This is a genomic window from Photobacterium sp. DNB22_13_2, assembly GCF_052873915.1.
In genome coordinates this window covers 1-56,473 of record NZ_JBNNXU010000005.1, presented here as the reverse complement: position 1 = coordinate 56,473, position 56,473 = coordinate 1, and the positions used below count along the sequence as shown (strand labels likewise).

The following is a 56,473-nucleotide window of genomic DNA, read 5'->3' as shown; positions in this document are numbered from 1 at the left end:
GGGGCTCGTTGATATCCATGCTTCAGCTGATGGTATGTTCAGTGAATCAACCATTGTACTTGAAGGTGTCGACTTTACTGAAAGTGCTGTACTCAACGTGCCTGCTGGTACTTATATGCTCGCAGTCATCCTGCAAGGTGATGATACCTTTACTCCAGCCGTTGAAGCGACAGCCATGGTTGAAGACGGTGGTGTGTATTCAGTTGTTGCCACGGATGATTTTGCTGGCGGCTTGTTACTCAATGTCGATAATTCCGCTAATGCAGGAGCGGACGAGGATGCGGATGTAGACGATGCGATGGATGCGGACTCTGAAGAAGAGGTCGATCCTGAAACTGTCGTAGAATAATCGGTATTCTAATGATGAAAAAGCCATACCTCGGGATGGCTTTTTTGTCACGTGTAAAGTTATTGTTTCGTTAGCTAGTGGTTGAGGCGACCGTTAGCTGCTTTTTTTTCATTATATTATCCGCAATCAGCAGCATCGCAATGGGTACAAGAAGTCCAACCGCCTGATTCATCACGCCCATGTTGGCCGCAACCCCGTCAATTTTTGACAGTACAAACTGTAGTAGGAAGCCTGTGGCAGCCGTCACAACCACCGTCAGATAAGCATGAAGTTTGGTAACTTTACTGACAAACAGTGCCCACAGGGTTGGCATTACCATCGGGCCAACAAACAGGCTAGTTATACTGACAATCAGCTTTTCAGCGCCACCTAAATATGGAATGGAAATACTGATCCCTATCACCAGCATACCCAGCATGATGGTCACCATACGACCGACTTTCATCATCTGCTCATCAGTGGCTTGCGGGTTGATGCGTTTGCCGTAGAACTCGGTCGTGAGAGCGCCGGAGAACACGTTCAGTTCGGAAGAAGCCATACTCGCAGTGGCTGCCAACATTGATGATACGACAAGGCCAAGCATACCCACTGGTAGCACGGCTTGAGCTGACAAAATGTAGGCTTGCTCTGGGTTGGCGTCCGGGTTGATGGTGCTGTAGATAATCGGTGGCAGCATCCAGAGTATCGGTGTGATGATGTAGAGCGCACCGAACAGGTAAGAGGCCTTACGGGCATCTTTTGGCGACTCGACACACAGGTGACGCTGGACGAAAGCCCACTCACCGCCGACTTTGAACACATGCACCAAGATCCAACCGAAGATGAAGATCTGGGTATAGCTGCTGTTGAAGAACGACAGGTGCCCTTCCGGTAGATTGGCTAGAATGTTTTCGCTACCGCCGCCAAGGCTGTAAATCATCGGTAGGATCAGGCAGACCGACAACATCAGCACTATAAACTGGGTGAAGTCAGTTAGTAATACTGCCCACAACCCTCCGAGGAAGGTGTAGAGGATAATCACCGTACCGACAATAAAAATCAGCCAGTTAACACTTAAAAAACCATTGTCATCGGCAAAGAAATTGCCTGATGACAGTGGGATCAGCGAGCTGACAATGACAGCAACGGAATAAAGCGCGACCGATACACCGATAATGCGGGTAACGATACCCAGCCAGGTGTACATTTGCAGTACCCCTTGCCCGTATTGTTTACCCACGAACTCTGCGGCGGACGTCGCACCGGATTCCTTCCATTTACCGGCAAAGAAGTAACCGGCAATAAGAGCGGCTACGCCCATGCTCATGCAGACGGTTATGGCGACCACACCGAGGCGGTAGGCGACACCACCCCATACCACGAAGGTACCAGCAGAGAACATGGTCATATACGCTGAAATGCCTGACATCCACCACGGTGATTTCCCGCCGGCAGAAAACATTTCAGCACTGTTGGTCATCCGCTTGGATGACCAGTAGCCAATCCCAACCATGCCGGCCAGGAAAGCTATGAGGACTATTACGTCTAAGATGCTCATCGTTTCATTCCTATATCGTTATTAGAATACTTTAACTTCGAAGATTCGGGCACAAGGATCGCCATGGGTTGCTGTGACTGTGATCTGGATAGCATCACAGTCAACGGGCTTTTCGAGTGCGATCTTGTTGTGGCGTAGGTGGTTTTCGGTAACAGAGTGTTGGTGGACGACTTGGCCGCCCAGTAGGTAGTCAATGCGGTAGTCTTTGACAATCTCCAGCGGGAAGCCTTCTCGTTGGGCTGCTTTGTTGGGCTTGGAGATGGTGATCATGAGTTCGTTCGACAGATTGGAGTCGAAGTTGAGGATCATTTCCGAGGTATTGATAGTACGGCCGAAGTCTAGTTTTAGCATTACGCCGTTTTCAGTCAGCGGCTGGGAAATCCATAGGTTTTGCTGATCGCCAATATTACGCTGCAAGCCATTAATGACCTTGTTTGCTTCAAAGCCGGTTTGCTCGGAAGATGCGGTTGCGGTTGCTTGTAGGGCAAGGTTGTTTGGATCGGTGTCTTTAACACCGAACAGGTAACAGTCATCTTTGAGCAAGCGGTATTGCAGTTCTTTGATGTGGGAGTTCACATCGCGCGGAGTCAACGATTTCTCGATGGTCATTGCAGCGGCAGTACCGATTGCCTGACCAATCACGCCACAGGTTGCCATCACCCGAGTTGAACCGAAGGCCATGTGTGAGGCACTGATGTTTCGACCACCGACAAATAGGTTACTGATATTGCGGGAATACAGGCTGCGGTATGGGATGGCGTACATGTCGTTGGTTTCGATCCACTTGGTAGGTGAATCCTTGCTTTTCAGACCGTCTTTGACGTGCATGTCCATTGGCCAGCCACCGTAGGCAACCGTATCCTTGAAGACTCGGGCACCAAACAAATCGTTGGCATTCAATACGTAATCACCTAATACCCGGCGACTATCGCGCTTGCCCGGCAGCATACCAACCCAATCCAGCACATAGTTGTCGGCACCATGATCCCCGCCGTTCTTGATGTGATCCCAAATACCATAGACCGCCTTGAGCAGTTCATCGCGGATCACTTCTCCATCACGGGTGGTATTGAGATCAGTGCCGCCTAGCTCGATCCACCAGTAACCGGCAGTGATGTCTTTGTGGCTGCGATCATTCAGATCGTCTTCGGTATAGGTATTGGCCCAGCTAGGCTTTTTGAACGGCACCGGATATCCCATGTCCTTGGACTCAAACATCAGGGTATTGCCCATCATCACATTGTCAGGTTGTTCTGGTGCGAGCTCTTCATCGTATTCATGGCTGGCTTCACGGCCGGTACGGATATCCGCTCCGGCGCGCAGCGATAGCACAGCATCACCAGAGGTATCGACAAAGTTACTGGCGAAAAACTCAAAGCGGCGTTCTGTGGTCGTTTGTTCAGCTTTTAGCGATACGATGCGATCACCTTCCATTTGCACGTCTGTCATATGGGTATTGAGGAACAGATCCAAATTGTCTTGGAAGGTGGCTTTTTCCCACAGCACAGTATCGAGCACGGAGAAAGAGTGCTGCGGATTGATCAAGCGATTATCGAGCAAGATCTCTTCGACGATCCCTGTTTCGCGGGCATTTTGTTTACTGGCGTGATAATCAGCACCGCAGATGTGCATCCGCACTTCAGAGCTGGCATTCCCCCCTAATACCGAGCGGTTTTGGATCAGTGCGACTTTCGCCCCATGGCGTGCTGCGGCCAATGCTGCACAGACGCCGGAGATCCCGCCACCGACAACAACAATCTCATACTGGCGGCTTTCAAAGGTGTTATTCATACCGGTTACTCTTAATTTAATGAACGCTTTTTTGCTTGCTTAAGCGTTTAAGCAGGTTTGAGGTGATAATAGTCAGCTCAGTAGGATGTGAAAACGTTTTCCCTGTGAAAATGTGATCTTGTTAAAGTTGCCAAGTGGCGCTCTGTGCGCTGGCTCATGTTTCGGTATAATGCTTGCAACTGAGATGTTCATACGCTGAATGGTACGTAGGGCATCGTTAAGCAAGTCTTTTTTAGCGAGAAAGCTGAGGTCTATGCTGAGAGGTTTAGGCGAGGTGATGGAGTAATAAATGGCAGCGACATTAAAAGATATTGCCAAAGTGGCAGGTGTTTCGGCAGTGACGGTGTCGTATGTACTGAACAATAAAAACCGGGTGAGCGAAGCAACCAAAGCCAAGGTGATGGAAGCGGCGAAATCGCTGAATTATGTGCCAAACCGTGCGGCTAAAATGCTTGCAAGCAAGTCGACCAAACATATTTGCCTTGTTATCTCGGGCCCAGATTATGAGTACCTGACCAATCCGTATATCTATAAGTTGGTTAATGGGATCGGAGCATCGTTGAATCAGCATGGTTATGAGCTGACTTTACGTATGGCCAAGGCGGAAAACGAACTGACATTTATCCATGGGGAATTGAACTCTAATCTTTATGACGGGTTATTGATTTGGGGTACCCGAATGCCAGACGAACAGTTTCTTTCGCTATTTGATCATAAAGTGCCAATTGTCTCTATTGCCAGGGATCTTAAGGATGACGCTGTCAATGCGGTGCTGGTCGAGCACTACCAGTCTGCTTATCGAATGACCCAGTACTTGGTCGAGAGCGGTTACCGAAAAATCATGTTCCTTGGTAAATTGGATGTGATTAAAGCGGCGCGGGATCGTTTCGAGGGATATCGTCAGGCCTTACAGGATAACGGTATCGAATTTGACGAGAGTTGGGCTTACAAAGCGGATTACTATCAGGAAGATGCCTACCGGATTGTGTCTGAGATGAAAGAAATTGATTTTGACGCTGTGTTTGCCGCGTCAGATTTGATGGCAATTGGCGCAATGAAAGCCTTGTTGGAAAAAGGATTATCTATCCCGAGCGATATCGCTGTTGCTGGATTTGATAATATCCCCAACAGTGACATGTTGCCGGTGGGGTTAACAACAGTCGATACCCCCATCTTTCAGTTGGGATCGCAGGCAGCGACCATGCTGGTCAATGTGATCGAAGAGCAAGAAACCGAGCGAAAGATTGAGCTCGGTACTGAACTGATGATCCGTCAGTCAGCATAACCAACACTGCGGCTACAGGTGGGCAAGTGAGTTAGAATGTAATTTCGTAGCGAACTTTTCCACCTGCACCCTCACTACAACCAATCATTTCATCGTAGGGCGTGATCATTTCAAATACCGCTTGGTGGATACCAAGTTTACAGAGCTTTTCTTTTGCTTCATGCAGTGATTGTCCAGTTACCGAATGGTGATCGCGGTCCTTCAAGTGGTAAAAGTTACCTCTGTCGTCTTCACCACCAATCAAGTAGCAGGTTGAGTCTGCGGTATTGATAATCGTTGGCGTGAATTGTCCTCGCTTCATCAATGATAGCAATGCTTCCTGAGTCATCGTTATACTCCTAATTACTAACCGCTGTGATATGTGTTTTGTGATTAACGCTGAAAGCTAAGTAAGCGATCACTTGCCCTAACGGTAATGTATGCTGTCATTGTGAACTTTGGATGTCAGAATCAATGTTGATACATAGTTAACTGTGGGGGGATTGGTTGTCGGGCGGAGTGCTTGTCCCGCCCAATGGAGAGTGATGGCTCAGTAGGTTTCTTTTTTGGGTTTCTTATCTTTTTTATTACCTTTGCCCGGGTTGTCATTGCCGTGAACACTGCGGTTTTCTTGGTTCTTTTTCCATTGCTCACACTCTTCCGAGGTGATTTTGACATTGTCCGACTCTAGTTTTAGGCAGTCTTTACTGAGCTCGAACCCGTCGCCAGAGATCTTCACATCAGCACATACTCCCATGCTAATGAGCAGGGTAAATAGGCAAGCCAAAGCACGGTACATGGCATATTCCTTGTTGTGGATTTCACAATAAGTGTAGAAGTTCTTATATCTCTGTGTTGTCGGTTAGTTAGGCTTAACTTCATAGGCCGCGATAAACTGTTTAACTGCCGATTTTATGGTGGCCTGCTGAACATTAGCATCTGGTGCTGGCATATGGGTCATGATTTGAGGCCAGAAAATAGTGGCCTTCAAGCTGGCGATAAACTGCTCTGAAGCAATATCAGGATGGGCGACATCAAGTTTGCCGGCTTCAATGCCATCTTGGATCCAGTGGGTGAGGCCATTGCAGCCATCGAGAGGCTGAAACTTCTCGACCATTAACATCGCCAGCTCTTTGGAGCGGATACACTCGCTCATGACCACCCTGGCAACAGCCATGAAACAGGGGCTGCAGAGTAACTCTACTTCCTGTTGGGCGATGTGATTCAACTGCGATTCAACGCTTTGAGCTTGGATAAACGGAATGGCACTGATCACCTTCACATTGGACACAAGTCGCTCAACAATGACTTCGAACAAGCTCTCTTTGGTCGGGTAATACTTGTAAAGCGTTCGCTTGGAGACTTCGGCTTTTTTCGAGATAGCTTCCATACTCGCCTGTTCTAGCCCTTTTTCTGAAAAAATTTCCAGTGCAGCACTGACGATATTTTCCTGTTTTATTTCAGCGACTTTACCCATAAAAATTACCCATATACGTAATGATGTAGAATTAAAAGGTAAACGGGTGTGTTTACTTTCTAAGTTTAATGGCTATGATGAAAAGTATACACCATCGTTTACTTTTGAGGCTAGCAACAAATGAAAACTACACTGAAAGCATCTTTGGTTGCCGTAATGGGTGCCCTTGGCTTAGTGGTATACAACAGTGGAAGTGCAAATACAGACGGCAGTTATCTGCGTAGCCAGGAGATCCGGGAAGCGCGTATTGCCAGCTCGCCTCAATTCAAAGATGGCAAAGCCATTAGTCATATGCCCAGTGTCACAAGTGAAGAGGGTATGCTGTCGGTCATGTGGAAATTCTTCATGCAGCGCGATCAGCTTAAACCCCAGCAACGTCTTCAGTTCCAGGCGGTAGATACTCCATCGCTAGAGCAGCCGAGCGACGCTTTGCGTGTTACTTGGTTGGGGCATTCGTCTTTGTTTCTTGAAGCTGACGGTATGCGCATGCTGATTGACCCGGTATTTGATTACGCATCACCGTCAGCATTCTCCAGAATGTTTTCTCGCAATGTCGATGCACCGGTCAGCCGTGAAAGCTTGCCTCAGCCGGATGTGATTTTAATCTCCCATGACCACTACGATCATTTGGAAGAGAAAACCGCCCGTTTTTATGCTGATAAAAACGTGAGGTTTTTCGTTCCACTAGGCGTGGGTCGCCATCTTGAAAAGTGGGGGGTGAAACCAAGCAATATCGAAGAGTTTGACTGGTGGGAAAGCGTTGCCGTCGGTACAGTACGTATTACCTCGGCGCCAGCCAACCATAACTCAGGTCGTGGCTTGTTCGATAGCAACAGTACCCTTTGGTCATCATGGGCAATTCAGGCTGAAGCGGGCAGTGTGTTCTTTAGTGGTGATTCGGCCTATGGCGATCATTTTAAACAAATTGGCGAGCGGTTAGGTCCGTTTGATATGACCTTTATCGAGGTCGCGGCAAATGTCAAAGATGGCAAAGGCTACCCGGTAGAAGGCTGGGGCCATATGCAGGCCGCCCATACCATGCAGGCTCACCTTGACGTCGGCGGTGATAAACTGTTTCCTGTCCATTGGTCAACGTTTGAATTGTTCCTGCACAAATGGGATGAGCCGGTTAATGATCTGATTGCTGAGGCGCAAACTCATAATGTGGAATTGGTGACTCCCTTGATTGGTCAAAGTTTGAATATGTCACAGCCTTTCCAGACGACATATTGGTGGCAGGGTAGCGAGCAGTGGCAGGCCGACTCTGAGGTGACCCAGCTGGCTTATCATACTGAATGACCTCAGTGTAATGGAACAGTGCAAAGGCAACGGCAAATACCGTTGCCTTTTTTATGATGTAGAAGGCGGTTATTGCCGTCCGTACACCCTGACACCTGCCGATGAGTCTTCGGCCTTGCCGAATACTTCCAAGTTCTTCACGCAGCGGGTGTAAGCAAACTTGCGCCAGTCCGTTTGGTCATGCTTATCCAGTTTACGATGGAAATGGATGGTCTTGGTGTCGTCATTGTTGAAGGTAACCACTATTCGCTCTAAACGCATATCGCGCTCGGCTTTCACTTTTATCGCATCAACCCGACGGCATACTAGCAAGGGGATCTGTGCGCCGTGATCGCTTTTACCTAGCAAGATAGTTCTGCCCAAGGTGATTTTGTCGTCAGCTTGGGCAAGAGTAGAAGCACCAAGCAAGCCAAGACCCAGTGCCAATAACATGAAATGTGTTTTCATCGATAATCTTCAGAAATAACAGCGATGCTGTTAGGCCAATTACTGTGGTGAGTGTGGTTGTTCACCGGTTGTCGGCGGAATATACCCGCGAATTTACTCATCAAAGACAGGGTAATGTAAAATATTGCTGTCAGCCTTCTTTATTTGTTTTGTCTTCAGTTGTTATTTTTTGCATCGGTAGTGTTACCGTCTGTTATATCGGCTTTGACATCAGCATCGTTATCTACAGGCTCTTGTCGAGTCACATTGATTTTATCGGCCCGGTTACCATCGACTTGGGAAACCTCAAAATGCCAGCCTTCCCATTCAACACTATCACCGACAGTAGGCAGCCTGCTCAGGTTCCACATCAACATACCGTTCAAGGTGTGGTAGCCGTGTTGTGTTTCGTCGGGTAACATTTCGATCTCGAGTAAATCTTTCATCACCAAGATGGGGATCAGTCCATCCATCGACCAACTGCCATCGTCATTTTCTACCGACCAGATATCTTCCGGAGAGCGGGTTTTGAATTCCCCGGCCAAGGCTTCCAAAATATCTTTCGGGGTAACGATACCTTGAACATCTCCGTATTCATCGGCAACAAAGACCATCACATCTCCGGAATGGCGGAAATGTTCCAGCAATTGGTTGCCGGTCCAGTTTTCCTGGATAAACACCGGCGGCAGCAGGTAATGCTCTATCGGGCCGCGAGGTTGGGCGATGTGATATTGCAGTAATTGTTTGGTGGTAATGACCCCTTTGGGATTATCCATATTGCCTTGGATCACCGGGAAATGCTGGTGGCTGGATGCAATCAGATAGTTAAGGTTGCTCTCGCTGGGTTTGTCTAAATCCAGCGTCACAATTTCACTGCGCGGCGTCATCAGCGAGGTGACTTTACGATCATCAAAATGAAAGACATTTCTGACCATGGCGTGTTCCTGCTTTTCTATCACCCCATTTTGTGAGCCTTCTGCGAGCACAGCCTTGATATCTTCTTCGGTCAGCACATCGGCTTGGTTATCTTGGTTGTGTTTTCCGAGCAGCTTTAAGGTGAATTCGGTCGATGCTGTTAGCAAGAAAACAAATGGCCGTGACAGGCTGGCCAACACGGTCAGAGGGCGTGCCATCAGGCGGGCTATGCTTTCTGGGTTGAGTTGAGCAATACGCTTTGGAACGAGTTCGCCAATCACTATGGACAGGTATGTAATACCAACAACAACGATGGTGGTCGCGGTAACTGAACTGGTTTTAGCATTGAGGCCAAACTGCTGTAAATGTTCAGCCAGTGGGCCTGCAAGGGCGGCTTCGCCGAAAATCCCGTTGAGGATCCCGATTGCGGTAATACCAATCTGCACGGTAGATAGAAAGCGAGTGGGTTCTTCGCCAAGTTTGATGGCACTTACCGCGCCTTTGTCTCCATTGCCTGCGAGTTTTTGCAGGCGACTTTTCCGTGCAGTGACCAGAGCGATTTCTGACATGGCAAATACGCCATTGAGCAGAATAAGGCCGGCCAAAATAAGCACGTCCATGAGGTTCTCCTTCATGTTAGAGGCAACTGCCTCTAAGCATATATGTTGGGTTGAAAGTAAGTTGTGACGTGGAAAAGAAGTGTGAACATAGCGAGTCAGCTTGGGGATGAAAACAGAGAAATATTTATCTTCAGCAGTAAAAAATTTTATTAAGATAGCGGTAGCAAAATAAAGGAAAATTAACATGAAGATAGAGATGACTTTCTCAACCAACCGATTGGATGCCGTGACGCTTGATCAATCGATGCCGGGGATCCAAGCGGAAATCATGACCATGTTTACCGAGTCTGTCAGCCGTTACCTACCGCCCTCTTGTCAGAACTTTACCTCCACTGATGATGTGGATCGTTGGCTGGACAGCATGGCGCAAACTGGTGCCGTATTGAGGCTTACGTATCAAAAGCAGGTTGCGGGGTATCTATTTGTTTTTCCAGAATCAGATAATGGTTACCGCTTGGGCTATGTGCTGGCTGAAGCCCAATGGGGCAAAGGGCTGGCAACCGAGGCAATGCAGGGACTGGTGTCTTATTTGAGTGAGCAAGAGCACGCTGCTAGGTTTATTGCTGGTGTGGAGCCTGACAATGTAGGATCGGTCAAGGTGTTGAAGAAACTGGGCTTTGCTTATGATTATTCTGAGCAGGACGTGGACTATTACTCGTTATCCGTTGTGCAATAATGGTTACAGCAACTACACGCCGAACGCGAACAGTTCGGCGTGATAGATTCATTGCTCATACACTTAACCGCCTTGCTGCGGTAAATGCCCTGTTTTTACCAAGATAACCGTTTCTTGCTCGACAAAGGGGAAGTGCTCGCTCAGGTGCGGACTGCGCAGCCAGGTGCCTGTCGGGTATTGGCCAAGCTCATCCTGAAACTGACCGGAGAGTATCAATATTTCTTCCCCTCCCCAGTGGCGGTGGGGCTGGAACCGTTCACCGGCTGGCCATTTTACCAAGGCGGTGTGCTGGTGGCCAAACTCATGCAGCGGCATGACCTGAAGACCGCCGATACCTGCGAGCCAAGGTGTTTGATTGGTATCGATGCGGATTCGTTGGCTGTCTTGCGGTAAAAACTGGTTGAGTTTAACGAAGATAGTACAGCCTTGCTTGCTGAACGGCGCGTGTTGGCTCCCCGGCGGATTACGGATATAAGTTCCGGGACCGAAATCACCAGTTTCATCCGAAAAAACGCCGTCGAGAACAAAGATTTCCTCACCCATAGGGTGAGGATGAGGGGCAAATGACGAGCCTGCTGCGTAGCGCACGATACTCGTGGTGTGGCCTGCCTCTTTGGCTTGCCGTTCAAGTGGCTTGCGCCACACCCCGCTAGCGGGGCTGGGCAGCCACTCCATTTTTTCGGTGTTTATGACCAAGCGTTGCTGAAAATCCATATTGAGCATGCGTGCCCCCGATGTTGATTGTGTTTAGTTCGTCGTTAACTGCATTATGGGCAGGGTTAGTTTCGGCCAGCCATTACCCCTCCATCGATATCCCAGATAGCCCCCGTGACCCAGTTGGCCTCATCGGACAGCAAGAAACAAATGCTGTTGGCAATGTCCTCAGGGGTGCCGATCCTACCTATCGGGTGGAAATCGTTGAAGCCTTCAAGTGCCTCATCAATGTGTTCTGGCTCGATAAAAGCACCGTAAATCGGCGTTTTTACAACTGCAGGCGAGACCGCATTCACTCGAATGTTGTGCTCGGCGAGCTCCATAGCCATATGCTGGGTAAGCGCATGCAGCCCTGCTTTTGCCATTGAGTAAGCGCATGCAGCCCTGCTTTTGCCATTGAGTAAGCGGATGATGGCGTTGCTTTGATCGCCTGCTTCGCCCACATTGAGCCAATGTTGACGATGCTGCCACCACCGTGTTTGATCATCTTCTGCGCAACAGCTTGGCTGAGTCTGAACGTTGCACGGTTGAGTTCCATATAAGTATCATAATCGGCCATTGAATGGTCAATAAAGGCTTTGGGATTAAAGTACCCTGCCGCATTAACCAAGTAGTGGATAGCGTCTTCATCATGGGTGAGGGTGTTGATCAGCCTATCGACATCTTGTGTTTCATAGAGATTGGCTTGGATCCCTCTGGCCCTGCCGCCGTCCGCCTTGATCTCACTGATCGCCCGGTTGAGTTTTTCAGGATTATTGCCGACGATAACCACTTCTATATTTTGGTTGCTGAGCTGCTTGGCCGTTGCCAGTCCCATGCCGCTAGTACCACCGATGATGATTGCTTTGCCTGATTGGTTAAAGGTCATTTGTTTTCTCCTGCCTAAGTACGATAAGCTAATCTTAGGTTCACAACTAACCTGCTGAATAGTCAGTACAAATTGGTAGGGTAGGTACTTTTTGGTACATCTTTATGAAAACACAGGAAAACTTTTTTTCACGCAAATCTGCTCCAGAGCGCTCTGCACGTATGGTGGAGACGATTTACGGGTGCAAGTGGTCACTGACGGTATACCATTTGCTGGCGAACGGCATCAATCGGCCGGGTGAAATGGTACGTGCCGTCGAGGGTCTATCAACCAAGGTGCTCAACGAATGCCTGAAGAAGAATGTTGAATTTGGCATCTTGGATAAAGTGGTGTTTAACGAACTGCCATTGCGCGTCGAGTACCATGTCACGCCGTTTGGTAAGAAGTTTCTGAAGATATTGGATGAACTTGAGAAGCTGCAGCAGGACTTAGATCGTTAAATGATGATATAGCTGGTTTTTTGAGAGCAAAAAGCGCCGACTCAATCGACGCTTTTTGTGAGCTTATCGAAATGTGTTTGGAGAAGTTAAAGCTCAAATTCTGGCTGTTTTTTCTTCACGGCATCATGAGTGCCAATATAGAGTAATGTTTGCTCACCTATTCCACGCATGAAAAAAGAGAGACAAGCTGGGCATTGAAGTTTTTCCTGTCCGGTTGTGGTGAGTGGCTTTTCATGCCATTTACGCCTAACTCGGTTTAAACCAGAGGTGCAATAACATTCTGGGCATCGAATTTGTACTCTCATAACATCGTCCTTCTGACCGCTCTGCTTGGTTACAAAGTAACCAGAGAACAGTAAAAAAAACTTGATATGCATCAGGTTTATCAATTGATCTTATGACGTTGCAATGAAGTTTTTTCTAAATGAGACCAAGGTCTTAGAGGGCGTTAACGCGGTGTAACTTGCAGTTACAAAGGGACATATTTAGACGGGAGTAAACAGACTTTCCAGTAGGTGGGAATAGCAATGCAAATGACACGATCCCTGTGTGCAATTAGCCATTGAACTTTGGGTTAAGTTATTCGCTACCTAAAATCGCTTGGCGCTTTAGCATCAGCTCTTTTGACATTGACTGAGCAGTAATACGCATACCTTTTTGCTCTAGACCGATCAGTAATTGCATTCGCAGATTCTCGGCACGCTCTTCTAACGACTGACGTTCATCCACTGGTTTCTCAGCCGCTTTTTCGTAGCAACCAACAATAGATTTAAATAAATGAGATTCAAAGCTGGTTCTTTCCTCCGGCTTGATAGTTTGCGATTCATTTACTTCGCCATTGGCCTTGCGACGGTTGTAGTCTTGGATTTGGTTTTCAGCGATTAGGTCGAATACACTCATAGCACTACTTTTCTTGGGGATAATTCGCGCCCATCATAGCTTCATTGCTTGAATAGACACTGAAAAACGCCTTGGGGAAGTGTTTCTAAATGTGTTTAGGAAGAGATCTAGCTGCTGGAACAGCGATGAGAGGCAGAATAGCCTGAGTCATACTCAGGCCATTCGTTGGGTGCAGCTTAGAAAGAAATCATGTATGTGTTTGATTGCTCTTCGCTTGCGCTATGTTTGATCTGAAGCTTCGAGGTATCAGTAAAGCTTGCGAGTTTTTTCGGGTTGTTGTTGGCTGCGAAACTATATGATTTATCTTTTTCCCCGACTAAGTGCCAGTTACTGCGAACGGCTATGTTCTGATCAGGCTGTGCCAAGTAGGTTTGCAACACATCACGGCTGTTAGGTGAGTCAATGTTGATAAACTCACGGCCTGACTTCATCTCTCGGGCAAAGAACGGCGAATAGCTGCTGGCGATGATGACGAATGTATCATCAGCCTTAACAGGCTCGCCTTGGTAAGAGATATTCTCTACTCGGCCGCTGCCGTCAGCAATTTTATTGCCGAACTGGTTATAAGTTGATGGCTTAGTAAGATTAATATCATAATCGATACCATCAATGGTGTAGTAGAGGAAGGTGAGCGAGTCCGGCTTCACAATCTCGTTGCCTTCAGTTGACGGCTCGATGTACATCGATGCTGACATCTCCAGCCACTCTTTGACTTCGGCCCCGGTAATTTCAAGTGCAGCGAGGGTGGAAGAGTACACCAGTGAGGCAATATCTCGCTTGTTGATATCACCTTTGGCAATATCAAGGAAATAAGCCGGATCTTTGCGGTGGATTGCCGGCGCGGTCGCCGAAAGTACCTTGTCCGTTGGTTTAATGTAGGGTGTGAGGTAGTGCTTTTGTGATTCGCTTACGACCTGGTAGACGCTATCGTTACCCAGTAGGTTGAAATCATTGCTTAAATCTAGGCTAACTTGGCCAACGGTTTTTCCAAACTCTTTAATGACTTCGTTGTGCTGTTGGTTGATACAGGATTCAAGCGGGGCTTTCTGCTCGGCGGTTTCTTTCATTTCATTAGCTGAAACAACAAAGGCGTTACCATCACTTAATTGCCACTGACCGTTCTTTTGTGTCATCGTGATATCGACAACCCCAATATGATCGCCCCACTTGCCCGGTTGTGCTGCAGGTTTGCCTTGGATCAGACCGCGCTCTATATCTACATCTTGTAGGTTGGCATAGCGTTCATTCGGGTAGGTGTTGTGTGAATGACCAAACAGGATCGCATCGACATCTTCGATGCCGGCCAAATGCCATACCACATCTTCCATTCCCTCGGTGTAGTCATCATCGTTTAAGCCTGAGTGAGCAAGCGCGACAACGATATCGGCACCGGCTTTCTTAGCCTCGGTAGCCCACTTTTCAGCATCTGCCAGTTGATCGGCAATGGTAATTTTGCCTTCGAGATGCTGTCGGTTGAGTTGCATGGTTTGTGGCGGCACAAGACCTATATAACCGATATTGAAGGTGTGTTTGGTGCCTTGCTCGGAGATAACCTCTCGCGGCACGATAAGATACGGTTCAAAGTAAGGTTCTTTGCCGTCCTCGCGGTACACATTGGAAGCAAAGTATGGGAAATTTCCGCTGCTATAACTTAGTTGGAGGTAGTCCAAGCCGTAATCGAAATCGTGGTTACCGGGTACGGCGACATCAAAATCGAGTGCATTCATCGCGCAGATGATTGGTGACTGACGGGCATAGGACTCAGGGCTAACGCGAGCCAGATAATCTCCCAATGGGTTGCCGACGAGCAGATCGCCAGTATCGGCAAGGAAGCTATTCTTTACGTCATTGCGGTAGTGCTCTATCTCAGCGACCAGCCCTACGAGACCATATTGCTGACTATTCTGGTTGTTGTAATAGTCAAACTGGCTGATATAGGAGTGGAGATCGGAAGTGCCGATAAACCGGAGTTTCACCTCTTCGCTGTGGGCTAATGGGCTAATGGTCAGCCCTATGGTGAGTGCTGAGATAAACGCTGTTTTCATCCTTAGGCCTCTTATGTGCTTGCGAGTAAATCGATGAGTTTTCGGGTTTTCAAGGGTATGACCGCATTGTTGGGGTACACGGCATACAGTTCGGTTTTCCAAGTAAAGTCATCCAGCAAGCTGACAAGCTCGCCGGACTGAATATGAGGTTCGGTAATAAAGTCCAAGGTAGTGGTTATGCCCATCCCCTTGATGGCATAGCGTGTTAATAGGGACTCACTTTCTGTCTGAATGTATGGGGCGATATCTATTTTTATTTCCTGCCCTTTGTCGATAAACATCCATTTATCCTTGGTCAGGCAGTGGCTGTAGTTCATACATTGATGATTGGTGAGATCCGTCGGTTTTTCAGGCGCGCCATGTCTATCAAGATAATCCGGTGATGCGACAACATAAGTACCTATATTTTTAATTTTTTTGCATTTGTAGGAGCTGTCTTCAAGCTCGCCAATCCGCAACACTACGTCGATTTGTTCATGGATCAGATCGCCGACTTGATTGTCGAAAATAATGTCGAGCTCAAGCTCTGGGTTGGCCTGTAGCAGTTGTTCAAAAGTGTCGGTAATGTGGTTGTCAAACTCCAATACCGCAGGCATTTTCACTCGCAATTTTCCTCTGACTATGTCCTTGCGTTCGTCAATGAAGTCGAAGCATTTATCGACACTGTCGAAGATCTCAGTGCAGCGTTCATACAGGAATTTCCCTTCTTCAGTCAGATTGATCTGCCGCGTTGTGCGTTGGATCAGCGAGCAGCGCAGTTCATGCTCGAGCTGTTTAACGTGCTTGCTTATAACCGATTTCGATAAGCAGAGTTTGTCGGCTGCAACAGAAAAAGAGTTGTTCATGACCACGGTATAAAAGGTGGCCAGTAAATTCAGGTTCATGCTTTTCACCCGGTAATTCCTTATTGCGTAGTGTAAAAGGGAAACGTTTGCTTTTTGGTGATCGTGGTTTTATTAATGTTTCCATTATGGAAACTTATAGTTTCTGTATACCGAAAAAGTAGCCTGTGCAGGAGTGATTTGTGTATTTCGGTGGCTGTTTTGTGAAATGTCACATTATTTTGCACACAGGGGAAACTATCAGTTCTTGATAAGTTGATTTAGTTTACATGACATTTCAGGGAAGATTTGTGGGTCAAAAAAACGTTCTCACAACAGAGGCTCCTATGGAACAGAACACTTACCCTGAACACGACGTTGCAGATCTTTCCCTTGCACCACTTGGCCGACGTCGTGTCGACTGGGCAAGAAATCATATGCCGATCATGCGCAGTATTATTGAGCGCTTCGAGAATGAAAAACCGTTTTCCGGATTGACGATCGGTATTTGCCTGCATGTTGAAGCGAAAACTGGCGTATGGCTGGAAGCACTGACCAAAGGCGGTGCTAAAGTTGTGATCACCGGCTCTCCTGGTTCAACCCAGGATGAAACCGCAGCGGCACTGGTTGAAGACTATGGGGTGAGCGTTTATTCCCGTCGTGATGAAAGTTTTGATGATCACATCAACTACTGTCGTAAAGTGCTATCGCATCAGCCAGATATCATTGCTGATAACGGAGCGGATTTACACGAGTTGATTTTCACTGAGTCTGAATTTGCCCATTTTAAATCATCATTGCTAGGCGCAACTGAAGAGACGACAACAGGTGCCAATCGTCTGCGTGAAGATTTCCATGCTAATCAGTTCAGCACCCTGATCATCAACGATACCCAAGCTAAGCGGATTATCGAGAACCGCTTTGGTGTGGGGTCATCGGTGGTTGATGGCATCATGCGTGCAACCAATGTGATGTTGCATGGTAAGAAGGTGGTGGTGATTGGTTATGGTTACTGTGGCTCGGGTACTGCACAGCGTCTACGTGGTATGGGCGCGCATGTGACGGTTGTTGAATCCAACCCGTTGACCTTGCTTGAAGCCCACATGGAAGGTTTCTATACCGCCAAGCTGGAAGATGCTCTGCCTGACGCCGATATGGTGGTTACAATCACAGGCCGCGATAACGTGCTACGCCAAGCGCATTTTGAATTGATGCGCGATAACACCATTATTGCCAACGCGGGTCACTTCCAACGTGAAATCAATCTTCCTGAGTTGGTAGCAATGAGTGAAAGCCAAGATAAAATCCGTCCACATGTGACGGCTTATCAGCTTAAAGAAAAACAGCTATTTGTTCTTTCTGATGCCAACCTCGTTAACCTGTCGGCTGGTGATGGCAATCCTATCGAGATTATGGATCTGGGCTTGGCGTTGCAGTCATTGAGTCTGGAGCGTATTGCCCTCAACCGAGAGTCACTGCAAAACATCCCTCAGCCGGTACCTTTTGATATCGAAATGCAAGTAGCTGAACTTGCAGTTAAATACTGGATTAACCATTAATTTTATCATTGCCCCGAGTGCGTTGTACTCGGGGCTTTTTTGTATGTCGAGTAGATAGGCTACCACCTATCCACCCTTAATAAGGCCGCCAAAATGGACGCTCTGACTAGTTTACTAGGAATGGTAGCATTGCTTGCTATCGCTGTTGTATTTTCAAAAAACCGCCAAGCAATTAATAAACGGACTGTACTGGGAGCCTTCGCTATCCAGTTTACGATTGGGGCTTTTGTCCTATTTATACCGATCGGTAAAGATTTACTGGAAGTCGTGTCGACAGGGGTGAGTTCAGTACTGGGGTACTCTCATGCTGGTATTGAGTTTTTATTTGGTGGGCTAGTCAGCGACAAGATGTTTGAAGTGTTCGGTGGCGGCGGCTTTGTGTTTGCCATGCGGGTGCTACCCGTTATCGTTTTCTTCTCAGCGTTAGTGTCGGTCTTGTATTACCTTGGCATCATGCAGGTGTTTATCCGGGTATTAGGTGGCGCACTGCAAAAGCTGCTGGGGACCAGTAAAAATGAGTCGATGTCGGCGACAGCCAATATTTTTGTTGGCCAAACCGAGGCGCCATTGGTTATCGCGCCCTATATTAACCGCCTGAGCCGCTCTGAACTGTTTGCGGTAATGTGTGGTGGCTTGGCCTCGATTGCTGGCACCGTGTTAGGTGGTTTCGCTGCAATGGGAGTTGATATGCAATACCTTATTGCGGCGTCGTTTATGGCTGCTCCGGGTGGTTTGTTGTTTGCCAAAATCTTGGTGCCAGAAACGGAGGATCGCAGCAGTGAAATGGCTGAAGAAGATGTCTCGATAGAAAAACCAGCGAACGTTATTGATGCTGCCGCGGCAGGGGCATCCAGCGGATTGATGCTGGCATTGAATGTCGGGGCCATGTTACTTGCGTTTATTGGTTTGATTGCCTTGGTCAACGGCATGTTAGGTGGTATCGGAAGCTATGTGGGTTTACCGGAGCTATCGCTGGAATATTTGCTGGGCTACTTATTTTATCCAGTTGCGGTGATCATCGGCATCCCGTTTGATGAGGCGATGGTATCGGCATCCTTCATTGGCCAGAAGTTAGTGCTGAATGAGTTTGTCGCTTATGTGAATTTCACCGAATATCTAAAAATGACGGAGCTCTCGACCCGCAGTACCGCCATTATCACGTTTGCATTGTGTGGCTTTGCGAACTTTGCCGCAGCGGCAATGCTATTGGGGGGACTAGGTACGATGGCACCAAAGCGTCGTCATGAAATTTCGACGTTGTGTATGTCGGCGATTTTTGCTGCCACTATGTCTAACCTCATGAGTGCAACTATTGCAGGTTTCTTCTTCTCGTTTTAGGTGTACTGAGGGGGGCCGTTATTGGTTACTATTTGGCGCGGGATTAGTTTCCCTTTTGCTTCCCTATTACCGTGAGGCTCGAGGTGCGATTTCAAGGGGGCGGTGCGCTTCGATAAGGTAGCGAGGTCACTTGAAGGTGTGCAAGGCCGCTCTGGGGCGTTATTCCGCTAATACTGGGTGGTGGTGAATTAGAATACTGGCCTTTGATCCGAGAGTTGCTTATTCAGGGAACAGAACCCATCTCAGAGACATATTGGGGAGGGCTGGACGCACTGACTTGGTTGATATCACGTTGGAGCAACATTATCTTGAGAAAATCAAAAACTGGTATCTGGATGATGGCTGGTATGGGGACGGTGATGTAGGCCGTTGACCATAGAGCGGATTGCACCAGCTTTTACCAGCTTTATATCGATCAGTTAGCGCGCGCATTGGCTAGCATCATTAATCTTATTGACCCTGATATGATAGTGATTGGTGGGGGGCTATCAAAACAAAGCCGCATTTTTGATGATTTACCAAACGTTTTGTCGAGTTATGTATTCGGAGGTAAATGCAACACGCCGGTGTTACCCGCTAAATTGGGTGATGACTGCGGGATATACGGTGCAGTGAAGGTTGGTAGCCAAGCTAGTTAAAGCCGTTTTGGCATTATTGACCTTGGTTTAGGAAAAAAAATTCATTTTTTTAAAAATAATGCTGTACATAAAGCGCCCAGCTGTTAATATCCCTCTCGTTCTTTAGAACAAAGAGTTATTCAATGCAACATCAAGTACAAGTTAAACCTTTAGCTACTTATACGTTATCGTACTGTATCTCACTGTTTCCCTTAGATTGAACGTAACATTAAATAATTCACTAACCTATCATATCGCATATTGCGATTAGTTTATTAATGAATTTATAAGGGGCAGTCCATGTCTAAGTCAACTGGTATCGTTAAGTGGTTCAACGAAGAGAAAGGTTTCGGTTTCATCACTCAAGAAAACGGCGGTGCTGATGTATTCGTACACTTCCGCGCTATCGCTTCTGAAGGCTTCAAGACTCTTGCTGAAGGTCAAAAGGTTTCTTTTGACGTAGAACAAGGTCAAAAAGGCCCACAAGCTGCAAACGTTGTAGCTCTGTAAGTCGAAACTTACTTTGTGATAAAATGCTGGCTTAGGCCGGCATTTTTTATATCTGTCATATGTGATCTGTTTTTATCTTCTCTTTCTCTTTCTCTTTCTCTTTACCTCCTGCTTTCTCTTAGTTGCGTAAATATGCAATCACCGCTTGTTCTAAATCATCTCTAGTCATACCTCTGTTCAAACCTAGTTAAACATTCATCTCTCGACTCTCAATTGGCCCTGATCTCTAATTATCACAATGGTGGGAATTTTGAACGCTGTGGTGGTTTACCCTGCAGCCTGATGATTTTCTAGTATATGATGATGTTAAATTAATGTTTTAAAAAATAAATTTCGTGATCTTTATCACGTTGTGTGGTCAATTCAGTTTGGTTTGGCCAGATTTGTGTTTTATTCAATGTAGAGCGAGAAATTATTCAGTCTCGCTTGTTAGTAGAGGCGCATTGCCTAACAGTAGTTTAGTGAAGGTCGACAACCAGAGAAGCTAAACGAAAGGAGCCAATGCCGAAGCAGTAGAGGATGTCAGCCATACTGCTGGGGTTGTTCTTAATAGGAACAGCACTGTCATCCAGGCCCGTCTGGATGGGGAGCTACAGCAATTTTGTCATCGAACAGGTAAGTTCGCCTACCGATTTCGTACAGCCTTTGTCTGCTCGCGTGTTCCTATACGCCCCTCCTCTGAATCCCAAGTCATTTTGGGTAATAAATACCTTGTTGTTTTTTAGGAGAAGTCTACGAATGGCTGATTACGGATTGTTGTCCATCGTACCCGCGGTGTTGGCATTGATACTCGCCTTTACCACTCGGCATGTTGTTTTGGCTCTGGGAGTTGCAGTGATCAGTGGCATGCTGATCTTAACCAAGGGTCACCCGGTCGATACTGCGCTGATGTTCCTGTCTGATGGGCCGTTTACTCAGCTCGCTTCGGGCAGCAACGCACAGATCATTATTGTTATTACTATCATTTCAGGTTTCATTTATCTGGTTGAACAAAGTGGCGGTATGGCGGCGTTTTCGTCCATGGCTACCCGTTATGTGTCATCGCCATTGAAAGCCCAGTTAGCTACTTGGGCAACCGGGATCGGTATCTTTTTTACTGATTCAGGCAATTCGTTGATCCTTGGCCCAATGTTCGCGCCAATCTACCAGAAGCTCAAATTGAGCAAAGAAAAGTTGGCGTTCATTATTGATTCGACATCATCACCGGTGTGTGTGCTGATCCCGATCATCAGCTGGGGGGTCTATTCGCAAGGGTTGATTGAAAATGCCTTCGATAATATGGGCCAACCGGTCGATGGTTTCACGACCTTCTTGCAGGTGATCCCTTATCAGCTATATGCCTTGCTAGCACTGTTCAGTGTGCCTGTGTATGCAGTGCTGAAAAAAGATTGGGGCCCGATGGCTGAAGCGGAGTATCAAGCTCGCCAACAAGCGGTGGTGAGTGAAGCATCAACAGAGCAAGATCCGCAGGTTAAATCTGGCCGAATTTCACTGATAGTCTTGCCCCTGACGGTACTGTTTAGCTCGCTGATTGCCTTGTTTACCTACAACTATCATCTGCACGGTACCATTAATGGCCCGGTGATCCGTACATCATTGGGAACCAGCTATCTGATTGCCTCGGTAACGGCAATTGGCTACTACGCCTACACCAAAACTATGACCGCCTCGACAGCCTTCAATACTTTTGTATCGGGAATGCAGCGGATCATGCTAATTTTGATTATCTTGCTATTGGCATGGACCTTGGGTGATATCTGTAAGTCTCTGGGAACCGGAGATTATATTAGTCAGGTGATGAATGACCGTCTGCCGGTATTTTTGTTGCCAGCGATGATCTTCATTATCGGCAGCTTTATCTCGGTTGCGACAGGTTCGTCATGGGGCACCTTTGCTATTTTGATCCCTATTGCCGTACCGGTTGCCAGTGCATTGGGTGCCGATCCGCTGATTTGTATCGGTGCCGCATTGAGTGGCGGCATGCTGGGTGATCATTCTTCACCTATTTCGGATACGACGATTTTAAGTTCGATGTCTACCGGATGTGATCACGTTTCCCATGTCCGTACCCAGTTCCCGTATGCCATTTTGACCGGAGTGACCGCCAGTATTGGCTTTATGGTCGCCGAGATCACCCGTAGTCCGTACACCATTCTGTTGGCGGCATTATTGCAAATTGCTTTGATTGTTTTGATGGTGCGCCGTCAGGCTTCAGTAAGCCCTGTTACCGCTTAAGAAGCGGTTGCTTAAAAACATCTGTTTATAAAGGATTGATGATGAACACACTATTTTGGCTAAGAGATGAAGTAAAAGTTGGTGAACATAGAACGGCACTAACACCAACAGGAGCCAAATCATTGATTGATGCTGGTGCGCAAGTGATTGTGGAGCGCAGCACAACGCGTATTTTTCCCGACCAAGCCTATGTTGATGTCGGTTGTGAACTGGCTGATGGGCATAGTTGGACCGAAGCGCCGGATCACGCTTTTATCCTTGGCTTGAAAGAATTGGCAGAAGCCGATTTTGCCCTCAAGCATCAGCACATTTATTTTGCCCATGCCTTTAAGGGGCAGGATGAAGCGGTACAGATCCTGTCGCGTTACAATGCTGGTGGCGGCCAGATCCTTGATTTGGAGTTCCTGCAAGATGAGCTTGGTAAGCGTGTCTGTGCCTTCGGTTACTGGGCGGGTTATGTCGGCGCGGCAATTGGCTTGTCTGGTTATATCCATCATTTACAGTGTAAAGATGTGTTTGGTGCGGTGAGTAGCTACCCGGATCGAGAGCATTATCTAGCGGCATTGGGTGAGCAGGTTGCTACCTTATCTGAGAGACCTAAAGTGTTGGTTATCGGTCAGTTTGGTCGTTGTGGCCGTGGCGCTTTGGATTTGTTTGCTGAGTTGGGTATTGACGCTGACGGTTGGGATATTGAGGAAACGAAAGCCGGTGGTCCATTCACCGCAATCAATGACTACGATATCTTAGTTAACTGTGCCTACTTGGCTGAAGGAACTCCGCCATTTATTACGAAAGAGAGCCTAGGTGATTCACCGCGCCTAAGCATGATCAGTGATGTTAGCTGTGATCCGAACAACCCGGATAACCCAATTCGTATTTACAACCAATGCACGAAACTGTCAAAGCCAATCATCGAGTCGGATGTTAGCGGTGTATATGTCCAGGCGGTTGATCATCTGCCGACCGTACTACCGAAGGAAAGCAGCGAAGATTTTGCCGGTCAACTTCTACCTCACTTGCTGACGCTATGCCAGGGCGAAGATCCTAACGGTGTGTGGGGACGGGCAAGTGATTTCTACGCATCAGCGTTAAATAGTATCAAATAATGATTAAAGCTGTTATTTCAACAGCACTAAGCATTAGCTAAGTATTTAATCCGGGTGTAGGAATACACTCGGATTTTTTTATATGTAGCTATGGGGATACTAATAGCAATATGGAGGCAAGGAGTCGTTTAATGTGAAGAGTTCAGTAAAACCGAGTACCCCAGAATTTCGGGATTTACTGAGGACTCGGTGCTTTTAGGGGGTAAAGTAGAAGTTTTATACGGTCTCTCCTACAGACCCCTTTTTAAATAAGTAACAGCTTGGCGGTACCGAGGAAGGCAAAGAAGCCGACCACATCAGTAACGGTAGTGAGGATCACTGAGCCGGCCAATGCAGGGTCAAGTTTGAACTTGTCGAGTACTACCGGGATCACGACTCCGAATAGGGCTGCAGTAATGATATTGACCACGATACCGACCGAAATAATGACGCCGATAATTGGTGATTGAAACCATAAGCCTGCCATCAGGCCAATCAATACAGCCCATAGTACGCCATTGAGAAAGCCTATCCCCAATTCATTGCGAAGTAATGAACGGCGGTTACCGGCGGTAACCTGATTAAGCGCCATACCCCGGATCATCAGAGTCAGGGTCTGGCTGCCCGCAATGCCCCCCATCGAGGCGACAATCGGCATTAGGATCGCGAGGGCCACGACCTGGGCTATCACATCTTCGAATAAGCTGATGGTCATTGAAGCCAGTACGGCGGTGATAAGGTTGATACCCAGCCATACTGCACGTTTCTTGGCACTTTTTGTGATCGGGGCGAACAAGTCGTCCTCTTCACTCATACCGGCATTTGCCATCAAGGTGCTTTCATAGTTTTCGCGCATTAGCTCAAGGGCGAGATGGGTATCGACTTCACCGATCAAGGCAAAGTTCTCATCAACGATCGGTAAGCTGAATTGTTGGCTATGCTCCACGGCTTCTACCGCTTCGGCGAGCGAGGCATCATCTTCTAGCACCAGTGTGTCGGTATCGGCCAAGCTGCTCAACTTGGTGAGTGGTTCAGCTTTTATCAACTGCTGGTAATTGATGGTACCGACGAACTTAGTGTCGCGGGTGACAACATAAATCGACGCGGGGTATTGGTAGCCATACCGTTCCAGCAATACCATGGCGCGCTTTGCCGAGATCCCTTGTGGCAATGAAAGTACCTTGGGATTGGCATAACGGCCTATCTGATCGTCATCGTATTGGTTGGCCCTATCAAATAGCTCTATGTCTTCTTTACTGAGCTTTTCGATCGCCCGCTCAATGATATCTTCCGGCAGCGAGTCTGCCCATTCAATCAATGAGAGGTTGTCGAGCTTACCGAGTACTAAATCCAATTCGGTATCGCTCAATGATTGGATAACCCATTCTCGGGTGTCGCCGCGCATCGCGGTAAGGACATCGACATGATCATTGAGGGGTAATTGGCGCCAGAGTTCCATACGCTGATCGAGCGGCAAGGCTTCGAATAGGGTCGCGAAGGAGCCTGCTTCTAGTTGTTGGATCTCGGGTTCATTAAAAATTTGACGTTGTTCGTCAGTATCTGCGGCAGATATGCGCTCTATGAGCAGGCTTAAGTCAATGGTGTTGCTCATGCAGGTTTCCTTGTTGCAAACGCAAGCAGCCAGCGAAAGGTTGGGCTTGTTGTTTTTTGTTTTTATCTAATTGGTTGGAGGGACTTTTCCCTAACATCTGGGGTATAGAGTATGGTTTTCACTTTTGTCGGTCAATTGTGATATCGCTAACTGTCGCTAATATGAAATCAGGCTAGTTTAGTAATGAGTAGTTAGTTACCGGCAAGGAGAAGGTGATGGATAAACAACAGGTTCCTGAAGCGCTGTATGATGATGCCTTGGCGTATTTCGGTGATAGGGTAAAAGCCGATGAATGGCTACATACTGAAAATATTGCCCTTGGTTTGGTCTCACCGGCGAGCCTATGTAAATCTGAAGCGGGAAGAGCGGAAGTCAAAGAACTGCTTCGCCGTTTGAAGGCCGGTGATACTATTTGAACCCACTACGGCTTAAATGTCCTTAACCTGTCAGTGGCGAGCATTACCTATTAATACTCGCCATTCGATGCTTTCTGCCAGTGTGGTTCTGTAGGCTTATTTCTCCGATTAAGCGAAAGCCGCGCTGTTCAGTGATTGGGTGCGTGATAACAACAGGTTGTCGGCACTCAACCGACCTGCACCAGATACCAGTAACGATACAGACATAGCCAATAGCGCCAAGCCGAATTCATAGCCGCCGTTGGACATGAACAAACCGTTATCCAAATGTACAGTGACAATGGCTACCACCATCGTTACCGCTAGAGCCAGAGCCGTAGGGCGGGTAAAAAGCCCTAATAGAATAAATAAACCACCAAAGAACTCTGCCCCACCAGCCATCAGTGCCATCAGGAAGCCGGGCTCCAGACCGATGGAGGCCATCCACTGACCAGTGCCTTCTAGCCCGTAGCCGCCGAACCAGCCGAATAGTTTTTGTGCGCCGTGCGCCATGAAGATAATACCTGCCGGTACTCGCAAAGCGAGTGGAGCGAAACTGGTTGGAGAAGAAAGGATTTTACTGATCAAAGTGTTCATTATGCTGTCCTCAAATTTAGCGGCAAATCATAGTGCCGATTAACTGCCCTGTGTGATTGAGTACATCTTAGGCAGTGTCTGTTGAGAACAACATCAGGTGAACTTGAGCCTTTTGTTCGAAAAATTCGAATGAACTAATAAGAAAAATATAAATTGAAGCGATATATTGTTGTTAGAACTTGAAATTTACCCCAACTAAATAATGGTTGCTGCTAAAGCTGTGAGGCAGTTCGATACGTTGATACTCAGCGCTGATTCCGAAGTGTTGGCCGAAGGCGAGTTCAGTGCCAAGGGCGAAGTAGGGAGAGAAACCACGTTCAGTGCGGGTATGCCAATTATTTTTACTCACCTTTGTATCAATATCGACGGAAGCATAGTTGATACCTCCACGTGCATAGACATTGGTAAAGGGTGTCAGTGGGTATTCGGCTTTTAAGCCCAGCATTCCTCCATTATAACTGGAAACGGACTGAGTTAGCCCGAGTGTTCCCAGATAGCTCAGTCCTCCGGTGTTGGCAAAGTACCCGGTGTCGAGAGAGAAGTATGGATTGAAGTGATAGTTATATCCAAGTTCAAAGGTAAGACCGGCATCGCTGTCACTGTAGTCATTGCTCGTTAACACGCCTCCACCGGTGCGTATTCCCACTTCATGGGTAATGCTGGCATAGCTGCTGAACGGACAAAGTAGAAGAATAACTGGGATCAGGTGTTTCATAAAATACGGCGTTTTATTGATTGTGGTGGGATTCTATCGATGGCGCAGAATGAGCTCAATAGCTTGGGACAAAGCCATACATTGTTGCTAGAGGTAGTGTGTTGCTCTGCTCATGCATTTTAAGCGCACTTATGTGCCTTGAAATGGCTTGGCGTCGGGTATGACATCCGATCAGTCTCAAATGTGAGGAATGGACTAATATTAATGTATCCGTGCCAGTTTTGGTTAAGGAAGATGTGGCTATGATGGATGCAGATACAATGTTTACCTGTATCTACTTGCTAGAATTTGACTCGCTAATTGTGTCTTGATTTGGACACTCGCAAATTTCGCTCAGCCTCGGCTGGGCATTTTTATTCCTGCCCATTTTACTTTCCTTCAGGTTCGCTACGGCTGAGCTTATTTTCTGCATTATTTGTTACTGATAGCCTTGCGGGTGAAGCCTTGGTTTTCATCCAATAGTGACGTAGCTTCTTTAGCATCAACACCAGCCAATAGCATCACAATCGCCGTCTTGCAGTGGCCGTCACAGGCTTCGAGTGCTTCAACAGCCTGCTCACGGTTACAGTCTGTGGCTGCCATGACAATGTTCTTTTGGCGCTCGACCAACTTGGCGTTAGTCGCTTCGACATCCACCATTAAATTGCCAAACACCTTGCCGGTTCTGATCATCGCACCGGTGGTGAGCATATTGAGGATCAGCTTTTGTGCTGTACCGGCCTTCAAGCGTGATGAGCCGGTGACAATTTCCGGGCCGACAATCGGTGTGATGGCAATATCTGCCGATTGACTCATGGGACTTTGTGGGTTGCAGCTGATACAGGCAACGGTTGCGCCTAAGGATTTGGCATAGTCCATGGCACCGATTACGTAAGGTGTCCGGCCACTGGCAGCAATGCCGACCAACACATCTTTGCGACTGAAGTTAAGCGCCTGCAGATCGCCAGCCCCCATTTCACGGTTATCTTCGGCGTTTTCGACCGCCTTGAGAATAGCTTGATGGCCACCTGCGATAAGCCCAACCACTTGCTCCGGCTTGCTGCCAAAGGTCGGCGGGCATTCACTGGCATCCAGAATGCCTAACCGACCAGAGGTACCTGCACCGCTATAAATCAGTCTGCCACCTAGCAAGAAGGCATCAGCAATGGCATCAACCGCGCGGGCAATGTCAGGCAGTACCGCTTCGACAGAAAGCGCGACTTTTTGATCTTCTTGATTGATGACGTTTAGCATATCAATGGTTGATAGCGTATCTATCTCGGCGCTGGCGCTGTTACGGCTTTCTGTCACCATTTTGGTCAAATCAATTTTCATTCTGGGGTCCGTTTCAATGAGGTATCACTTTTATGTTATGACAAAATTTTATGTTACGGCAAAGCCTTAAGCGAGGCGTTATGTGATTTAACTTGTAACTGCTGGTGAGCCAGGGTGAAGCAAGCTGAAATGGTGTCTACTGTATGCTTGCTCAGCTCTTGAGAGTAGATCAAGTTGAAATTTAGGCGCTCATTAAGCGTAAAGATATCGTGGTACGGATCCGAAGGTAAAAACGGCTGAGCTAGGCCATTTTGGGACAGTGATTCTGGTAACAATGAAACAGCAAGCCCGCAGTAAACGGCTTCTGCAATATTATCGAGCACCGAGCTGCTAAAGACGATGTCATAGTGGATATTGGCATTTTCAAGCGTGGCTAGCGTTAGATCCCGGTTCAGACAGTCGCCATCAAACAGGGCGATGGGAACAGCTTGGCCGGGTCTAAGAGTCAATGTGGGTGATTTGACCCAATTGATGGATTCACTCCATAAAGGCATGCCATCTTTAATGCCGGACTCACCGGCAACAATGGCAATATCGACGGTACCAGCTTGGCGCTTTTTCCGTAGGTGGCGACTTCTATCACACACAATTTTTGCTGCCAAGTTTGGCATCTTCGCTTGTAATAGCGGCATAACATGGCGGATAAAGTCGCCGGCATAGTCGGTTGGGATCCCGAAGGTCAGTTGGCCAGAGATATCTTTTCCACTAAGCGCAGCAAGGGTACTGTTGTTTAGAGCCAGCATCTGCTGGCTGCGGCTAAGCAATACCTTTCCGGCATCAGTCAAGATCACACCCCGGTGGGTACGGATAAGCAACTCGCACCCAGCTATTTCCTGTAGTTTTTTCATCTGCATACTAACAGCGCCACTAGAGCGATAGACTCGCTCGGCAGCAAGTTTGATCTCGCCGGTTTCTGCGACAGCAACAAAGGTTCTCAACAACTCTAAATCTAACAGTGTATCCATATTATTTTTTTCAACCGGTTATCTTTAATGGGCTCTGGCTAAGGCGTTGGGATTAATTATAGATTTAGATTTTCTAAATTTATAGGTCAGTTTTATTCGTTAGGCTAAATCTGTGATTGTCTATATTGTGGGGAGCAAAGCCGAAGGCGTTCTGAATGATGTGGGAGAGACTGTGATGATAACTTCATTGCCAACTACGATGAAAGGTGTGGTGCTGACCGGGCACGGTGGCTTAGATAAACTGGAGCTGCGTAATGATCTGACGTTACCGGAACTGGCTGAAAATGAAGTGCTGATCGCGGTGGGTGCTTGTGCGGTTAACAATACCGATATCAATACCCGCATCGGCTGGTATTCCAAGCAAGTGACGGCTGATACCAATACCGGTGGAGCAGAGGGTTTTGATACTATTGATGACCAAGATGCCAGTTGGTCGGGGATCCCACTAACTTTCCCGCGTATCCAGGGCGCTGATGTTGCAGGTCACATTGTGGCCGTTGGCGGACAGGTTGACCCTTCTCGTGTTGGTGAAAGAGTCATGGTTCGTGCTATTCAACAACACCCACACAGTGATGAGTCTTATGGTTGTATCACCTTCGGCTCTGAGTGTGATGGTGGCTTTGCTCAATATACCAAAGCGCTTGCCGAAGAGGCGTTTAACGTCAATAGCCCGATGACCGATGCGGAGCTGGCTTCATTCCCGTGTGCGTATTCAACCGCTGAGAATATGGTCGATAGGGCCTGTGTCAAAGCCGGTGATGTGGTACTGGTAACCGGTGCATCAGGTGGTGTCGGAGTGGCCGCTGTTCAGCTTTCCAAGCGCCGTGGTGCAAGTGTCATTGCGGTGTGTGGTGTCGATAAGAGTCAGCAAGTACTTGAAATGGGTGCTGATCGCACTGTTGCCCGTGGTGAGAGTTTAGTCGAATCACTCGGCACGATGTCGGTCGATGTGGTGCTTGATCTGGTGGCTGGCGAGCAATGGCCTGAGTTGCCAGAAGTGCTGCGTCGAGGTGGCCGCTATGCCGTAGCTGGGGCGATAGGTGGCCCGTTGACTGAGCTGGATGTACGTACCTTGTATCTTAAAGATCTAAGCTTCTTTGGTTGTACTTACCAACCGCGGCATGTTTTTGAAAACCTCGTAAGTTACATCGAAGCTGGCGAGATAAAACCGATTGTGTCCAAGATTTATCCGCTGGAGCAAATCCATCAAGCTCAAGAGGATTTTCTGGCGAAGAAATTTGTCGGTAAATTGGTGCTGGTACCATCACATAATTCACAAAGCTAAAATAAAACCGTTTGAAGTGATATTCAAAATGTATCTTTGAGGTTCGTGTTGAGATAACATGCATTTAAAAGTTTTGTTTTTGGTGTAAATGCATCCCATCATAAGGAAGTTACTAACTATGAGCTCTAAAATGACTTTTGCGATTATCTTTTCTGCAGCTATCTCACTGTCGATGATCGCGCCACTATTTATTTTGGCTTAAATCCCGCTTTCTCTGCTGCTGGAGCTATCCAGCAGCACTTTATCTTCGCTACTGCCAGATTCTCACTTGCTATCAAAAAGCTAGGCCCAAATCTCTATTCCTCTGTGCCATAATTAGCCACTGCTGACTTTGGCTATATTTTTTGGATAACGATAATGAACAATAAAAAATGGATGCGTGTATTGATAGGGGCTTCAATGGTGTTGGCATTGAGTGCGTGCAGTACCAATTACGTAGACAACTATGTCGCAGCCAATGATTGGCAGTCACTGGGTGAGCAAGATGCATTGAAAGGTCATCGGGTCAGAGATCTGTCATCACTGGTAGATGCTGATCTATTGGTGGCGCAACAAAAATACAGTGCGGGTTATGAAATTGGCCGTGCTGAATACTGTGACGTTGATAAGGCGTGGTCGTTGGGTAAATCAGGCCAAAGCTATTTCGGTATTTGCGATGGCATGCCTGATGGCAGCGAATTCAGGCAGCAATATCAATTTGGCTATAGTGACTTTGTGCTAGAAATGGAGCGAGAAAGCTCAAAGGATGGATTTGGCTTCGGCTATTAAAGCTATTGCTTGATTAACAAATTATCTATTAGAAAAGCCCTTCATAAACGTTATCTATACCGGCTGAGATGAAGGGCTTTTTTATGGTTAAAAGAAAATGATTATTTCATTTGTTCTTATTTAGCATCGTTGTATACCTCTTTTCATTGTGCGTTTCTGTTTATAATATTTTGATTTAATAGTTTTTATTGTGTTTGAGTTTTTGTTTATGCATTTCGTGCATTTAAAAAATGAAAAGCATTCATTTTACTCATGTATTGGTTTGTCATACGATTCAACCATCAAGAAGACATCGGAAAAGTGTCACTCTAAATCTTCTTGAAACATCTTCTATCGGTATTTTATAGAGCCGAAAAATATATTAATTAAAAGATATTAACGTTGTGCCTTCTTCATATTTCAATTCTTTTAATAAATATAAATCATAGAACACTATTATTGTTAGGTATTTAATATGACTATTCCTACTACTGAAATGCTTCAAGCGTGGAAAGGTTTTACAGCTGGCGATTGGCAGACCGAGGTTAACACCCGTGATTTCATTCAGGCTAACTATACACCTTATGAAGGTGATGAATCTTTTCTTGCTGAGGCGACGCAAGCAACGGTAATGCTCTGGAATAATGTTTTAGAAGGGATTAAAGAAGAAAGCCGCACACATGCGCCGGTTGACTTTGATACCGACCTACCATCAACTATCATTTCGCACGATGCTGGCTACATCAATAAAGAGCTGGAAACCATTGTTGGCCTACAAACCGATAAGCCGCTCAAGCGTGCCATTATTGCCAACGGTGGTATTCGTATGGTGAAAACCTCGTGCGAAGTCTATGGTCGAGAGTTAGACCCTGGGGTTGAAAAAACCTTTACCGAATACCGTAAAACGCATAACAAAGCCTGTTTTGATCTGTATACCAAAGATATTTTGGCGTGTCGTAAGTCCGGTATCATTACTGGTTTGCCAGATGCCTATGGTCGTGGACGTATCATTGGTGATTACCGCCGTCTTGCCCTATACGGTATTGATTTCCTCAAAGCGGACAAACAAGCGCAGCTGAAATCAACCCAAGCCTTTTTAGAGCAAGGTCAAGATCTCGAAAAGACACTGCGGTTGCGAGAAGAGCTGGCTGATCAGATCCAGGCTTTGGAAGACATCCGCACCATGGGGCTAAAATACGGCATCGATATGTCTTCTCCTGCATGCTCTGCTCAGGAAGCTATCCAATTTACGTATTTCGGCTACCTAGCTGCGGTGAAATCTCAAAATGGCGCGGCGATGTCCCTTGGCCGTACCTCCACCTTCCTTGATGTTTACATCGAGAGAGATATGGCCAATGGGGTATTGAGTGAGTCACAGGCTCAGGAGCTCGTCGACCATTTCATCATGAAGCTGAGAATGGTGCGTTTCCTTCGTACGCCTGATTACGATTCGCTGTTCTCTGGCGACCCAATCTGGGCAACCGAAGCGATGGCGGGAATGGGTGTCGACGGACGTACATTGGTCAGTAAAACCACCTTCCGTTACCTGCATACGCTTTACAACATGGGACCGGCGCCAGAGCCTAACATGACGGTGCTTTGGTCTGAGCAGTTACCGGAAGGGTTTAAGAAATATGCCGCTAAGGTGTCTATCGATACATCATCTCTGCAGTATGAAAATGATGATTTGATGCGCCCTGACTTTAATAACGATGACTATGCCATCGCATGTTGTGTCAGCCCGCAGATCGTTGGTAAAGACATGCAGTTCTTTGGTGCCCGCGCTAATTTGGCAAAAGCACTGCTTTATACCATCAATGGCGGTGTTGATGAAAAGTCAAAAGCTCAGGTGGGCCCGAAACAATCTCCGATTGCCGATGATGTATTGGATTTCGACACCCTTATGCCACGTTTCGATGCCATGCTCGATTGGCTAGCAACGCAGTACGTGACAGCGTTGAATATTATCCACTACTCGCACGACCGCTACAGCTATGAAGCGTCACTGATGGCACTGATGGACAGAGATGTTAAACGCACAATGGCTTGTGGTATTGCTGGCTTGTCGGTGGTTGCAGACTCCCTTGCTGCGATTAAGTTTGCCAAGGTGACACCGATCCGTGACAACGATGGTCTAGCGATTGATTTTGATATTGACGGCGATTATCCGACGTTTGGGAACAACGACTCTCGGGTTGATGATATTGCCTGTGATCTCGTAGAGCGCTTTATGAAGAAAATTCAGAAGATGAGTATGTACCGTGAAGCGACGCCAACGCAGTCAATTCTGACCATCACATCCAATGTGGTGTACGGTAAGAAGACCGGCAATACCCCTGATGGTCGCCGTGCCGGTATGCCGTTTGGCCCGGGTGCCAACCCAATGCATGGTCGCGATCAGAAAGGGGCGGTTGCCTCGCTGACCTCGGTGTCGAAATTACCGTTTGCTTATGCCAAAGATGGCATCTCGTACACGTTCTCTATCGTTCCTAATGCATTAGGTAAAGATAGCGATACCCAGAAACAAAACTTAGCAGCGCTAATGGATGGTTACTTTCATCATGAAGCGGGAGAGCATGGGGTAGGCGTTGAAGGTGGGCAGCACCTCAATGTTAACGTAATGAACCGTGACATGTTGTTAGATGCTGTCGAGCATCCTGAAAAATACCCACAGCTCACGATCCGTGTATCGGGTTATGCGGTGCGTTTCAACTCGCTGACCAAAGAGCAGCAGCAGGATGTGATAACCCGTACCTTTACCGAAAAGATGTAAGTGCTCAAAGAGCATTGCCGAAATATAACAAGCTGTGACTACCTAGCTACTTGTTAGCAAATCTTGGCCTGCCTCCGTGCAGGCCTTTTTTTATCGTCAAGATAGCCATTTATCTAACCCTTCTGCTGCTACCGTAGAATGAGTATTTGAATCGACTTTTTGTATAAAGAGTATTGACCCGTCTAAGGCTTCATAGTTTAAAGTGATAGCTGAATTATTGAGGGATGCGTCATGTATCGTATTTCAGAATTAGCGGAACAAGTCGGCCTTTCTCGCTCTACCTTGCTGTATTACGAGAAGCAGGGCTTGATCACTGGCAAGCGGCTCGATAATGGTTACCGCAGTTATAGCGAGCGGGATCTTCAACGCCTTCGCCTGTTGCAGCAGTTGCAGGCCGGTGGGCTGACCCTCAAGGAATGCCAAGCGTGCCTTGAAGCCAAGGTCGATCGTCAATTATTGCTCAGCCGAATGCACCAGCTTGATGAGGATATTGCCCATAAGCAGCAATCTCGGGCTTTGCTGGCTGCGATGCTGGGGGAATCGGATATGACGGCATGGCATCAGTCGTTGGAGCAGACTGCCCCTGATGCGCATTTAGATTGGTTAATGAAACAGGGCTTCGATGAGAAGCAGGCCCTGAGACTGAAGTGGTTATCAAAAGATATGAATACACACGAACAATATATGGCTGACTTCAACACAATTTTTGAAAGTCTAGACCGTTGGGGGCCGGGCACAGAAGCCGAGACCATCAAAGCCTTCAGATTGCTGCCAGAGGCACCTCAGAAGATATTGGAGATTGGTTGCGGCCAGGGCATTGCGACCACAGTGTTGGCAAAACAGTCTGACGCAGTCATCACCGCGATCGACAACCATGAAGACGCACTAAGCAGATTGCGCGAGCGAGCCACTGAGGCAGGTGTTGCAGACAAAGTCATTACCGAGTGTGCCAGCATGACCGATCTGTCATTCGATGATGCCAGTTTCGATGTGATTTGGGCCGAGGGCTGCGCCTACATCATGGGGGTAAACAATGCCCTTAAGCAGTGGAGGCGGTTATTGAAAGATGACGGCGTGCTGGTGCTCAGTGATTTGGTTTGGCATTGCGAAACCCCAAGCGCGGAAAGGCAGGCATTCTGGAGCAAGGAATACCCAGACATGACGAGAGTTGATGAGCGTATGAAACAGGCGCAAGTCGCGGGTTATGAGGTGCTGGATAGCTTCACCTTAAGCGATGATGCGTGGAAGGCGTACTTCGAGCCACTGCAGCTGCGGGTCAATGAGCTGAAAGAGGCTATGGCGCAATCCCAAGCGATTAAAGATATCCAAACCGAATTGGATATCTATCACCAAGGCTTTGGGCAATTCGGCTATCAGGTGTTTATCTTGCAAAAAAGCTAGAGCCGGAAATACCCGGTAGGATGATTGAAGCGTGAAAATAGCCACGGCAGGTTTTGAGAAGATCAAAACCTGCCGTTTTTCCAATAAAGAACTATTTACGATAGCTGCTTTAGCGGGGTGAACTTGAACATATTCTCGAAGGTACAGAATTCAACAGGGCCATGCTTAAGTAGTCCGAAGGTGGTTGATAGGCGTTCGGCAATAGCATCCGTAGTTGCTTTCAACTCCTCTTTTTCATGCTCTTCCAGTTCGATGACACGATAACTCAGGGTGACATGGAAGTGGTAGTCATTGAAATCTGGCATCTCAATACCAGTTGCTTCACGCAATTGGTTACGGCAGTTCGCCAGCGCTTCTGCAGAGGCTTCGTTGGCCGGTTTGATGCGTACCGCAGAGCCGCCAACCGGACAGTTGTAGACATAATCGAAAACCATTTCGAAGCCGGCATGGGAGCCGAGGTTATCGATAGCGCTAGCGAAGAAATCGGTGGTTTGCTCGATGGGTGTATCGAGTGCCAGTTTCGAGGTCCACTTTTCAGCCAATCTCACTTGATCACACACGCCTTCGAAAACAGTCATGTGCATGGATGAAATAGGGAGATAGGCGAACTTATAACCGCACTTCATGGCTTTGAGTTGCTCTTGTGCCCAAGTTAGTTCGCCAATGAGATCTAGTGTTGGGTTAACATGGCAAATAAAGGTATTGCCTGGAAAATGACGGACAGAACCATCCTCGTGGAATTTAACTCCCACGCTCGGTGCGTATTTCATAGTTTGATGTTCCAGTGACGTTATTTATATTCCTAGCGTGCGGAATACCGGGTACATACAGGCCCCATAGGTATTCAGCGACGTCCCCACTTTAGTTGGGGATAAACGGGCTATTGGGTAATCTCGCTCAAAGGTGGCCCAGTGGGCTGCCAAGTCCATTTCATCGATTAAAAGCTGGCTCAAGTGGGCAGGGCATTCGCCGGCAATAACCACACAATCAGGATCGAGCCAACCAACGGTTAGCATGATTAAGGGTTTTAGCTGCAGTGCTGCATGTTCAACCCAAGCTTTGACGACTGGATTTGAGCAATCAGGGATGCTGTTTGGATCTTGGATTGGGTAACCGGCATCATTCAATTGCTTGAGCAATCCACGAATAGTGGGTTTCTTTTCTTCGCCTATCACGCTGAAGTAGGTACCGATTTCCCCCGCATTTTGGCGGCTTCCGCGATAGAGCTTACCGTTAACGATAGCGCCACCACCGACACCATGGCCTAGTTCAAGAAGTACCATATTTTTCACATCCGGCCAGCGGCCAGAATAGTACTCACCGACTACGGCAGCGTTACAGTCGTTGTCGATCCATACTGGCCAGTCGAAGTATTTTCCGAACTGGTCGGCAAGCGGTTCATTACGCCAGTGGGCAAGTGCATCGATAGTGTGCACACACTTGCGATCCCCTTTGGCGGGACCCGGCATCGACACCCCGATCCCCAGAATACGCGCATGTTGGAGTTTGTGTTTATCGACCAGGTTGCGGATTTCGGCTTGGATATTGTCCAACACCTCACCAATCGGCGAATCTTCTTGGTATTGAAGGCTGATCATATCGACCAGTTCGCCACAGAAATTGGCAAGACCAATATCGATACGTTGGATATGAAAAGCAATGCCAAACGAGAAGGCTGCATACGGGTTTAGCTCTAACGGAATGATCGGCTGACCACGACCAATGCGCACCCTGGCTCCCTCTTTGATCAAATTCATTGCCAATAGCTCTTTGGAAATACTGGTTACACTGCCGCTGCGCAGCCCCGTCAGCTCGACGATTTTTGCCCTAGGTACAGAGCCCTGCTGGCGACAAGTGGCCAGTAGTTTCTTCTGTCCCGGGGTTAGTTCAAGTTGAACGGGTGTGATTGGGTGCAACATAGCTTTGTATTTCCTTAAATGGCTTCTAAACCAGCTTCATGTACCAGACGCTTCAACATGGCAATATCATCGTGGCTCAACATGTCGATTAAGCCGCTCTTTATCCAGTCGATGATTTCACTGTGAACATCGTAGCCATAATACTGATTAAACCATTGGGTGGCCTCTATATTTTTGTCTTTATTTGGTAAATAGAGGCGGGTTGATAGCCCTGCGTCTTTATAAGATTGCAAGATTGCTTTGGTGGTATACGGATACTCCACACAAACACTGTCGGCATTTGAAGCTAATACAGCACCAAGTTGATCGGCGTATTGGGCGAGGGTCACGACTTGGATTTTCAAGTTTGGTACCAGCGCTTTGGCGCGATTCACAAGGCTGTGGTCAAAACCTAACAACACCATTTGACCAAGTCCCTGCGGGTAGCGATGTAAAAGATCGGCGAGTCCTGTGGCAAATTGTTGGTGGCGACGGCGCTGTTTAGCTTCGACAACCAAACCGATGTTATGGGTAATGGCCCATTTCAATACTTCTTCAAAGGTACTGATCTGAGTACCTGTATACACCTCATCAAACCACCCTCCGAAATCAAGCGTTTGTAGCTCAGCGAGGGTCATTTGCTCAACATAGCCAGTTCCGTTAGACGTGCGATCGACGCTTGGATCATGGATAACCACCAATTGATCATCGCACGTCATCGCTATGTCTATCTCGATACAGCTTGTTCCCTTATCCAGTGCACTTTGAAATGCCGGCATGGTGTTTTCCGGACACACCAAGCAATCACCACGGTGGGGGTTGATCAATACCTGACCTTGACTGGCAGTATGAAAGTTGAAAGCCATTACGCCCTATTAAACTATCTAAAAAAGTTTAATAAAGATTAAACCCTTACTCATCACCTTGTCAATGTGATGACCATCTCAAAAAGACAAAAAACAAAATTCAATTAAAATCAGCGTCTTATGATAATTGTAGTGATCTGAGTGTGATTTTTAGGCAAATCTTATCGCTTGGAAATAATTTTGAAATAAACTAAAAATAGTCTATTAGAAAAATTAAACTTTTTAATAAAGGTTAATATGAGCATCTTAGAGTTACGTTCAATCACAAAAAGCTACGGTGACTTTTTCGCGTCGAAAGACATCTCATTCGAAGTGAAGAAAGGCGATTTTGTTACATTGCTAGGTCCAAGTGGCTGCGGTAAAACTACCTTATTAAAAATGATTGGCGGCTTCCAAACCCCGACAGCAGGTGACATTCTGATTAATCAGAAGGTGGTAACGAACGTGCCGCCGGAAAAACGTGAAACTGCAATGTGTTTCCAGTCTTATGCATTGTTCCCGCACCTAAGCGTGTCACATAACATCTGCTTTGGTATGGTACAGCAGAAGATCGACAAGCGAGAGCAGCACCAGAGACTGGCTGATATTCTTGAGCAAGTTGGGCTGATGGATCACAAGGATAAGTTGCCAAGTCAGTTGTCGGGTGGTCAGCAGCAGCGTGTCGCTTTGGCCCGCGCAATGGTCACTCGTCCTGATATCATCTTGTTTGATGAACCCTTGTCTAACCTTGATGCAAAAATGCGTGAAGGGGTGCGTTTTGAGATCAAAGAGCTCCAGCGCAAGCATAACCTGACGTCAATCTACGTGACCCATGATCAGGCAGAAGCCTTGGCAATGAGTGACCGTATTGTGGTGCTCAATCATGGAAAAATTGAACAAATTGGTACGCCGGAAGATATCTATTATCGTCCTAATAGCCGTTTTGTGGCTGATTTCATTGGCGCAGCAAACATACATACCGCTTTTGCTGAGGAGATGGAAGTACCTGAAAGCTACACCATCAGTTGCAATATGGGTGAGCTGGATGTTCAGTCAGAAACTGCTCCTCGTGGGCAGCAAGTATATATTTGCTGGCGTCCGGAAGATGCCGAACTTTGTAAAGAAGGCGAGCCAAACAGCTTTGCGGTAACGGTTGACTCAACGGCATTCCAAGGCAATAACCTGGATGTATTTGGTTGGGTAGGGGCAATGCAAGATCAGAAGGTACGTTTGCAGCTCAGCGGCCGTGTGACTGCCCGCAGCGGTGATGTACTTCATGTGAAAATTCCAGCCCACTGCATTCGCTTCCTCGAAGAGGTGGGTGCATGAACCTCAAACCTTATTTGCTGCTGATCCCCGGGGTCGGCACCATTACCTTGCTAATGGGAAGCGCCCTCTATGTCGTCGTGGCACAGAGCTTTGGCATGTTTAGCATGATGGGCGAATCCAATCCGACGGTTGAGTACTGGGTTACTATGCTTAATGACCCTATTCTTTGGCGTTCGGTAAGTTATTCCCTACGAACTTCAATCTTAGGTACCTTAGGTGCCGTGACACTGGCCTATCCCATTGCGCTGTGGCTCCAGAAAGATGTACCGGGAAAACCCGCTATCATCGGGGTACTTCGTGCGCCGATGTTCGTCCCTGGTCTCGTTGCGGCTTTCCTGATGATGAATGTGATTGCCTACCATGGCATCTTCAATGAGTTGCTATTGATGCTCGGGGTGATAGATAAGCCAATGCGCTTGGCGAACGATGATTTCGGCTGGAGCATTGTGGTACTTCAGATCTGGAAGAACCTGCCATTTGCACTGATTTTGATCACCGGGGCGATTGCCAGTATTCGTGGCGATTTGCTCGATGCAGCACTCGATCTGGGAGCGACACGTTGGTCACGTTTTAAAAGTGTGATTTTCCCGCTAACTATTCCAGCCCTGCAAGCGGCGTCTATTTTGGTGTTTATTGGTGCTCTGGGGGATTTCTCATTCGCCGCAGTTGCCGGCTCTCGCAGTAGTTATTCGCTGGCGATGCTGATGAATATTACCGCGACCCAATACTACGAATGGGAAAACTCAGCGGTGATCGCCATGGTTATCATGATCCTGGCTGGTATTTCTGCTGTGGTACTGACGTTACTCACACAACCTTTCGCAACGCGTAAGAAACCCGTTATCCACCCGGAGGCAATCAAATGAACCGTTTAAGACAACTGTCGAATACTCAGTTGGTAATGGCGATTTCGATCGGCTTCTTTGTACTGGTGAATATCGTTTGGTTGGGTGTCCCGTTCGCGATGGCCATTCTTTGGTCGCTGGTGGACCCGGCTCACCCATGGAGCTATCCGGATATTTTCCCGCAGGTACTGTCTTTTGGCCGCTGGGCGGAAGTATGGAATAACACCTCGTTACCTGAGGCGTTGCGTAACAGTTATACCGTTGCCCCGGCTGTGGCTTTGCTGACAATTACACTGGCGATGCCGACGGCATATGCCTTTGGCCGAATGGAGTTCAAGGGCAAGAAAATTGCCGAAATGGTGTCATTGCTCCCGATGGTGATGCCATCAATGATTCTGGCGGTTTTCTTCAGTGCGATGCTGTTGGAGCTGGGTTTGACCGACCCGTATATCAATATCGTCATTGCCCACACGGTATTGGCACTGCCCTACGCAATCCGTATTTTGTCGGCAGGATTCAAGGCCATCCCGCAGGATTTGATTGATGCATGTGCTGATATGGGGACGGGCAAGATTGGCACCTTCAAGCATGCGTTCTTGCCGATGCTTAAACCGAGCTTGCTGGCTTCGACCATTTTCTGCTTGGTGATCAGTATCGAAGAGTTCAACATGGCCTTCGTACTGGGCGCTCCAGATTTTATTACGGTTCCAACTATCTTGTATTCGTTTTTGGGTTACTCCTTTATTCGTCCGGATGCCGCTGTGGTGTCTCTGATTCTGGTGATCCCGAATGTATTACTTATGCTTTTAATTGAACGATTATTGAAAGGAAATTACCTGTCGCAATCTACGGGTAAAGCTTAATTCAGAGGATATTATGAAGAGAACATTGTTATCAGTGCTGTTAGCCGCCACTTCATTCTCAGCAATGGCCTACGACGTAAACCAGATGAGCTGGGAAGAAATTGAGGCACAGGCAAAAGAAGAAGGTTCTATCACTTTCTCTGTCTGGTATTTACAGCCATCATGGCGACAGTTCGTGGCGTCATTTGAGGAAGATACGGGCATTAAAGTGCGTATTCCTGAAGGGACTCACGATGGCAACCGTAATAAGTTACAGGCTGAAAGCCGCCGCGACAAAGGCTCAATGGATGTTGTTGCTTTAGGGCCGACAGCACTCAAAACGTTCAATATTGATAATACGTTGCTGAAACTCGAGAAACTACCGAGCTTCGACAAACTGCAAATTAATGCTGAAGGTGTAAACAGCCAAGGCTATGGGGTGACTTTTTGGGGCAACCAGACGGGTATTGCGTATGATTCCGGCCGTATTGATGAAGCGGATTTACCACAGACCTTTAGCGACGTGGAAAGCTACATTCAAGACAACCCACAAAACTTTGGGGTGAATGATCCCAACGGCGGTGGTGCTGGCCTACGCTTCATTGAGTCAACGATTCGCCATGTGAACGGCAACTTTGAAATGACCGAGAAGCCGGACCCTCAGGTCGTGAAGTCATGGTCAAAAACATGGGATTGGTATCAGTTGAACAAGGAAGATATCCTGATTACGGCATCCAACGCTGATAGTCTGACCCGTATTAATGACGGTGAAATTATTATGGCACCGGCATGGGAAGATCATCTTGCTGGCTTGCAGAAACGTGGTGCAATCACTGACCGTATTAAGTTCTACATCCCTGAGTTTGGTATGTCCGGTGGTGGTAACTTCGTGACCGTTGCGAAGAACAGCCAGAATAAAGCAGCAGCGTTGGTTTTCATCAACTGGCTGACTTCACCTGAAGTACAGACTGCACTTAATGTTGAATTTGGCTCGGCTCCACAGCATCCAGATGCGGATTCTTCAAAATCACTACTATCACAAGAAATGCGTGATCGTGCGACGGAACCATTTAACTCTGAATATAGTGCGATGCTAAAACGACAGTTCACACGAAATGTATTGATGCGTTAATTGTTCATTCAGTTTCATTATATTTAAAGGCCATTTGCGTTTGCAGATGGCCTTGTTCTATTTATCTATACATAATTTAAATAAATTTGCGATTGTGTTTGGTAGGGGGAGTTAATTATTAGTGAAGATTTCTTTATATAGAAAGGATTTATCTTTGAGATAAAAACTGGATGTTGTCATAGAGTAAATAGTAAGAGTGAGATTATTTACTCTCTTTAGTATATTACTCAGATATAAACAACAACCAGTTTGATATAAACAAGTGTTTAGTTATTAAGGTGTGGCGATACCGTGATTTTCAAGGAAAGCCAGTAGCAACACTTGGTTTACATTTGTGATGTGCTGATAGTATTAGATAAGCTTACTTTTGGGTTGCTTCATTAATCAAGTTTGTACGCTCATTGGCACTGCGATTACTTAACTCATGCATGACAAATGTTTGTACATCACGGGTCCAAGCTTGGCCTGATTGCTCATCGTAATCGTGTGGCAATGCAATACCTGCTGGGGCATAGGCATCTATTCCCATTGCTTTCGACGTGGAAATTGTACGTAGGCTATGTTCATAGAAACCGACAACAACAGCTTTTCCTAAGTCACCGCCAGACAGTTTCACTGCTTCTTGAGCCACACCATTAGTACTTAGATAAGTCAATGTACCATCAGCGGCGATATGAGGATTGATGGATGTTAAGTGTTCAGCGGGAATGCGATCGCCAATAGACTGAGCAATTTCCCATTGAGCATAAACCGGTTTACCTGTTTCTTCGTAAATATCTACAACCGTGTCGGCTAACGCTTCATTCATTGGTCCTGGCACTTGATTACCATTTTCAAGCACACGGTTACCAAATGCATAGGCTAAAATACTGTCTGCTTCTTTTAGTGGCAGCTCTTCGCCTTTCCATGTTAAAAGATTGTTCATGATAAATTCAGAGGTATAAGCAGCAACATCTTTATTTTCTAATTGAATTTCTAACTTCTTAGTGATTGCTTCCTGTAGTTCGGCATCACTCATTGCAAATGCTGGTGTAACAAATGTTGTTGCCAATAGTGTTGACAGTAATAGTTTTTTCATTTTATATCTCTGTTGTGTTTTGCGATGGATTTTATAATGTGTCATGAGTATATCAGAAGACTAATTATAGGATTTAATATTCATTTGGTTTTGTGCTGAAGATCTTATTTGAAATTTCTGAATAAATTAACAAGGCGAGAGGTGAATTATTTGTTTTTATTTTAATTGACTTAAGTTGAATGATTAAGGTGTGATTATTGGTGGTGTGAATAATACAATCATAAAATATTAAACTTATTAGTGTGTTTTAAACTATTATCATAAACTAAAGAATAAATGTTGTTTTTTATTTGATCTTTGTCAGTTATATGAAATCCCTATCACGACCCTGATAGGGATTGGTTTTTATTAGCGGTACTTACCATTTTGTTTGCGATTGCCACCGATGATACGGGCTCATTCCTCAGCCGTCGTTGGAACGGTTGCTACATCGTTAACCATCCGTTCTTCCTTCCGGGCATGCTAGGCATTGTCGCTGCGGTACCATTCGGTTTTGTGCTGGCGAATGTGCTGGTTTAGTGAAATAGACTGAGTTGTATAGCCTAGTGAAGAAAGCCCCATGTGATTATATTGCTGGGGCTTTTCGTTGTAGTCGAGGTTTAGAGATGCCTACCATCAGGAATTTTTAGGCACAACTGGGTTAGATTAGTTCTCGTTGCTGAAATTGTAGTGGATGAAGCCAGCTGCTCCAGAGAGCAAAGTAGCGAGTGTAAAAATAATAAATCCCATATGTTTCTCCCTTCAAGGTCAAAAACTAAATACCTTGAAAACATCATGTCATATCAGGTTCAGAGCCGGTAAGGTCTAGTTATCACTTTTTGATAGATTTATCATCAGTGGCTCGTTACAGTTCACAAAATCGATATTTTTAACTATTAATAGTGGCAAAATTGGTCCTCTAGTGGCGTTTTATCTTGGTTAGTGGCGAAATGATGAAATCAATCAATTGACCTTAAATCAATCTATGACTCAATAGGGAGAATGAGTAACCCCTTGGGTAAGTATTTCTTATGCTTGTTTGTCGTTGTTGGCAAAATAGTGAAATTGAGTTGGCAATGTGGCTGATGTAAACTTGCCTATTTTATTGATTTGTTTGATTAAAATATAAACATTGGCTCGAAGTAAATAACATGAAAAATCGATATTTAAGTGGCATGGACAAACTAAATGAACTTGATCCTGACGCTGTTGAATCTATGACTGAACACTTCAGTGAAATTTGCCCAGATCTTGCCAGGTACACCATCGAGTACCCGTTTGGCGATGTACTTCAACGAGAAGGGCTCGACTTCAAAACCCGTGAACTAGCTACAATCGCCGCGTTAACGGCGATGGGTAATTGCCAGCCACAGCTTAAGGGGCATATCAAAGGCGCACTCAATATTGGCTGCTCGCAAAAAGAAATCACAGAGATAATCTTACAAATGTCAGTTTATGCTGGTTTCCCTGCTGCAATAAACGGTATGAACGCTGCCAAGGAAGTGTTTGAAGGTAGTTGAATAGTCGACTGACGCTCCCTCACGTTTTTGTTTTTCTATTAATGGCTTAGTCCTTAATCAGTGATATAAGTTTCATTGTATTGTTTTAAAAATTGTGGGGGTGATATGTATCGGCAGCTTACGGAAGAGAACCGCTTACAAATTTGGGCACTGAGGAAAGAAGGGAAAAATCAATCCCAGATCTCGAGGATATTAAGTATCCACCGCTCTACGATTAGCCGTGAGCTTGCTCGGAATTCTGGCCCTTACGGCTATGAGCCGCAGCTGGCGAATAAAATGGCCCGATACCGCAAACAATTCCACCAACAAGTCGTCGAGAAACAATATGGGGAGCTGCTTGGCAAACTCCACCAAATGGGATTAAACAAGGAAGAATGTCAACGATTCATTCTTCACTACCATCCTGAATTGGATATGGAACAACTTAATCAGTTAATCGAGACATACGAAAATAGCAAAATAAATTCGTAAATGAGATAAGGCTCTCATGTTGCACTTGCCCTTATAACTATTCCGATATGGGGGAAAATACTGATGTTGCACTTGCCCAATAATACGAGTCAACACTGAGCATTTTTATTGCGGATGTTGTTGCACTTGCTCGTGCCTCCAATGACATGTTAACTGTTGCACTTGCCTATTTATAAAAAAACACAAACATTAAGCTATTGTTTTTAGTGGTTTTTATGTTGATTGTATATGTTGATGGATATCACATCATTTCATCCTTTGCCTCCCTATAGTTGATTTGTCCGATAGCTAAAACACCATCAATCAATGGAGGTTAAGATGAAAAAATTCAATCATGTTGGGATCCCGTCGCCTATTGAGCACCCCGATGAATCTTTTAATCCTGATATTAGCCTGTATACCACCGATTTTGAAATGAGTGAAAACCGTATCGAATGGTTGCGCTTTTTAGAAGATAGTCCTTTGCCTGACGTGCTGAAAAATACTGCCCATGTGGCGTATGAGGTTGATGACCTAGATAAAGCGATTGAAGGTAAGGATATTTTGCTTGAGCCATTTAGTCCGAATGAGTCTTTGCGTGTCGCCTTTATCATGGAAGACGAAGCGCCAGTTGAATTAATGCAGTACTGCTAATATCACCGCATAAAAGGATATCGACTATGAAGAAGTTTATTAATAACCCTGAGAATATCACTTCTGAGTTGCTACAAGGATTTGCATTAAGTTACCCCAATCAAGTGCGTGTGGTGGAGGATAAAATCGTTACCCGTGCGGTGCCCAAAGACCAAGATAAGGTGGCTATTGTGACACTCGGTGGAGCTGGCCATGAACCTGCCATTAGTGGTTTTGTTGGTGAGGGGATGCTTGATTTCTCTGTGGTCGGCGACATCTTTGCCGCGCCCGGCGCACCCAAAGTATTTGAGGCGCTAAAGTTAGCCAATCGACCTGCCGGTATACTTTTTGTGGTGTTGAACCATGAAGGGGATGTTATGGCCGCCAAAATGGCGATGGAAATGGCCAAGCGTGAAAACATCAACGTCAAAATGCTGCTCACTCATGAAGATATCAGTGCGGGACTGAATACTGATATCAAAGACCGACGCGGTCTGGTGGGGTGTGTACCCGTGTATAAAATCGCTGGGGCTGCTGCTGAAGCAGGACTTCCTCTTGATGAAGTTTACCGAATTGCCGATGCATTTAACGAGAATATGGCGACCTTGGCAGTTGCCATGAGCAATGCGACCCATCCACAATCAGGGATGGCGATAGGTGATCTTCCCGAAGATGAAATGGAAATCGGTATGGGTCAGCATGGCGAAGGTGGCGGTGGCAGAATGAAAATTCGTTCAGCAGATGACACGGCCAATATCATGCTAGATCAATTATGTGCCGCAATTGATGCTAAGTCAGGCGATGATTTGATGCTGATGATTAATGGTACAGGGGCAACCACTTTGATGGAAATGTTTATTGTCAGCCGTGCCTGCCATATCAAGCTTAAGGAGGGCGGTATTTCAATTCGCCGAAGCAAGATTGACGAACTACTGACAGTGCAAGAAATGGCCGGTTTTCAAATGTGTGTCGCTAAATTCAATCAAGAAACCCTCTCTTATTGGGATAGGCCATGTAATACCCCGTACTGGTGTCAACACTAAGTCTACTTTGGTTTTGTGCTAGGTAAGACACCTGGCACTTCTTTTAAAAATAATCAGTTATGTATCGAAAGGTGCAGGGGATCTTTTGGCCTGTAAAGGTGACAAAAATGAAGACATTAAATCAAAAGTTATTATTTAGCATGTTGTTATCAGCTGCGGAAGATATTCGGGGCGCGGTGCCACTACTGAATGATCTAGATGGTCAAACCGGTGATGGAGATCATGGTACCACCATGCTCAGGGTATCCAAATGTATTGATAAGGCGTTGAAAAACAACAATGACCCAGACTGGCAGAAAACCATAGACGATATGGGCTGGTCCATTATGAGTCAAGATGGTGGTTCAGCCGGAATGTTAATAGGCAATCTGTTTTGCGGCTTGGCCACTGGCCTAATTAAACCTGAACTCACACCGCAGCAAACGGCGACAGCCTTCAGGAATGGACTTGATAAGCTTGCTTATTTCAGCGGCGCGAAAGCTGGTGATAAAACTTTGTTGGATGCGCTTATCCCAGCGGTTGAAGCGATGGAACAATTGGCATTGGATTCCGAGGATATCGCTGCCATGTTCTTGAGCGCAGCCAAGGCATCTCAAAGCGGAGCTGAAAGCACGAAGGCGATGAAACCGGCTAGGGGGCGGGCGAAGAATATGGGAGAGAAAGCCATTGGGTTTGTTGACCCGGGGGCAACCAGTATTTCGATCCTGTTCAATTCTTTTTCCAATCAGATAAATGCCACGAATAAGGAAGAATGTTATGGCTGACAAAGATGGAATGGTACTGGCGAAAGAATATGGCTTGGACCGCCCTCCCGTGACAGAGGCATTACATGTAAAAGGCATGGATCATGTCGATTGGGGGATGAAAGACAGGTTGAGCCGTATATTTCGACCGGAGACGGGCAAAACAGTGATGCTGGCCTTTGACCATGGCTACATTATGGGGGCAACGGCTGGGTTGGAGCGTCTCGATTTGTCTATTAACCCGTTGGCACCGTATGCCGATGCCTTGATGGCGACCCGTGGCGCGCTCAGAACCTGTATACAGCCCAATCATAATAAACCGGTGATCCTTCGTGCCACTGCGGGGAGCACTGTGCTCAAAGAGGATATGAGCTGGGAAGTATCCGGTGTCGATATAGATGATGCGGTGCGGATCAATGCCTCTTGCCTTGCTGTACAAGCATTTGTCGGTGCTAATGGTGAATGCCGCAGCTTGGAAAATATTGTTCGCACCGTAGATAGTGGCGCTCGTTACGGTATTCCGACTCTGGGGGTTACGGCAGTGGGCAAGGAGATGGAGCGTACTCCTCGTTATTTCATGCTGGCGACCCGAGTGCTGGCGGAATTAGGTGCCCATATTGTCAAAACGTATTATTGCGATGACTTTGAAAAGGTCACGGCGGCTTGCCCGGTTCCTATTGTTGTGGCAGGAGGCAAGAAAACGTCTGAAATGGATGCCCTGACCTTAGCCTACAAAGCCATACAGGATGGTGCTGCCGGGGTGGATATGGGGCGTAATGTGTTCCAGTCCGATTGCCCGGTTGGCATGCTAAGGGCGATCAGTGCCATTGTCCATGATGGGCTGACACCGCCGCAGGGGTTTGACCTATACCAATCAGTGAAAAGCCAGTTGGCATAAGGAGAATACGCTATGAACTGGAGTAAGTTTATTGTTATCCCGATTATGGTTGCGACTTTAGCGTTTACTATTCAAGGGCTCGATCAGGTACTGTTTGGACTCATCCCCGTTGCCGATAATGTAGGGTTTGGCTGGATAGCCTTTATCTCCTGGGCCATGTACTTCATGGCGGGTTGTACCTTGGACGGTGGGAAGAAGGTCTTTTGCAACTATGTGACCGGTATTGTCGCGTCAGTTGCGATTATGCTTCTAGGCGGGGCTTTGGGAGGCTTGGGGTTCTTTGCTTTCCCAGTTGCGGTATTCGTTGTGGTGATTCCTTGCATCTGCCTGGAGCGCATTCCGCCGTTTGATTTTGTGCCAGCGTTGTTTGTTGGGGCCGGTATATTCTTTGGCTTTATGTCTTATGTGCCGGGAGCGACCTTTGCGACAGCGGCAATCACCGAATTGGTGTATTGCGTTATAGGCCTTGGCTACGGCTGGATGACTGTTACTCTTAGGGGAAAATACGAAGCATCGCTTCATTTGCCGGCACAGAAAACTTCGGCTGAGGAGCCTTCTACACGCAACGTATCGACCTAAAAAGAGTATAAAGTGGAAATAATTGTCAGGCCTGCTCGTGTGAGCAGGCCTTTATCACGTTAATACCTAAGAGGGTAGCAACACAAAGTTCCCTACATGTTTCTTCTCAAGAAATTCCTGCTGGGCGGTGGCAATCTCTTCGAGCGGGAAGGTCTTGGCCAAAAGCGGTTGGATTTCGCCTCTTTCGATGTAGCCGATTAGGTTAGGGAACACCGGGGTATCCCAAGCGGTTGTTCCAATAAGGGTTATGTCCTTGAGGTACATATCCCGCATGTCCAAATCAACCACTGGCCCGGCAATAGCGCCGGATGAAACCAGGCGGCCGCCGCGTTTAAGCAGCTTGAGCATGGTCGGGAATTGCTTGCCAGCGACATTGTCGACCACTAAGTCGATACTGTTTTCGCCTAGCAGACTTATCAGATCATCATTGCGACCCAGCAGCTTATCAACGCCCAGTGTCTCAAGTTGCGGGTGTTTATTTCGGCTGGCAATGGCGATAACTTTCGCACCGCGTCGTTTTGCTAGCTGGATAGCAGCAGAGCCTACCCCGCCTGATGCACCGGCGATAAGCACGGTTTCACCTGCCGATAAGTTAGCACGGTGGAGCATGTTCTCTGCCGTGCCGTAGGCGCAGGGGATCGTTGCTAGCTCGGCATCACTCCATTCACACTCGATACTGAAGGCATGCTCAGCTTTTACCTTGATATATTGGGCAAAGGCGCCGTCGAAGTCTGATCCAAGCCAGACATTGTCAAAGTCTTCTCCCCTTTGGCAAGGACGGAGAATCACGCGTTTGCCGATAAGGTGCTGGCTGCTTTCAGCAGCTGACACCACAATGCCACAACAGTCGGTGCCCTGGATAAGCGGAAAGGGCGTGGAAGCATTCCAGCCGCCATCGCTTTTCTGTTGCTGGCTTGATGAGGTGTCGTTGGTTGAGTTGGTAACAGAAGATGAGTACCAACCCAAGCGAGTGTTGATTTCGGTGTTGTTCATGCCGGCGGCATGGACTTTTACCAGTACTTCGTCGTGGTCTGGTGCGGGTAGCGGCACATCTTTATAAACCAGCTGTTCGTAGCCGCCTTGCCCGACAGTAACAATGGCTTTCATCCATTTGGGTTCCATGTGCTTGTGCTCCTAGCGAAAACTAATTCTGCCAAACAATTTATCTGAGTTGGGTATTACCTGCATATATATTATTTATATGCGAATAGGGAGTAAGTTCAGTTGTTCGCTTTATCGTCCAAATACATGTTTTTACAGCGTGATTTGTAAAAGCTGATCTACGGCGCTGTTTCACCGTGCGAGTTGGGCTAAGTTGGATAGGTAAGATCTGTTTCTTCGCCTTGTGGGTTTAGCCTTAAGGAGGGCGGGCTATGGTTCAATCTTTGGGCGTAAAATTACCTTTTACTATTTCCAAGGAGCGGTTTGGTGGCCTGCTCTTGATCTCATGCTGCCTATTTGCCTTTGCTTGGGCAACGCTTCACTTACCGTCTTATACGGCATTTAAACATTTCCCCCTTACAGAAAGTGTTTCATGGCAGCTTTTTGTCAATGACTTTCTGATGGTGCTTTTCTTCTTAATGGTTGGCCTTGAGCTAAGTAACGAAGCAAAGAGTGGGGCATTCAGGACTTTTCGAGCCATATTGCTGCCATTCGCCTCAGCGTGTGCGGGGTTTATTTGTCCTGCGGTGATTTACCTGTTCTTGGTCGGTGGTGTTGCCTCACCGCTAGCTAATGGTTGGGCTATTGTCACCGCAACAGATATAGCATTGGCGCTAGGTTTGCTGTCATTGTGCAGCCGCGTGCCTGTAAGCCTCAAAATGTTCCTGCTTGCGGTGGCTATCTTTGACGATGTGCTAGCGATTATCACGATTGCTTTGTTTTATACCGCTACCGTCGAGATGGTTTATGTGGGGTTGTCTTTATTGATGACCACAGTGATATTCATGCTGTCCTATCGCCAGGTCAAAAGTGTGCTCTTGTATGTAGTGCTTGGTGCTGCCTTGTGGTTTGCATTACTGCAAGCCGGTATCCATCCTGTGCTTGCGGGCGTGGTTATAGGTATTGCCCTTAGCCACAGTGGGTGTGCTATTGACCATAAGACAGAGTCTATCTTGCAGTGGGTAGTAACCTTGCTGGTGCTGCCTTTATTTGCGCTGTCTAACGCAGGGGTATCGCTCTCTGATGCGTTTAGCTCTGTCGGGTTTATAGAGCCCATCGCGGCCTATGTGGCAATGGCGATGCTGTTCGGCAAGCCTTTAGGTGTATTTGGTACGGTGTGGCTAGGAGTTAAATTCAAGTTATTTGAACTGCCGGAAGCGACAAATATGCTGATGGTTTTTGCCATGTCTGTTTTTTGCAGTATTGGCTTAACGCTGTCTCTGTTTATTGGTGAGCTGTCTGGTTTGGAGAGCGGCCATTATAAACTGGGTATTGTATTGGCGGCCTTGATAGCGAGTCTTTTAGGCTTGGTGATAATGTATTTTGCGACCAGCCAGGGCGTGACAAAGGCTAAGGCAGAGAATTAAGCCTACCTTGTGAAGTAATTCATCATGAGCAGGGGAGACATGCCTCACCCTGCTTGATGTTGTTTTTGTATGAATTAGTGCAGTAACTTTTACTGCATCAAGCTCTTTGACTTGATGGCCTTTGTCGAAAGCTCTTTAGCGAACTCGGCGATATCGGCTTCAATTGCCCGTACTGCTTGCTGCATCTCATCCATATCGATGTTTTGGATTTGTCGATCTGCCATCACAATATCGCCGTTGACGATGGTGGTGCTGACATTGCTTGGGTTGGCTTGGTACACCAAGGTTGCGTAGGGGTTATAGTTCGGCATCATGTTTGGCGATTGGGTCTCGACAATGATGATATCTGCTTTCTTCCCCACTTCCAGCGAGCCGACTTGATCTTCCATGTGCAGTGCCCTTGCACCACCAATAGTCGCCAATTCAATCACCTGCTCGGGGATCATAATGGTACGATCGTTGTGCTTGAGGCGCTGCATGTTGGCGGTATAGCTTAGGGTACGCCATAAATCGACTTGGTTTGAACTCATTGGTCCGTCAGTACCTAAACCCAGTCGCAAGCCTTGACGGTACATATCCCATGCTGGGGCAATACCGGTTGCACCTTTGGCGTTGGCCATTGGGTTGTGGGCAACACTGGCGTCAGCTTCTTTGATAAGCTCAATGTCATTCTGATCGAGGTGGATACCGTGGGCGAGAACCATGCGGTTATCCAACACGCCTATTTCTTTTAGCCATGCCACAGGGCTAAGGCGCTGATCGTTACCTTCGATACGTTCGGCTTCATTACCGAATTCGGCAACATGAATTAGGACTGGTGCATCAAGCTTGGCAGAGAGGCGGTTGATCTCCTGTAGTTTTTCTTTTGATACGGTATATACCGCATGCGGAGCGAAGGCTGGGGTGATTAGCGGGTCATTCTGATACTCTTCGATAAACTGGGTGGCATACTCAATACCACCGTAAGGCTCTGGCGCATCAACCACCGGGAATTTAATCACGGTCTCGCCCAATACAGCACGAAGTCCCACTTCCTTGGTCGCTCGGGCCATATCATCGACGTGATAATACATATCGGCATAGGTGGTTACGCCGCTCTGGGCCAGATCAACCGCACCAAGCTTAGTTGCTTGATAGATCAAATCACGGCTGAGTTTTTCTTTTTCAAGCGGGAAGAAGTAGGCAAACAGGCGGTTTTCGATCCCTCCTTCACCTAGGCCGCGAAACGCAATCATCGGTAGATGGTTATGGGTATTGATCATGCCCGGCATAACAATGCCATTTTCAGCGTCAATGATCTCAGGAGCTTGATATCGGCTAAGTAAGCTATCATCACCAACTGCGACGATGGTGTCGTTTTCGATGACAATCACACCATTATCAATCACATCTTTTTGGTCATTGATGGTAAGAACCTGACCATTAGTGATGATCAGGCTGGCGTTGTAATTCGGTTGGGTTTGCGTTTGGTTGAAGGTAGAGCAACCTGCAAGTAAAAGCGCTGCAGTGAGCAGGGAAACGGTGTTTTTCATTGTTGTTTATCGCATCTTGAACAAAGGCGCATGCATTGTAGGAATCATTATTCCAGTTGGCAATCGTTTGCTTGATGGTGTTCGGATAGATTCCATAAAAATGATCGGATATCAAAAAATAGGTATTAGCGCCAAGATAAGCCGTTAATCCAATTCATCGCTTTCAACGTAGAAGATAATGTACGTATGATTGAGGTTTAATATGCTGACAATTTTTTACGACGGCGCTTGTCCTTTGTGCGCGCGGGAGATGGATGCCCTGAAGCGACATGATTCAAGCCATGCTATCCAACTTGAAGATATCCATCAGCCTGGTTTTACCAAGCGTTTTCCTGATGTTGATCCCGCGGCCGCGATGAAAATCCTCCACGGTAATTTGGATGGTAAGGCGTTATTGGGGCTAGATGTGACATACCATGCATGGCGATTGGTGGGGCAGGAGTGGCGAGTGGTTTATCTGCGCTGGCGTTGGCTTAAGCCGTTTGCCGATAGGGCTTATTTGTTCTTTGCTAAACATCGGCAGCAGATTTCTAAAATGTTTGTGCGTAGATCTTCTTGCGATACCAATGCTTGCAATAAATAGATATCTTATCGGAAAGGCTACTTTCAAAAAGTGTCGAAGTTAAACTCGGCTCCATCAAGGCTTAGGCACTTTGGATTGTAAGTCATTATGTCTAATGCCTGTTTCGGGAGCAGTGTCTTGGTTCCGTCGGTATAGGTAATTTCAACCATGTCGATGATAGCGCAGGTGATACTTGCACCTTGCCTCCATTCGTTTTGTTTCCATACTTTCGGCCACATCGGATGCGCGCCAGTTCCTGGTTTTAACTCTTGGTTAAAGTACAACGCTTTCGAGTTGGTTTCTTTACTGTTTCCGATTGGGTTGCCATCTTCCCCATAGGCTTGCACGTGAAAGGTCATCGTTTGGATCTCACGCGACGAGCTATTGCGTAGGTAAACCCGAAAGCCGGTTTCTCCTTGTTTGTTCGTCGATGTAGTGCCGTAGTGGGTAATGGCAATCAGCTTTTGTGGATCGGCCTCGGCGTCTATTTCGAATTGGTTTCTCATTTCGCAGCCTGAAAGAAGAAACATAGAGAGCAAGATGTAGCCTCTATATCTCATCATGATTGTCTGGTTGATTTCAATTGGCTGGAATCTCGGGTGAATAGCTTCGTTGGAATGACATATTCTGGCTTCTGGTCATCCTTGAGTAGGGCATTGATTGTCATTTCTGCCATTGCTTTATAATCTACAGCCACTGAGGAAAGGCTTGGCCTCTGGTAAGAATTAAACGCTATGTTGTCAAAGCCAATAATACCTAGCGACATCAGGTAGCTTTCGTCTTTTTCGCGTAGGCGGTTAATCAGGCCATAGGCAATAATATCCGAGGCACAAAGTACCGCATCGATGCGGTATTTATGGGTGAGCAAGGTGTCAGCGGCCTTTGCGCCCAGCTTTTCAGAGTAACCGCAGTTTATAATCTTCTCAGTGAGAGTGCTCTCTGTCATTGCGCGCCGGTATCCACTTTCACGGCTTCTAGCTGATTGTTTTGCGGGATCTCCGCCAATCAATGCAATATTACGGTAGTCGTTGGCAATAAGGTGTTTAGTGGCAAGGTAAGCACTTTCTTCATCATCGGTGGTGATATTAAACGCTGACTCTAAGGTCGACACTTTTCTGTCGATAGAGGCAATGTTATATCCGGCATCAACCAAGTTATCGATAAAATGGCTGTTGTCGGTTAAACCAAGAAAGACAGCGGCGCAAATTGCTTTGGAGTCGAAATTGTCTTTGATCTGGCGGGCGATTTCCGTTTGATCTTCGTTTTCGTGGATCAACTCAACCATCAGGGAATGATCGTGCAGTTTGGCTGCAAAAATAAAGTGGGAGATGATCCCCATCACGTAAGATGAATCGAGGTTGTCGAGGTTGCCCGCTTCCATGTCATTCTTTGTCGCGTGGATATACAGCGCGACCACCTTCTGCGGTATTCCCTTCAGCACTGAGGCAAACTTGTTCGGCTTGTAATCATGTGCTTCGATGACGGCCAATACTTTCTTCTTGGTGTCTTCCGGAATATCGGGGTAGTTGTTGATCACCTTAGATACGGTACTTCTAGATACGCCAGCCAGTTTTGCAATTTGTGAGCTATTTATCGCTCTCTGATTTTTCATCGTAACTTCAGTAAATTAGAAATCTATCTACCCATAATACAGAATCACGCGACGCAATAATATTCAAAATCATAATGCCTGTCACAAATCACGAACAGCTGTTAGTGGTAGTATTTTGACCAACGAACAGCTGTTCTTTGATTAAAAAGACAATTCCAAGATGGGTCGATTATGAAAAAATTGCTATCAGTCGGTAAGTTCAACGTTTGTCTTGAGGCAGGAAATACTTCTGACTCGCTGCTTTATGGCCTGAGTTCCAGAAGCGAAGGGGATGTCATATTTATCGATATCTCGGTTAAAGCCGAATCTCCGATAGTTTTTCCCGAGTGCAAGCTGGATGTGTCCTGTGACTTGAACGACATGCATTCGTTGTGGACACCTTGCCTGCATGGCCACCCCAAATCTATCAGGAACAAGGGGATCCCTGAGATCTGGACGAATTTTTCAAGCCACATTAGTCATGTTTCGCCGGTTGGCTGTTTTTATAACCTAGAGGGGGAAAACAAAGTCTCCTTTGCATTCTCGGATATGAAGAACATTGTCCGCGTCCATGCGGGGGCTTTTGAGGAAGACAAAGCCGCCAAAATCATCATGCACTTGTTTTCAACGCCGACGGAACCAATGCGGGAGTACCAAGCGACGTTGCGCCTCGACACCAGTATGGTGAATTATCACCAAGCAGTTTCAGGTATAAGCCGTTGGCACGAAGCATTAATGGGCAATACCCAAATGTCGGTTCCACCTGCAGCATTAGAGCCTGTGTATTCAACCTGGTATGCCTTTCATCAGCACTTGTCCCAAGATGAGATTGAAGCGCAATGTAGGGTCGCCGCTGAGATCGGATGTAAAACCATCATTCTTGATGATGGCTGGCAAACAGACGACAGTAATCGAGGTTATAAGTTTTGTGGTGACTGGGAGGTATCAGCCAATCGATTCCCAGATATGGCGGCACATGTAGAGCGCGTTCAAGGCATGGGGATGAAATACATGCTTTGGCTGAGTGTTCCTTTTGTTGGCCGTGGATGTCGAGTCTGGGACGAATTTGAGTCTAGCCTGCTTAATTAGATGGTCCGCCTCACTCCAAAGCCGCTAGGCTTTGGTTTGAGATAATACGGAGGCGAACCATCATGTT

Annotated in this window: 54 protein-coding genes, 2 pseudogenes and 1 riboswitch (1 of these 57 cut by a window edge); of the genes and pseudogenes, 31 read left to right on the top strand and 25 right to left on the bottom strand. The window is 46.9% G+C overall.

Going from position 1 to position 56,473, the window contains the following annotated elements:
- On the top strand, window positions 1-349 hold the 3' end of the coding sequence (locus tag ACVA58_RS09505; protein ID WP_446510204.1) for a DUF4397 domain-containing protein. Its footprint begins 1,100 nt before the window's first position; only the last 349 of its 1,449 coding nucleotides appear in the window; its start codon lies off the left edge, out of view; its stop codon occupies window positions 347-349.
- A gap of 70 nt (window positions 350-419) precedes the next feature.
- On the opposite strand, the gene ACVA58_RS09500 is transcribed toward ACVA58_RS09505, so the two are convergent.
- Together ACVA58_RS09500 and ACVA58_RS09495 are read right to left on the bottom strand one after the other, a co-directional pair.
- Complete coding sequence (locus tag ACVA58_RS09500) at window positions 420-1,886, bottom strand: sodium:solute symporter family transporter (RefSeq protein WP_446510203.1); 1,467 nt, start codon at window positions 1,884-1,886, stop codon at window positions 420-422.
- A gap of 21 nt (window positions 1,887-1,907) precedes the next feature.
- Entirely contained in the window at window positions 1,908-3,677 is a 1,770-nt protein-coding gene (locus ACVA58_RS09495; RefSeq protein ID WP_446510202.1) for an FAD-dependent oxidoreductase, read from the bottom strand.
- Between the two features lie 289 nt (window positions 3,678-3,966).
- On the opposite strand from ACVA58_RS09495, the gene ACVA58_RS09490 reads away from it, so the two are divergent.
- A complete protein-coding gene (locus ACVA58_RS09490; RefSeq protein WP_446510201.1) occupies window positions 3,967-4,962 on the top strand; it encodes a LacI family DNA-binding transcriptional regulator in 996 nt (331 codons plus the stop codon).
- A 31-nt stretch (window positions 4,963-4,993) separates the two neighbouring features.
- Here the strand turns inward: ACVA58_RS09490 and ACVA58_RS09485 are convergent, their stop codons facing one another.
- The 3 genes from ACVA58_RS09485 to ACVA58_RS09475 form a co-directional block, all read right to left on the bottom strand.
- Entirely contained in the window at window positions 4,994-5,290 is a 297-nt protein-coding gene (locus ACVA58_RS09485; RefSeq protein ID WP_446510200.1) for a DUF6482 family protein, read from the bottom strand.
- Between the two features lie 201 nt (window positions 5,291-5,491).
- Entirely contained in the window at window positions 5,492-5,740 is a 249-nt protein-coding gene (locus ACVA58_RS09480; RefSeq protein ID WP_446510199.1) for a CG2 omega domain protein, read from the bottom strand.
- A gap of 63 nt (window positions 5,741-5,803) precedes the next feature.
- Window positions 5,804-6,418, bottom strand: a complete 615-nt coding sequence (locus tag ACVA58_RS09475; protein ID WP_446510198.1) for a TetR/AcrR family transcriptional regulator — start codon at window positions 6,416-6,418, stop codon at window positions 5,804-5,806.
- 120 nt (window positions 6,419-6,538) lie between these two features.
- On the opposite strand from ACVA58_RS09475, the gene ACVA58_RS09470 reads away from it, so the two are divergent.
- Window positions 6,539-7,717 carry an MBL fold metallo-hydrolase gene (locus ACVA58_RS09470; protein ID WP_446510197.1) on the top strand — a complete coding sequence of 393 codons (1,179 nt, stop codon included), beginning with the start codon at window positions 6,539-6,541 and terminating at the stop codon, window positions 7,715-7,717.
- A gap of 69 nt (window positions 7,718-7,786) precedes the next feature.
- Here the strand turns inward: ACVA58_RS09470 and ACVA58_RS09465 are convergent, their stop codons facing one another.
- Window positions 7,787-8,164 (bottom strand): DUF2541 family protein, encoded by a 378-nt coding sequence (locus tag ACVA58_RS09465; RefSeq protein WP_446510196.1) that lies wholly within the window; start codon window positions 8,162-8,164, stop codon window positions 7,787-7,789.
- A 155-nt stretch (window positions 8,165-8,319) separates the two neighbouring features.
- Window positions 8,320-9,678, bottom strand: a complete 1,359-nt coding sequence (locus tag ACVA58_RS09460) for a hemolysin family protein (protein WP_446510195.1) — start codon at window positions 9,676-9,678, stop codon at window positions 8,320-8,322.
- A gap of 184 nt (window positions 9,679-9,862) precedes the next feature.
- Here ACVA58_RS09460 and ACVA58_RS09455 point away from each other — a divergent pair, with 184 nt between their 5' ends.
- On the top strand, window positions 9,863-10,354 hold the full coding sequence (locus tag ACVA58_RS09455; protein ID WP_446510194.1) for a GNAT family N-acetyltransferase: 492 nt from the start codon (window positions 9,863-9,865) through the stop codon (window positions 10,352-10,354).
- A gap of 63 nt (window positions 10,355-10,417) precedes the next feature.
- On the opposite strand, the gene ACVA58_RS09450 is transcribed toward ACVA58_RS09455, so the two are convergent.
- Together ACVA58_RS09450 and ACVA58_RS09445 are read right to left on the bottom strand one after the other, a co-directional pair.
- On the bottom strand, window positions 10,418-11,077 hold the full coding sequence (locus ACVA58_RS09450) for a cupin domain-containing protein (protein WP_446510193.1): 660 nt from the start codon (window positions 11,075-11,077) through the stop codon (window positions 10,418-10,420).
- A 56-nt stretch (window positions 11,078-11,133) separates the two neighbouring features.
- Window positions 11,134-11,936 (bottom strand): annotated as a pseudogene (locus ACVA58_RS09445) (SDR family NAD(P)-dependent oxidoreductase).
- 104 nt (window positions 11,937-12,040) lie between these two features.
- On the opposite strand from ACVA58_RS09445, the gene ACVA58_RS09440 reads away from it, so the two are divergent.
- A complete protein-coding gene (locus ACVA58_RS09440) occupies window positions 12,041-12,376 on the top strand; it encodes a winged helix-turn-helix transcriptional regulator (RefSeq protein WP_446510192.1) in 336 nt (111 codons plus the stop codon).
- 579 nt (window positions 12,377-12,955) lie between these two features.
- Here the strand turns inward: ACVA58_RS09440 and ACVA58_RS09435 are convergent.
- The 3 genes from ACVA58_RS09435 to ACVA58_RS09425 form a co-directional block, all read right to left on the bottom strand.
- Window positions 12,956-13,276 (bottom strand): hypothetical protein, encoded by a 321-nt coding sequence (locus tag ACVA58_RS09435; protein ID WP_446510191.1) that lies wholly within the window; start codon window positions 13,274-13,276, stop codon window positions 12,956-12,958.
- Between the two features lie 176 nt (window positions 13,277-13,452).
- Window positions 13,453-15,321 carry a bifunctional 2',3'-cyclic-nucleotide 2'-phosphodiesterase/3'-nucleotidase gene (locus tag ACVA58_RS09430; protein ID WP_446510190.1) on the bottom strand — a complete coding sequence of 623 codons (1,869 nt, stop codon included), beginning with the start codon at window positions 15,319-15,321 and terminating at the stop codon, window positions 13,453-13,455.
- Between the two features lie 11 nt (window positions 15,322-15,332).
- Entirely contained in the window at window positions 15,333-16,205 is an 873-nt protein-coding gene (locus ACVA58_RS09425; RefSeq protein WP_446510189.1) for a LysR substrate-binding domain-containing protein, read from the bottom strand.
- 284 nt (window positions 16,206-16,489) lie between these two features.
- Between ACVA58_RS09425 and ACVA58_RS09420 the strand changes: the two genes are divergently transcribed.
- The 6 genes and pseudogenes from ACVA58_RS09420 (at window position 16,490) to ACVA58_RS09395 (ending at window position 23,507) form a co-directional block, all read left to right on the top strand.
- Entirely contained in the window at window positions 16,490-17,701 is a 1,212-nt protein-coding gene (locus ACVA58_RS09420) for an adenosylhomocysteinase (RefSeq protein ID WP_446510188.1), read from the top strand.
- Between the two features lie 93 nt (window positions 17,702-17,794).
- The gene (locus ACVA58_RS09415; protein ID WP_446510187.1) at window positions 17,795-19,039 is read left to right on the top strand and encodes a NupC/NupG family nucleoside CNT transporter; all 1,245 of its coding nucleotides are present in this window, start codon (window positions 17,795-17,797) and stop codon (window positions 19,037-19,039) included.
- 401 nt (window positions 19,040-19,440) lie between these two features.
- Window positions 19,441-19,677, top strand: a pseudogene (locus tag ACVA58_RS09410) (ROK family protein); the annotation flags it as partial.
- A 279-nt stretch (window positions 19,678-19,956) separates the two neighbouring features.
- Window positions 19,957-20,166 carry a transcription antiterminator/RNA stability regulator CspE gene (gene cspE, locus ACVA58_RS09405; protein WP_107349178.1) on the top strand — a complete coding sequence of 70 codons (210 nt, stop codon included), beginning with the start codon at window positions 19,957-19,959 and terminating at the stop codon, window positions 20,164-20,166.
- 425 nt (window positions 20,167-20,591) lie between these two features.
- A riboswitch (Lysine riboswitch) is annotated at window positions 20,592-20,767 on the top strand.
- A 137-nt stretch (window positions 20,768-20,904) separates the two neighbouring features.
- Entirely contained in the window at window positions 20,905-22,401 is a 1,497-nt protein-coding gene (locus ACVA58_RS09400; RefSeq protein ID WP_446510186.1) for a Na+/H+ antiporter NhaC family protein, read from the top strand.
- Window positions 22,402-22,439: 38 nt separating this feature from the next.
- Complete coding sequence (locus ACVA58_RS09395; protein WP_446510185.1) at window positions 22,440-23,507, top strand: saccharopine dehydrogenase; 1,068 nt, start codon at window positions 22,440-22,442, stop codon at window positions 23,505-23,507.
- A gap of 244 nt (window positions 23,508-23,751) precedes the next feature.
- Here ACVA58_RS09395 and ACVA58_RS09390 read toward each other — a convergent pair whose 3' ends face one another.
- On the bottom strand, window positions 23,752-25,098 hold the full coding sequence (locus tag ACVA58_RS09390) for a magnesium transporter (protein WP_446510184.1): 1,347 nt from the start codon (window positions 25,096-25,098) through the stop codon (window positions 23,752-23,754).
- 215 nt (window positions 25,099-25,313) lie between these two features.
- On the opposite strand from ACVA58_RS09390, the gene ACVA58_RS09385 reads away from it, so the two are divergent.
- Complete coding sequence (locus ACVA58_RS09385; RefSeq protein WP_446510183.1) at window positions 25,314-25,514, top strand: antitoxin Xre/MbcA/ParS toxin-binding domain-containing protein; 201 nt, start codon at window positions 25,314-25,316, stop codon at window positions 25,512-25,514.
- Between the two features lie 108 nt (window positions 25,515-25,622).
- On the opposite strand, the gene ACVA58_RS09380 is transcribed toward ACVA58_RS09385, so the two are convergent.
- The 4 genes from ACVA58_RS09380 to ACVA58_RS09365 all read right to left on the bottom strand — a co-directional run bounded on the left by ACVA58_RS09380 (window position 25,623) and on the right by ACVA58_RS09365 (window position 29,084).
- Entirely contained in the window at window positions 25,623-26,090 is a 468-nt protein-coding gene (locus tag ACVA58_RS09380) for a DoxX family protein (protein WP_446510182.1), read from the bottom strand.
- Between the two features lie 172 nt (window positions 26,091-26,262).
- A complete protein-coding gene (locus ACVA58_RS09375; protein ID WP_446510181.1) occupies window positions 26,263-26,805 on the bottom strand; it encodes a porin family protein in 543 nt (180 codons plus the stop codon).
- A 411-nt stretch (window positions 26,806-27,216) separates the two neighbouring features.
- The gene (murQ, locus tag ACVA58_RS09370; protein ID WP_446510180.1) at window positions 27,217-28,119 is read right to left on the bottom strand and encodes an N-acetylmuramic acid 6-phosphate etherase; all 903 of its coding nucleotides are present in this window, start codon (window positions 28,117-28,119) and stop codon (window positions 27,217-27,219) included.
- A 53-nt stretch (window positions 28,120-28,172) separates the two neighbouring features.
- On the bottom strand, window positions 28,173-29,084 hold the full coding sequence (locus ACVA58_RS09365) for a LysR family transcriptional regulator (protein ID WP_446510179.1): 912 nt from the start codon (window positions 29,082-29,084) through the stop codon (window positions 28,173-28,175).
- Between the two features lie 175 nt (window positions 29,085-29,259).
- Between ACVA58_RS09365 and ACVA58_RS09360 the strand changes: the two genes are divergently transcribed.
- From ACVA58_RS09360 to ACVA58_RS09345, 4 genes are all read left to right on the top strand, one after another.
- Complete coding sequence (locus ACVA58_RS09360) at window positions 29,260-30,369, top strand: alcohol dehydrogenase family protein (protein WP_446510178.1); 1,110 nt, start codon at window positions 29,260-29,262, stop codon at window positions 30,367-30,369.
- Between the two features lie 357 nt (window positions 30,370-30,726).
- Window positions 30,727-31,137, top strand: a complete 411-nt coding sequence (locus ACVA58_RS09355) for a DUF2799 domain-containing protein (RefSeq protein ID WP_446510177.1) — start codon at window positions 30,727-30,729, stop codon at window positions 31,135-31,137.
- Between the two features lie 454 nt (window positions 31,138-31,591).
- Window positions 31,592-33,889: a formate C-acetyltransferase gene (gene pflB / locus ACVA58_RS09350; RefSeq protein ID WP_446510176.1), complete on the top strand. Its 2,298-nt coding sequence runs from the start codon at window positions 31,592-31,594 to the stop codon at window positions 33,887-33,889.
- 231 nt (window positions 33,890-34,120) lie between these two features.
- Complete coding sequence (locus ACVA58_RS09345) at window positions 34,121-35,290, top strand: MerR family transcriptional regulator (protein WP_446510175.1); 1,170 nt, start codon at window positions 34,121-34,123, stop codon at window positions 35,288-35,290.
- 95 nt (window positions 35,291-35,385) lie between these two features.
- Here ACVA58_RS09345 and ACVA58_RS09340 read toward each other — a convergent pair whose 3' ends face one another.
- The 3 genes from ACVA58_RS09340 to ACVA58_RS09330 are packed head-to-tail and all read right to left on the bottom strand — an operon-like array spanning window position 35,386 to window position 38,054.
- Entirely contained in the window at window positions 35,386-36,060 is a 675-nt protein-coding gene (locus ACVA58_RS09340) for a DUF1868 domain-containing protein (protein WP_446510174.1), read from the bottom strand.
- Between the two features lie 24 nt (window positions 36,061-36,084).
- Window positions 36,085-37,209, bottom strand: a complete 1,125-nt coding sequence (locus ACVA58_RS09335) for an ROK family transcriptional regulator (protein WP_446510173.1) — start codon at window positions 37,207-37,209, stop codon at window positions 36,085-36,087.
- A gap of 14 nt (window positions 37,210-37,223) precedes the next feature.
- Window positions 37,224-38,054 (bottom strand): glycerophosphodiester phosphodiesterase, encoded by an 831-nt coding sequence (locus tag ACVA58_RS09330; protein WP_446510172.1) that lies wholly within the window; start codon window positions 38,052-38,054, stop codon window positions 37,224-37,226.
- A 237-nt stretch (window positions 38,055-38,291) separates the two neighbouring features.
- On the opposite strand from ACVA58_RS09330, the gene ACVA58_RS09325 reads away from it, so the two are divergent.
- From ACVA58_RS09325 to ACVA58_RS09310, 4 genes are read left to right on the top strand one after another with little or no spacing between them, the layout of a single operon-like run.
- Window positions 38,292-39,362, top strand: a complete 1,071-nt coding sequence (locus ACVA58_RS09325; protein ID WP_446510171.1) for an ABC transporter ATP-binding protein — start codon at window positions 38,292-38,294, stop codon at window positions 39,360-39,362.
- Complete coding sequence (locus ACVA58_RS09320; protein WP_446510170.1) at window positions 39,359-40,228, top strand: ABC transporter permease; 870 nt, start codon at window positions 39,359-39,361, stop codon at window positions 40,226-40,228. Before ACVA58_RS09325 ends, ACVA58_RS09320 begins: the two co-directional genes overlap by 4 nt.
- Complete coding sequence (locus tag ACVA58_RS09315; protein ID WP_446510169.1) at window positions 40,225-41,070, top strand: ABC transporter permease; 846 nt, start codon at window positions 40,225-40,227, stop codon at window positions 41,068-41,070. Before ACVA58_RS09320 ends, ACVA58_RS09315 begins: the two co-directional genes overlap by 4 nt.
- A gap of 13 nt (window positions 41,071-41,083) precedes the next feature.
- Window positions 41,084-42,181, top strand: coding sequence for an extracellular solute-binding protein (locus ACVA58_RS09310; protein ID WP_446510168.1), 1,098 nt, complete (start codon window positions 41,084-41,086; stop codon window positions 42,179-42,181).
- 361 nt (window positions 42,182-42,542) lie between these two features.
- On the opposite strand, the gene ACVA58_RS09305 is transcribed toward ACVA58_RS09310, so the two are convergent.
- Complete coding sequence (locus tag ACVA58_RS09305) at window positions 42,543-43,259, bottom strand: hypothetical protein (RefSeq protein ID WP_446510167.1); 717 nt, start codon at window positions 43,257-43,259, stop codon at window positions 42,543-42,545.
- A 366-nt stretch (window positions 43,260-43,625) separates the two neighbouring features.
- On the opposite strand from ACVA58_RS09305, the gene ACVA58_RS09300 reads away from it, so the two are divergent.
- The 8 genes from ACVA58_RS09300 (at window position 43,626) to ACVA58_RS09265 (ending at window position 49,104) form a co-directional block, all read left to right on the top strand.
- Window positions 43,626-43,778, top strand: coding sequence for a hypothetical protein (locus ACVA58_RS09300; protein ID WP_446510166.1), 153 nt, complete (start codon window positions 43,626-43,628; stop codon window positions 43,776-43,778).
- A gap of 635 nt (window positions 43,779-44,413) precedes the next feature.
- The gene (locus ACVA58_RS09295; RefSeq protein ID WP_446510435.1) at window positions 44,414-44,758 is read left to right on the top strand and encodes a carboxymuconolactone decarboxylase family protein; all 345 of its coding nucleotides are present in this window, start codon (window positions 44,414-44,416) and stop codon (window positions 44,756-44,758) included.
- Between the two features lie 105 nt (window positions 44,759-44,863).
- Window positions 44,864-45,229 (top strand): helix-turn-helix domain-containing protein, encoded by a 366-nt coding sequence (locus tag ACVA58_RS09290; RefSeq protein WP_446510165.1) that lies wholly within the window; start codon window positions 44,864-44,866, stop codon window positions 45,227-45,229.
- Window positions 45,230-45,547: 318 nt separating this feature from the next.
- On the top strand, window positions 45,548-45,862 hold the full coding sequence (locus ACVA58_RS09285; RefSeq protein ID WP_446510164.1) for a hypothetical protein: 315 nt from the start codon (window positions 45,548-45,550) through the stop codon (window positions 45,860-45,862).
- 26 nt (window positions 45,863-45,888) lie between these two features.
- Window positions 45,889-46,884: a dihydroxyacetone kinase subunit DhaK gene (locus tag ACVA58_RS09280; RefSeq protein WP_446510163.1), complete on the top strand. Its 996-nt coding sequence runs from the start codon at window positions 45,889-45,891 to the stop codon at window positions 46,882-46,884.
- A gap of 107 nt (window positions 46,885-46,991) precedes the next feature.
- Window positions 46,992-47,648, top strand: a complete 657-nt coding sequence (locus ACVA58_RS09275; protein ID WP_446510162.1) for a dihydroxyacetone kinase subunit L — start codon at window positions 46,992-46,994, stop codon at window positions 47,646-47,648.
- On the top strand, window positions 47,641-48,525 hold the full coding sequence (gene lsrF / locus ACVA58_RS09270; protein ID WP_446510161.1) for a 3-hydroxy-5-phosphonooxypentane-2,4-dione thiolase: 885 nt from the start codon (window positions 47,641-47,643) through the stop codon (window positions 48,523-48,525). The genes ACVA58_RS09275 and lsrF overlap by 8 nt, the downstream gene beginning before the upstream one ends.
- Before the next feature lie 12 nt (window positions 48,526-48,537).
- Window positions 48,538-49,104: a DUF1097 domain-containing protein gene (locus ACVA58_RS09265; RefSeq protein ID WP_446510160.1), complete on the top strand. Its 567-nt coding sequence runs from the start codon at window positions 48,538-48,540 to the stop codon at window positions 49,102-49,104.
- Between the two features lie 66 nt (window positions 49,105-49,170).
- Here ACVA58_RS09265 and ACVA58_RS09260 read toward each other — a convergent pair whose 3' ends face one another.
- Complete coding sequence (locus ACVA58_RS09260) at window positions 49,171-50,226, bottom strand: alcohol dehydrogenase family protein (protein ID WP_446510159.1); 1,056 nt, start codon at window positions 50,224-50,226, stop codon at window positions 49,171-49,173.
- Between the two features lie 251 nt (window positions 50,227-50,477).
- On the opposite strand from ACVA58_RS09260, the gene ACVA58_RS09255 reads away from it, so the two are divergent.
- Window positions 50,478-51,632 carry a Na+/H+ antiporter NhaA gene (locus ACVA58_RS09255; RefSeq protein ID WP_446510158.1) on the top strand — a complete coding sequence of 385 codons (1,155 nt, stop codon included), beginning with the start codon at window positions 50,478-50,480 and terminating at the stop codon, window positions 51,630-51,632.
- Window positions 51,633-51,721: 89 nt separating this feature from the next.
- On the opposite strand, the gene ACVA58_RS09250 is transcribed toward ACVA58_RS09255, so the two are convergent.
- The gene (locus ACVA58_RS09250) at window positions 51,722-53,164 is read right to left on the bottom strand and encodes an amidohydrolase family protein (RefSeq protein WP_446510157.1); all 1,443 of its coding nucleotides are present in this window, start codon (window positions 53,162-53,164) and stop codon (window positions 51,722-51,724) included.
- Window positions 53,165-53,366: 202 nt separating this feature from the next.
- On the opposite strand from ACVA58_RS09250, the gene ACVA58_RS09245 reads away from it, so the two are divergent.
- Window positions 53,367-53,747 carry a thiol-disulfide oxidoreductase DCC family protein gene (locus ACVA58_RS09245; RefSeq protein ID WP_446510156.1) on the top strand — a complete coding sequence of 127 codons (381 nt, stop codon included), beginning with the start codon at window positions 53,367-53,369 and terminating at the stop codon, window positions 53,745-53,747.
- A 23-nt stretch (window positions 53,748-53,770) separates the two neighbouring features.
- Here ACVA58_RS09245 and ACVA58_RS09240 read toward each other — a convergent pair whose 3' ends face one another.
- Both ACVA58_RS09240 and ACVA58_RS09235 read right to left on the bottom strand, forming a co-directional pair.
- Window positions 53,771-54,232 carry a hypothetical protein gene (locus ACVA58_RS09240; protein WP_446510155.1) on the bottom strand — a complete coding sequence of 154 codons (462 nt, stop codon included), beginning with the start codon at window positions 54,230-54,232 and terminating at the stop codon, window positions 53,771-53,773.
- Window positions 54,233-54,285: 53 nt separating this feature from the next.
- Window positions 54,286-55,338, bottom strand: a complete 1,053-nt coding sequence (locus tag ACVA58_RS09235; protein ID WP_446510154.1) for a LacI family DNA-binding transcriptional regulator — start codon at window positions 55,336-55,338, stop codon at window positions 54,286-54,288.
- A 171-nt stretch (window positions 55,339-55,509) separates the two neighbouring features.
- Here ACVA58_RS09235 and ACVA58_RS09230 point away from each other — a divergent pair, with 171 nt between their 5' ends.
- Entirely contained in the window at window positions 55,510-56,406 is an 897-nt protein-coding gene (locus ACVA58_RS09230) for an alpha-galactosidase (RefSeq protein WP_446510153.1), read from the top strand.
- Window positions 56,407-56,473: the final 67 nt, after the last annotated feature.

Excerpts from the sequence above, each read along its gene's own strand:
- ACVA58_RS09335 (WP_446510173.1), bottom strand. The coding sequence starts at position 37,209 with ATGTTGCACCCAATCACACCCGTTCAACTTGAACTAACCCCGGGACAG.
- ACVA58_RS09315 (WP_446510169.1), top strand. The coding sequence starts at position 40,225 with ATGAACCGTTTAAGACAACTGTCGAATACTCAGTTGGTAATGGCGATT.
- ACVA58_RS09420 (WP_446510188.1), top strand. The coding sequence starts at position 16,490 with ATGGAACAGAACACTTACCCTGAACACGACGTTGCAGATCTTTCCCTT.
- ACVA58_RS09460 (WP_446510195.1), bottom strand. The coding sequence starts at position 9,678 with ATGGACGTGCTTATTTTGGCCGGCCTTATTCTGCTCAATGGCGTATTT.
- ACVA58_RS09230 (WP_446510153.1), top strand. The coding sequence starts at position 55,510 with ATGAAAAAATTGCTATCAGTCGGTAAGTTCAACGTTTGTCTTGAGGCA.
- ACVA58_RS09330 (WP_446510172.1), bottom strand. The coding sequence starts at position 38,054 with ATGGCTTTCAACTTTCATACTGCCAGTCAAGGTCAGGTATTGATCAAC.
- ACVA58_RS09375 (WP_446510181.1), bottom strand. The coding sequence starts at position 26,805 with ATGAAACACCTGATCCCAGTTATTCTTCTACTTTGTCCGTTCAGCAGC.
- ACVA58_RS09465 (WP_446510196.1), bottom strand. The coding sequence starts at position 8,164 with ATGAAAACACATTTCATGTTATTGGCACTGGGTCTTGGCTTGCTTGGT.
- ACVA58_RS09290 (WP_446510165.1), top strand. The coding sequence starts at position 44,864 with ATGTATCGGCAGCTTACGGAAGAGAACCGCTTACAAATTTGGGCACTG.
- ACVA58_RS09385 (WP_446510183.1), top strand. The coding sequence starts at position 25,314 with ATGGATAAACAACAGGTTCCTGAAGCGCTGTATGATGATGCCTTGGCG.
- ACVA58_RS09250 (WP_446510157.1), bottom strand. The coding sequence starts at position 53,164 with ATGAAAAACACCGTTTCCCTGCTCACTGCAGCGCTTTTACTTGCAGGT.
- ACVA58_RS09390 (WP_446510184.1), bottom strand. The coding sequence starts at position 25,098 with ATGAGCAACACCATTGACTTAAGCCTGCTCATAGAGCGCATATCTGCC.
- ACVA58_RS09245 (WP_446510156.1), top strand. The coding sequence starts at position 53,367 with ATGCTGACAATTTTTTACGACGGCGCTTGTCCTTTGTGCGCGCGGGAG.
- ACVA58_RS09325 (WP_446510171.1), top strand. The coding sequence starts at position 38,292 with ATGAGCATCTTAGAGTTACGTTCAATCACAAAAAGCTACGGTGACTTT.
- ACVA58_RS09255 (WP_446510158.1), top strand. The coding sequence starts at position 50,478 with ATGGTTCAATCTTTGGGCGTAAAATTACCTTTTACTATTTCCAAGGAG.
- ACVA58_RS09400 (WP_446510186.1), top strand. The coding sequence starts at position 20,905 with ATGGCTGATTACGGATTGTTGTCCATCGTACCCGCGGTGTTGGCATTG.
- ACVA58_RS09340 (WP_446510174.1), bottom strand. The coding sequence starts at position 36,060 with ATGAAATACGCACCGAGCGTGGGAGTTAAATTCCACGAGGATGGTTCT.
- ACVA58_RS09380 (WP_446510182.1), bottom strand. The coding sequence starts at position 26,090 with ATGAACACTTTGATCAGTAAAATCCTTTCTTCTCCAACCAGTTTCGCT.
- ACVA58_RS09235 (WP_446510154.1), bottom strand. The coding sequence starts at position 55,338 with ATGAAAAATCAGAGAGCGATAAATAGCTCACAAATTGCAAAACTGGCT.
- ACVA58_RS09265 (WP_446510160.1), top strand. The coding sequence starts at position 48,538 with ATGAACTGGAGTAAGTTTATTGTTATCCCGATTATGGTTGCGACTTTA.
- ACVA58_RS09260 (WP_446510159.1), bottom strand. The coding sequence starts at position 50,226 with ATGGAACCCAAATGGATGAAAGCCATTGTTACTGTCGGGCAAGGCGGC.
- murQ (WP_446510180.1), bottom strand. The coding sequence starts at position 28,119 with ATGAAAATTGATTTGACCAAAATGGTGACAGAAAGCCGTAACAGCGCC.
- ACVA58_RS09345 (WP_446510175.1), top strand. The coding sequence starts at position 34,121 with ATGTATCGTATTTCAGAATTAGCGGAACAAGTCGGCCTTTCTCGCTCT.
- ACVA58_RS09305 (WP_446510167.1), bottom strand. The coding sequence starts at position 43,259 with ATGAAAAAACTATTACTGTCAACACTATTGGCAACAACATTTGTTACA.
- ACVA58_RS09295 (WP_446510435.1), top strand. The coding sequence starts at position 44,414 with ATGGACAAACTAAATGAACTTGATCCTGACGCTGTTGAATCTATGACT.
- ACVA58_RS09355 (WP_446510177.1), top strand. The coding sequence starts at position 30,727 with ATGAACAATAAAAAATGGATGCGTGTATTGATAGGGGCTTCAATGGTG.
- ACVA58_RS09415 (WP_446510187.1), top strand. The coding sequence starts at position 17,795 with ATGGACGCTCTGACTAGTTTACTAGGAATGGTAGCATTGCTTGCTATC.
- ACVA58_RS09480 (WP_446510199.1), bottom strand. The coding sequence starts at position 5,740 with ATGTACCGTGCTTTGGCTTGCCTATTTACCCTGCTCATTAGCATGGGA.
- ACVA58_RS09440 (WP_446510192.1), top strand. The coding sequence starts at position 12,041 with ATGAAAACACAGGAAAACTTTTTTTCACGCAAATCTGCTCCAGAGCGC.
- ACVA58_RS09360 (WP_446510178.1), top strand. The coding sequence starts at position 29,260 with ATGATAACTTCATTGCCAACTACGATGAAAGGTGTGGTGCTGACCGGG.
- cspE (WP_107349178.1), top strand. The coding sequence starts at position 19,957 with ATGTCTAAGTCAACTGGTATCGTTAAGTGGTTCAACGAAGAGAAAGGT.
- lsrF (WP_446510161.1), top strand. The coding sequence starts at position 47,641 with ATGGCTGACAAAGATGGAATGGTACTGGCGAAAGAATATGGCTTGGAC.
- ACVA58_RS09320 (WP_446510170.1), top strand. The coding sequence starts at position 39,359 with ATGAACCTCAAACCTTATTTGCTGCTGATCCCCGGGGTCGGCACCATT.
- ACVA58_RS09240 (WP_446510155.1), bottom strand. The coding sequence starts at position 54,232 with ATGAGAAACCAATTCGAAATAGACGCCGAGGCCGATCCACAAAAGCTG.
- ACVA58_RS09395 (WP_446510185.1), top strand. The coding sequence starts at position 22,440 with ATGATGAACACACTATTTTGGCTAAGAGATGAAGTAAAAGTTGGTGAA.
- ACVA58_RS09425 (WP_446510189.1), bottom strand. The coding sequence starts at position 16,205 with ATGAACCTGAATTTACTGGCCACCTTTTATACCGTGGTCATGAACAAC.
- ACVA58_RS09470 (WP_446510197.1), top strand. The coding sequence starts at position 6,539 with ATGAAAACTACACTGAAAGCATCTTTGGTTGCCGTAATGGGTGCCCTT.
- ACVA58_RS09485 (WP_446510200.1), bottom strand. The coding sequence starts at position 5,290 with ATGACTCAGGAAGCATTGCTATCATTGATGAAGCGAGGACAATTCACG.
- ACVA58_RS09435 (WP_446510191.1), bottom strand. The coding sequence starts at position 13,276 with ATGAGTGTATTCGACCTAATCGCTGAAAACCAAATCCAAGACTACAAC.
- ACVA58_RS09475 (WP_446510198.1), bottom strand. The coding sequence starts at position 6,418 with ATGGGTAAAGTCGCTGAAATAAAACAGGAAAATATCGTCAGTGCTGCA.
- ACVA58_RS09280 (WP_446510163.1), top strand. The coding sequence starts at position 45,889 with ATGAAGAAGTTTATTAATAACCCTGAGAATATCACTTCTGAGTTGCTA.
- ACVA58_RS09310 (WP_446510168.1), top strand. The coding sequence starts at position 41,084 with ATGAAGAGAACATTGTTATCAGTGCTGTTAGCCGCCACTTCATTCTCA.
- pflB (WP_446510176.1), top strand. The coding sequence starts at position 31,592 with ATGACTATTCCTACTACTGAAATGCTTCAAGCGTGGAAAGGTTTTACA.
- ACVA58_RS09275 (WP_446510162.1), top strand. The coding sequence starts at position 46,992 with ATGAAGACATTAAATCAAAAGTTATTATTTAGCATGTTGTTATCAGCT.
- ACVA58_RS09500 (WP_446510203.1), bottom strand. The coding sequence starts at position 1,886 with ATGAGCATCTTAGACGTAATAGTCCTCATAGCTTTCCTGGCCGGCATG.
- ACVA58_RS09430 (WP_446510190.1), bottom strand. The coding sequence starts at position 15,321 with ATGAAAACAGCGTTTATCTCAGCACTCACCATAGGGCTGACCATTAGC.
- ACVA58_RS09365 (WP_446510179.1), bottom strand. The coding sequence starts at position 29,084 with ATGGATACACTGTTAGATTTAGAGTTGTTGAGAACCTTTGTTGCTGTC.
- ACVA58_RS09450 (WP_446510193.1), bottom strand. The coding sequence starts at position 11,077 with ATGCTCAATATGGATTTTCAGCAACGCTTGGTCATAAACACCGAAAAA.
- ACVA58_RS09455 (WP_446510194.1), top strand. The coding sequence starts at position 9,863 with ATGAAGATAGAGATGACTTTCTCAACCAACCGATTGGATGCCGTGACG.
- ACVA58_RS09285 (WP_446510164.1), top strand. The coding sequence starts at position 45,548 with ATGAAAAAATTCAATCATGTTGGGATCCCGTCGCCTATTGAGCACCCC.
- ACVA58_RS09495 (WP_446510202.1), bottom strand. The coding sequence starts at position 3,677 with ATGAATAACACCTTTGAAAGCCGCCAGTATGAGATTGTTGTTGTCGGT.
- ACVA58_RS09490 (WP_446510201.1), top strand. The coding sequence starts at position 3,967 with ATGGCAGCGACATTAAAAGATATTGCCAAAGTGGCAGGTGTTTCGGCA.